The organism is Actinokineospora guangxiensis (assembly GCF_042657845.1).
Lineage (GTDB): Bacteria > Actinomycetota > Actinomycetes > Mycobacteriales > Pseudonocardiaceae > Actinokineospora > Actinokineospora guangxiensis.
This window is the reverse complement of sequence record NZ_JBHSKF010000010.1, coordinates 166,494-222,675: the sequence shown is the minus strand read 5'-3', so window position 1 is coordinate 222,675 and position 56,182 is coordinate 166,494. Positions and strand designations below refer to the sequence as shown.

57 protein-coding genes and 2 pseudogenes (2 of these 59 only partly in view) are annotated in these 56,182 nt (G+C 73.0%); 41 read left to right on the top strand and 18 right to left on the bottom strand.

From position 1 onward, the window contains the following. Positions 1-597 carry the beginning of a VanZ family protein gene (locus tag ACFPM7_RS20025; protein ID WP_378249187.1) on the bottom strand. The gene continues 615 nt to the left of window position 1, outside the view, so the window shows 597 of its 1,212 coding nt (coding positions 1-597); it begins with the start codon at positions 595-597; its stop codon lies off the left edge, out of view. Between the two features lie 107 nt (positions 598-704). On the opposite strand from ACFPM7_RS20025, the gene ACFPM7_RS20020 reads away from it, so the two are divergent. Further along, positions 705-1,763 carry a M48 family metallopeptidase gene (locus ACFPM7_RS20020; protein WP_378249186.1) on the top strand — a complete coding sequence of 353 codons (1,059 nt, stop codon included), beginning with the start codon at positions 705-707 and terminating at the stop codon, positions 1,761-1,763. A gap of 42 nt (positions 1,764-1,805) precedes the next feature. On the opposite strand, the gene ACFPM7_RS20015 is transcribed toward ACFPM7_RS20020, so the two are convergent. Then, positions 1,806-2,711, bottom strand: a complete 906-nt coding sequence (locus ACFPM7_RS20015; RefSeq protein WP_378249185.1) for a M15 family metallopeptidase — start codon at positions 2,709-2,711, stop codon at positions 1,806-1,808. 149 nt (positions 2,712-2,860) lie between these two features. Here ACFPM7_RS20015 and ACFPM7_RS20010 point away from each other — a divergent pair, with 149 nt between their 5' ends. Further along, complete coding sequence (locus ACFPM7_RS20010; protein WP_378249184.1) at positions 2,861-3,676, top strand: S1 family peptidase; 816 nt, start codon at positions 2,861-2,863, stop codon at positions 3,674-3,676. A 16-nt stretch (positions 3,677-3,692) separates the two neighbouring features. Continuing rightward, positions 3,693-4,124, top strand: a complete 432-nt coding sequence (locus ACFPM7_RS20005) for a GNAT family N-acetyltransferase (RefSeq protein WP_465251841.1) — start codon at positions 3,693-3,695, stop codon at positions 4,122-4,124. On the opposite strand, the gene ACFPM7_RS20000 is transcribed toward ACFPM7_RS20005, so the two are convergent. Continuing rightward, the gene (locus tag ACFPM7_RS20000) at positions 4,121-5,263 is read right to left on the bottom strand and encodes an 8-amino-7-oxononanoate synthase (protein ID WP_378249182.1); all 1,143 of its coding nucleotides are present in this window, start codon (positions 5,261-5,263) and stop codon (positions 4,121-4,123) included. The two genes, ACFPM7_RS20005 and ACFPM7_RS20000, sit on opposite strands and share 4 nt — an antisense overlap. A gap of 96 nt (positions 5,264-5,359) precedes the next feature. Between ACFPM7_RS20000 and ACFPM7_RS19995 the strand changes: the two genes are divergently transcribed. The 4 genes from ACFPM7_RS19995 to ACFPM7_RS19980 all read left to right on the top strand — a co-directional run bounded on the left by ACFPM7_RS19995 (position 5,360) and on the right by ACFPM7_RS19980 (position 9,336). Further along, a complete protein-coding gene (locus ACFPM7_RS19995) occupies positions 5,360-6,316 on the top strand; it encodes a cobalt-precorrin-4/precorrin-4 C(11)-methyltransferase (RefSeq protein WP_378249181.1) in 957 nt (318 codons plus the stop codon). Between the two features lie 64 nt (positions 6,317-6,380). Next, positions 6,381-7,367 carry a precorrin-6y C5,15-methyltransferase (decarboxylating) subunit CbiE gene (locus tag ACFPM7_RS19990; protein ID WP_378249180.1) on the top strand — a complete coding sequence of 329 codons (987 nt, stop codon included), beginning with the start codon at positions 6,381-6,383 and terminating at the stop codon, positions 7,365-7,367. Between the two features lie 224 nt (positions 7,368-7,591). Beyond that, complete coding sequence (locus ACFPM7_RS19985) at positions 7,592-8,440, top strand: alpha/beta hydrolase (RefSeq protein ID WP_378249179.1); 849 nt, start codon at positions 7,592-7,594, stop codon at positions 8,438-8,440. Between the two features lie 29 nt (positions 8,441-8,469). Then, a complete protein-coding gene (locus ACFPM7_RS19980) occupies positions 8,470-9,336 on the top strand; it encodes a hypothetical protein (protein ID WP_378249178.1) in 867 nt (288 codons plus the stop codon). Positions 9,337-9,392: 56 nt separating this feature from the next. Here ACFPM7_RS19980 and ACFPM7_RS19975 read toward each other — a convergent pair whose 3' ends face one another. Next, a complete protein-coding gene (locus ACFPM7_RS19975; RefSeq protein ID WP_378249177.1) occupies positions 9,393-12,947 on the bottom strand; it encodes a carboxypeptidase regulatory-like domain-containing protein in 3,555 nt (1,184 codons plus the stop codon). Positions 12,948-13,187: 240 nt separating this feature from the next. Here ACFPM7_RS19975 and ACFPM7_RS19970 point away from each other — a divergent pair, with 240 nt between their 5' ends. Together ACFPM7_RS19970 and cobA are read left to right on the top strand one after the other, a co-directional pair. Further along, positions 13,188-13,676 carry a winged helix-turn-helix domain-containing protein gene (locus ACFPM7_RS19970; RefSeq protein WP_378249176.1) on the top strand — a complete coding sequence of 163 codons (489 nt, stop codon included), beginning with the start codon at positions 13,188-13,190 and terminating at the stop codon, positions 13,674-13,676. A gap of 49 nt (positions 13,677-13,725) precedes the next feature. Then, entirely contained in the window at positions 13,726-14,937 is a 1,212-nt protein-coding gene (cobA, locus tag ACFPM7_RS19965; protein ID WP_378249175.1) for a uroporphyrinogen-III C-methyltransferase, read from the top strand. A gap of 97 nt (positions 14,938-15,034) precedes the next feature. Here the strand turns inward: cobA and ACFPM7_RS19960 are convergent, their stop codons facing one another. From ACFPM7_RS19960 to ACFPM7_RS19945, 4 genes are all read right to left on the bottom strand, one after another. Then, the gene (locus ACFPM7_RS19960) at positions 15,035-17,137 is read right to left on the bottom strand and encodes a DEAD/DEAH box helicase (RefSeq protein WP_378249174.1); all 2,103 of its coding nucleotides are present in this window, start codon (positions 17,135-17,137) and stop codon (positions 15,035-15,037) included. Positions 17,138-17,294: 157 nt separating this feature from the next. Continuing rightward, positions 17,295-18,266, bottom strand: coding sequence for a serine protein kinase RIO (locus tag ACFPM7_RS19955; protein ID WP_378249173.1), 972 nt, complete (start codon positions 18,264-18,266; stop codon positions 17,295-17,297). Between the two features lie 247 nt (positions 18,267-18,513). Beyond that, positions 18,514-19,236 (bottom strand): YaaA family protein, encoded by a 723-nt coding sequence (locus tag ACFPM7_RS19950; RefSeq protein ID WP_378249172.1) that lies wholly within the window; start codon positions 19,234-19,236, stop codon positions 18,514-18,516. 28 nt (positions 19,237-19,264) lie between these two features. Beyond that, on the bottom strand, positions 19,265-19,630 hold the full coding sequence (locus ACFPM7_RS19945) for a VOC family protein (RefSeq protein ID WP_378249171.1): 366 nt from the start codon (positions 19,628-19,630) through the stop codon (positions 19,265-19,267). A 32-nt stretch (positions 19,631-19,662) separates the two neighbouring features. Here ACFPM7_RS19945 and mtnA point away from each other — a divergent pair, with 32 nt between their 5' ends. Together mtnA and ACFPM7_RS19935 are read left to right on the top strand one after the other, a co-directional pair. Then, positions 19,663-20,634 carry an S-methyl-5-thioribose-1-phosphate isomerase gene (gene mtnA / locus ACFPM7_RS19940; RefSeq protein WP_378249170.1) on the top strand — a complete coding sequence of 324 codons (972 nt, stop codon included), beginning with the start codon at positions 19,663-19,665 and terminating at the stop codon, positions 20,632-20,634. A 68-nt stretch (positions 20,635-20,702) separates the two neighbouring features. Continuing rightward, complete coding sequence (locus ACFPM7_RS19935; RefSeq protein WP_378249169.1) at positions 20,703-22,451, top strand: proline--tRNA ligase; 1,749 nt, start codon at positions 20,703-20,705, stop codon at positions 22,449-22,451. Here the strand turns inward: ACFPM7_RS19935 and ACFPM7_RS19930 are convergent. Beyond that, positions 22,441-23,190, bottom strand: a complete 750-nt coding sequence (locus ACFPM7_RS19930) for an HAD family hydrolase (protein WP_378249168.1) — start codon at positions 23,188-23,190, stop codon at positions 22,441-22,443. The genes ACFPM7_RS19935 and ACFPM7_RS19930 overlap by 11 nt on opposite strands. Positions 23,191-23,285: 95 nt before the next feature. Here ACFPM7_RS19930 and ACFPM7_RS19925 point away from each other — a divergent pair, with 95 nt between their 5' ends. Further along, complete coding sequence (locus ACFPM7_RS19925; RefSeq protein ID WP_378249167.1) at positions 23,286-24,275, top strand: YhgE/Pip domain-containing protein; 990 nt, start codon at positions 23,286-23,288, stop codon at positions 24,273-24,275. On the opposite strand, the gene ACFPM7_RS19920 is transcribed toward ACFPM7_RS19925, so the two are convergent. Next, positions 24,189-24,593: a YjbQ family protein gene (locus ACFPM7_RS19920; protein WP_378249166.1), complete on the bottom strand. Its 405-nt coding sequence runs from the start codon at positions 24,591-24,593 to the stop codon at positions 24,189-24,191. The genes ACFPM7_RS19925 and ACFPM7_RS19920 overlap by 87 nt on opposite strands. Positions 24,594-24,617: 24 nt before the next feature. Here ACFPM7_RS19920 and ACFPM7_RS19915 point away from each other — a divergent pair. Together ACFPM7_RS19915 and ACFPM7_RS19910 are read left to right on the top strand one after the other, a co-directional pair. Further along, a pseudogene (locus tag ACFPM7_RS19915) lies at positions 24,618-25,656 on the top strand (aminotransferase class V-fold PLP-dependent enzyme). A gap of 43 nt (positions 25,657-25,699) precedes the next feature. Further along, complete coding sequence (locus tag ACFPM7_RS19910; RefSeq protein WP_378249165.1) at positions 25,700-26,479, top strand: hypothetical protein; 780 nt, start codon at positions 25,700-25,702, stop codon at positions 26,477-26,479. On the opposite strand, the gene ACFPM7_RS19905 is transcribed toward ACFPM7_RS19910, so the two are convergent. Beyond that, a complete protein-coding gene (locus ACFPM7_RS19905) occupies positions 26,470-26,913 on the bottom strand; it encodes a ferritin-like domain-containing protein (protein WP_378249164.1) in 444 nt (147 codons plus the stop codon). The genes ACFPM7_RS19910 and ACFPM7_RS19905 overlap by 10 nt on opposite strands. Beyond that, on the bottom strand, positions 26,910-27,374 hold the full coding sequence (locus tag ACFPM7_RS19900) for a hypothetical protein (RefSeq protein ID WP_378249163.1): 465 nt from the start codon (positions 27,372-27,374) through the stop codon (positions 26,910-26,912). Before ACFPM7_RS19900 ends, ACFPM7_RS19905 begins: the two co-directional genes overlap by 4 nt. Before the next feature lie 169 nt (positions 27,375-27,543). Between ACFPM7_RS19900 and rimP the strand changes: the two genes are divergently transcribed. The 11 genes from rimP to ACFPM7_RS19845 all read left to right on the top strand — a co-directional run bounded on the left by rimP (position 27,544) and on the right by ACFPM7_RS19845 (position 38,679). Then, positions 27,544-28,062: a ribosome maturation factor RimP gene (gene rimP / locus ACFPM7_RS19895; protein ID WP_378249162.1), complete on the top strand. Its 519-nt coding sequence runs from the start codon at positions 27,544-27,546 to the stop codon at positions 28,060-28,062. Next, positions 28,059-29,072 (top strand): transcription termination factor NusA, encoded by a 1,014-nt coding sequence (gene nusA / locus ACFPM7_RS19890; RefSeq protein ID WP_378249161.1) that lies wholly within the window; start codon positions 28,059-28,061, stop codon positions 29,070-29,072. Before rimP ends, nusA begins: the two co-directional genes overlap by 4 nt. A 111-nt stretch (positions 29,073-29,183) precedes the next feature. Further along, positions 29,184-29,447: a YlxR family protein gene (locus ACFPM7_RS19885; RefSeq protein ID WP_378249160.1), complete on the top strand. Its 264-nt coding sequence runs from the start codon at positions 29,184-29,186 to the stop codon at positions 29,445-29,447. 92 nt (positions 29,448-29,539) lie between these two features. After that, on the top strand, positions 29,540-32,602 hold the full coding sequence (infB, locus tag ACFPM7_RS19880) for a translation initiation factor IF-2 (protein ID WP_378249159.1): 3,063 nt from the start codon (positions 29,540-29,542) through the stop codon (positions 32,600-32,602). Positions 32,603-32,662: 60 nt separating this feature from the next. After that, positions 32,663-32,959, top strand: coding sequence for a DUF503 domain-containing protein (locus ACFPM7_RS19875; RefSeq protein ID WP_378249158.1), 297 nt, complete (start codon positions 32,663-32,665; stop codon positions 32,957-32,959). A gap of 31 nt (positions 32,960-32,990) precedes the next feature. Next, positions 32,991-33,509 (top strand): 30S ribosome-binding factor RbfA, encoded by a 519-nt coding sequence (rbfA, locus tag ACFPM7_RS19870; RefSeq protein WP_378249157.1) that lies wholly within the window; start codon positions 32,991-32,993, stop codon positions 33,507-33,509. Between the two features lie 48 nt (positions 33,510-33,557). After that, positions 33,558-33,995: a hypothetical protein gene (locus tag ACFPM7_RS19865; protein ID WP_378249156.1), complete on the top strand. Its 438-nt coding sequence runs from the start codon at positions 33,558-33,560 to the stop codon at positions 33,993-33,995. 266 nt (positions 33,996-34,261) lie between these two features. Next, positions 34,262-35,647 (top strand): ABC transporter substrate-binding protein, encoded by a 1,386-nt coding sequence (locus ACFPM7_RS19860; RefSeq protein WP_378249155.1) that lies wholly within the window; start codon positions 34,262-34,264, stop codon positions 35,645-35,647. Then, positions 35,647-36,594 carry a carbohydrate ABC transporter permease gene (locus ACFPM7_RS19855; RefSeq protein ID WP_378249154.1) on the top strand — a complete coding sequence of 316 codons (948 nt, stop codon included), beginning with the start codon at positions 35,647-35,649 and terminating at the stop codon, positions 36,592-36,594. Before ACFPM7_RS19860 ends, ACFPM7_RS19855 begins: the two co-directional genes overlap by 1 nt. An 8-nt stretch (positions 36,595-36,602) precedes the next feature. After that, positions 36,603-37,541, top strand: coding sequence for a carbohydrate ABC transporter permease (locus tag ACFPM7_RS19850; protein ID WP_378249153.1), 939 nt, complete (start codon positions 36,603-36,605; stop codon positions 37,539-37,541). 22 nt (positions 37,542-37,563) lie between these two features. After that, entirely contained in the window at positions 37,564-38,679 is a 1,116-nt protein-coding gene (locus ACFPM7_RS19845) for an ABC transporter ATP-binding protein (RefSeq protein ID WP_378249152.1), read from the top strand. A 185-nt stretch (positions 38,680-38,864) separates the two neighbouring features. Here ACFPM7_RS19845 and ACFPM7_RS19840 read toward each other — a convergent pair whose 3' ends face one another. After that, positions 38,865-39,386, bottom strand: a complete 522-nt coding sequence (locus ACFPM7_RS19840) for a CGNR zinc finger domain-containing protein (RefSeq protein WP_378249151.1) — start codon at positions 39,384-39,386, stop codon at positions 38,865-38,867. Between the two features lie 63 nt (positions 39,387-39,449). Between ACFPM7_RS19840 and ACFPM7_RS19835 the strand changes: the two genes are divergently transcribed. From ACFPM7_RS19835 to ACFPM7_RS19785, 11 genes are all read left to right on the top strand, one after another. Continuing rightward, positions 39,450-40,742, top strand: a complete 1,293-nt coding sequence (locus ACFPM7_RS19835; protein WP_378249150.1) for an MATE family efflux transporter — start codon at positions 39,450-39,452, stop codon at positions 40,740-40,742. Between the two features lie 83 nt (positions 40,743-40,825). Then, positions 40,826-42,136: an MFS transporter gene (locus ACFPM7_RS19830; RefSeq protein WP_378249149.1), complete on the top strand. Its 1,311-nt coding sequence runs from the start codon at positions 40,826-40,828 to the stop codon at positions 42,134-42,136. A gap of 11 nt (positions 42,137-42,147) precedes the next feature. Then, entirely contained in the window at positions 42,148-43,044 is an 897-nt protein-coding gene (truB, locus tag ACFPM7_RS19825; protein WP_378249148.1) for a tRNA pseudouridine(55) synthase TruB, read from the top strand. 78 nt (positions 43,045-43,122) lie between these two features. After that, entirely contained in the window at positions 43,123-44,046 is a 924-nt protein-coding gene (locus ACFPM7_RS19820) for a bifunctional riboflavin kinase/FAD synthetase (protein ID WP_378249147.1), read from the top strand. A 78-nt stretch (positions 44,047-44,124) separates the two neighbouring features. Then, on the top strand, positions 44,125-44,598 hold the full coding sequence (locus tag ACFPM7_RS19815) for an XRE family transcriptional regulator (RefSeq protein WP_378249146.1): 474 nt from the start codon (positions 44,125-44,127) through the stop codon (positions 44,596-44,598). Next, positions 44,595-45,086, top strand: coding sequence for a 2'-5' RNA ligase family protein (locus ACFPM7_RS19810; RefSeq protein WP_378249145.1), 492 nt, complete (start codon positions 44,595-44,597; stop codon positions 45,084-45,086). Before ACFPM7_RS19815 ends, ACFPM7_RS19810 begins: the two co-directional genes overlap by 4 nt. Positions 45,087-45,170: 84 nt before the next feature. After that, positions 45,171-45,440: a 30S ribosomal protein S15 gene (gene rpsO / locus ACFPM7_RS19805; RefSeq protein WP_378249144.1), complete on the top strand. Its 270-nt coding sequence runs from the start codon at positions 45,171-45,173 to the stop codon at positions 45,438-45,440. Positions 45,441-45,639: 199 nt separating this feature from the next. Beyond that, positions 45,640-47,871, top strand: a complete 2,232-nt coding sequence (locus ACFPM7_RS19800) for a polyribonucleotide nucleotidyltransferase (protein WP_378249143.1) — start codon at positions 45,640-45,642, stop codon at positions 47,869-47,871. Beyond that, positions 47,868-49,247 carry a M16 family metallopeptidase gene (locus tag ACFPM7_RS19795; RefSeq protein WP_378249142.1) on the top strand — a complete coding sequence of 460 codons (1,380 nt, stop codon included), beginning with the start codon at positions 47,868-47,870 and terminating at the stop codon, positions 49,245-49,247. The genes ACFPM7_RS19800 and ACFPM7_RS19795 overlap by 4 nt, the downstream gene beginning before the upstream one ends. Further along, positions 49,244-49,993, top strand: coding sequence for a 4-hydroxy-tetrahydrodipicolinate reductase (gene dapB, locus ACFPM7_RS19790; RefSeq protein WP_378249141.1), 750 nt, complete (start codon positions 49,244-49,246; stop codon positions 49,991-49,993). Before ACFPM7_RS19795 ends, dapB begins: the two co-directional genes overlap by 4 nt. Next, complete coding sequence (locus ACFPM7_RS19785; RefSeq protein ID WP_378249140.1) at positions 49,993-50,430, top strand: hypothetical protein; 438 nt, start codon at positions 49,993-49,995, stop codon at positions 50,428-50,430. Before dapB ends, ACFPM7_RS19785 begins: the two co-directional genes overlap by 1 nt. Here the strand turns inward: ACFPM7_RS19785 and ACFPM7_RS19780 are convergent. The 3 genes and pseudogenes from ACFPM7_RS19780 to ACFPM7_RS19770 form a co-directional block, all read right to left on the bottom strand. Continuing rightward, positions 50,427-50,738, bottom strand: coding sequence for an alpha/beta fold hydrolase (locus ACFPM7_RS19780; RefSeq protein WP_378249229.1), 312 nt, complete (start codon positions 50,736-50,738; stop codon positions 50,427-50,429). The genes ACFPM7_RS19785 and ACFPM7_RS19780 overlap by 4 nt on opposite strands. 208 nt (positions 50,739-50,946) lie before the next feature. Next, positions 50,947-51,108 (bottom strand): annotated as a pseudogene (locus ACFPM7_RS19775) (alpha/beta fold hydrolase); the annotation flags it as partial. Positions 51,109-51,158: 50 nt separating this feature from the next. Then, entirely contained in the window at positions 51,159-51,677 is a 519-nt protein-coding gene (locus ACFPM7_RS19770) for a PadR family transcriptional regulator (RefSeq protein ID WP_378249139.1), read from the bottom strand. A gap of 77 nt (positions 51,678-51,754) precedes the next feature. Here ACFPM7_RS19770 and ACFPM7_RS19765 point away from each other — a divergent pair, with 77 nt between their 5' ends. The 3 genes from ACFPM7_RS19765 to ACFPM7_RS19755 are packed head-to-tail and all read left to right on the top strand — an operon-like array spanning position 51,755 to position 53,398. Continuing rightward, positions 51,755-52,648: an RNA polymerase subunit sigma-70 gene (locus ACFPM7_RS19765; RefSeq protein ID WP_378249138.1), complete on the top strand. Its 894-nt coding sequence runs from the start codon at positions 51,755-51,757 to the stop codon at positions 52,646-52,648. Positions 52,649-52,661: 13 nt separating this feature from the next. After that, complete coding sequence (locus ACFPM7_RS19760) at positions 52,662-53,138, top strand: GyrI-like domain-containing protein (protein ID WP_378249137.1); 477 nt, start codon at positions 52,662-52,664, stop codon at positions 53,136-53,138. 17 nt (positions 53,139-53,155) lie between these two features. Then, positions 53,156-53,398 (top strand): DUF2277 domain-containing protein, encoded by a 243-nt coding sequence (locus ACFPM7_RS19755; protein ID WP_378249136.1) that lies wholly within the window; start codon positions 53,156-53,158, stop codon positions 53,396-53,398. Here the strand turns inward: ACFPM7_RS19755 and ACFPM7_RS19750 are convergent. Continuing rightward, positions 53,395-53,913, bottom strand: coding sequence for a hypothetical protein (locus ACFPM7_RS19750; protein ID WP_378249135.1), 519 nt, complete (start codon positions 53,911-53,913; stop codon positions 53,395-53,397). The two genes, ACFPM7_RS19755 and ACFPM7_RS19750, sit on opposite strands and share 4 nt — an antisense overlap. Positions 53,914-54,073: 160 nt before the next feature. Next, on the bottom strand, positions 54,074-54,631 hold the full coding sequence (locus tag ACFPM7_RS19745; protein WP_378249134.1) for a GNAT family N-acetyltransferase: 558 nt from the start codon (positions 54,629-54,631) through the stop codon (positions 54,074-54,076). A gap of 382 nt (positions 54,632-55,013) precedes the next feature. On the opposite strand from ACFPM7_RS19745, the gene ACFPM7_RS19740 reads away from it, so the two are divergent. Together ACFPM7_RS19740 and ACFPM7_RS19735 are read left to right on the top strand one after the other, a co-directional pair. Next, complete coding sequence (locus ACFPM7_RS19740; protein ID WP_378249133.1) at positions 55,014-55,187, top strand: hypothetical protein; 174 nt, start codon at positions 55,014-55,016, stop codon at positions 55,185-55,187. A gap of 99 nt (positions 55,188-55,286) precedes the next feature. Further along, positions 55,287-56,182 carry the 5' portion of an EamA family transporter gene (locus ACFPM7_RS19735; RefSeq protein ID WP_378249132.1) on the top strand. Its footprint extends 43 nt past the window's final position, so the window shows 896 of its 939 coding nt (coding positions 1-896); its start codon is at positions 55,287-55,289; its stop codon lies off the right edge, out of view.

Here is a 56,182-nt window from a genome sequence, read left to right as displayed (position 1 = left end):
CGCGGCGGAGACCCGCTGGCCGGGCAGCAGGCGCAGCAGCGGGGCCAAGCCGAAGCCCAGCGCCGCGCCCGCGGTGTTGGCCAGCAGGTCGTCCACGTCGAAGAGGCGGTACGGGCAGGCGAAGAGACCCCAGACGGCCGTGAGCTGGGTGAACTCGATGAACAGCGAGGTCAGCGCGCCCGCGACGATGACGGTGGGCAGGCCTCTGCCGAACATGTGCCTGCCGAACATGCCCATGGGCACGAACAGGGCGACGTTGAACACGACCTGGAGCAGCGCCGGGTTGCGCAGCACCGCGCCGAGGCCGGTGCCGATCTGCTCCTCGCGGAAGTCGGCGATGAACCGCAGCGGGCTCAGCTGCGGTTCCCGGACCGCGTTCCGGGTGCACCAGTCCGCCGTCGTGTCCGGGACGGGCAGCAGCGTGTAGGTCCACAGGGCCAGCGCGTAGACCAGCAGGCCGAAGGCCAGGGCCGCGTGGCCGAGGCCGAGCTGGCCGCGTTTGCGGTAGCTCCAAGCGATGTACGGCACGAACAGCAGCGCCGCCAGCACCGTGCCGCCGAGGAAGGCCATCAGCGCCGACATCCCTGGGTCGCCCATACAAGCCGAATCTAGGAGCACTCACCCGGCTCGGCTTCTTGTGGACGAACAACCACTCCTTCCGGGGAATGCGCATAGTGTGGGGTCAGGACGAGGGAGGAACCGGAATGACCGAGGAGAACACGGGCGCGGACACCGGCGCGGATGAGGTCTCGCGCTCGACGAGGGTCCGCTTCCCGGGGATCAGCCCGCGGGCCTACGAGCACCCCGCGGACAAGGGCGCGATGGCCACGCTGCGCGCGGTGCCCGGAGTCGGCGACGTGCTCAAGACCGTCGCGGGCGTGTTCCCGGAGCGCGGCGAGCGGTTGATGGCCCTGGCTTCGAGCATCAGGGTCGGCGAGAAGCAGTACCCGAAGATCAACCAGCTGCGGCTGGAGTGCGCCGAGACGCTCGACCTGCCCAAGTTGCCCAACGTCTTCGTCGCGCGCAACCCGCAGGCCAACGCCTTCACCATCGGCATCGACGAGCCGTTCATCGTGCTGACGACCGGCCTGGTCGAGGCGATGGACACCGAGAGCCTGCGCTTCGTCGTGGGCCACGAGATGGGCCACGTCCTCTCCGGGCACGCCGTGCTGCGCACGCTGCTGTACCGCCTGCTCACCCTGCAGCAGACGATGGCGTTCGTACCGCTGGGCGCGCTCGGACTGCGCGCGGTGATCGCCGCGCTGCGCGAGTGGTTCCGCAAGGCCGAGCTGACGTGCGACCGCGCGGGCCTGCTCTGCGGCCAGGACCCGGCCGCCGCGCTGCGCACCCACGTCTACCTCGCGGGCGGCACCGACCTGACGCAGATCGACATCCCGTCGTTCCTGCAGCAGGCCGCCGAGTACGAGAACGTCGAGGACATCCGCGACAGCATCCACAAGCTGCGCAACGTCGAGACGCAGGGCCACCCGTTCGCCGTGGTCAGGGCCGCGCAGCTGCAGCGGTGGGCGGCCAGCGAGGAGTACCGGGAGATCCTCACCGGCACCTACCTGCGCCGCGAGGCGGACCGGGGCCACAACAACTTCACCGACGACATCAAGGACGCGGCGAAGTCCTACAAGGACTCGGTGTCGAACTCGACCGACCCGCTGGTGAAGATCCTCAGCGATGTCGGCAGCGCGGTCTCCGGCGCGGCCGGGAAGGCGTTCAGCAAGTTCGGCGGCGGCAACCGCGACAACAACTAGCGACGGCGACCAGGACGCGCGGGGGGCCGCGGGAGCGGCCCCTCAGCGGCCGGTGGCGGTGAAGTGCTGGATGTCCAGCGGTGAGGTCCAGTCCCCGCCCCAGGACCAGCCGATCCCGGCGAAGGCGCGCACGACGGCGTCGCCGCGGTGGATCATGCCCGCCCGCTTCCAGCCGCGGTCCACATAGGCCGAGGCGAGTTCGGGGAGCACCAGGTTGCCCCGGACGTAGGGGTTGTTGAACGGGTTGACGTCGATGGCCAGCCCGGAGGCGTGCGCCGACCAGGTCTTCTGGTTCACCGCGGGGCGGCAGACGAACGAGCCGGTGTTGTTGCCGTCGCCGGTCGGGTGCAGGTCCAGCTCCGGCGCGTCGGTCACGCGCATCTCCTCGATGGGGAACCGGATGGCGTGCAGCGTGCCGAAGACACCGACCACGCCCTGTGCGGCGCTGCGGTGCACGATCATCTCGCCGGTGTGGTGCAGGCCGTCGAAGCCCCAGAACGACATGGTCAGGTAGCGCAGGTCGGCGACGGCCACCGGGCACCCGCTGCGCCACGTGCTGCGGGCCAGCACATCGGCGGGGACGGGCGAGATCGTGGACTTGTACCCGCTGCCCGCCGGCGGGGGCAGGCGGTCCTGGGTCGGCAGCCTGCGGTCGCGCAGTTCGGCGGGCGTCGGCAGGATCTGGCCGAAGCCGCCGGGGCCCAGCGGCAGCGGTTTCGCGCCGACGACCCACCGCGCGGGCGGTGGCGGGGCGGTGGTCGTCGGCTCGGGCTCGGCGGTCGTGGTCGTGGTGACCCGCGCCGGGGTGGTGGTCGGCGCGGGGGTGGTCGTGGAGGCCGCCGCGGCGGCGGACTCCGAGGCGCGGGCGGCGCGCTGCTCGGCGGGGGTGGTGCACGCGGCGAGCGCGGTCACGAGCGCGATGAGCGGGATCAGCCGGCGGGGACGCACCCGTCCAGCATGCCGGACGCCCGAAGGACCACCCGTTCGAGCGACACGGCGTCGCTACCGAGGCGCACCCGCGTTGACATAGCGTGCCCTGAGGGGCACGCAGCGTTGATGGCTGCGCAGATGTAGTCAATCCGGACAGGAGACGCCGAATGGGCGGAAAGACCCGCCGAATCCTGGGCGCCGCCGCGGCCCTCGCCGTGCTGGCCGCGATGTTCGCCCAGTTCGTCGCCGACGCCCGCGAGCAGGTCGTGGGCGGCACGCGGGCCTCGATCGCCGACCACCCGTACGTGGTCTACCTCGCCACGCGCGACGGCTACCAGTACTGCGGCGGCACGCTCGTCGCCGAGGACAAGGTGGTCACCGCCGCGCACTGCGCGCGCGCCTTCCCCGCCCGCGACGTCCGCGTCGTCGGCGGACGCGAGGACAAGCAGGGCACCGACGGCGAGGTCCGCGAGATCGCCGGGGTGTGGATCCACCCGGCCTACCGCGACGTCACCGAAGGCAGCGACGTCGCCGTGCTGACGCTGTCGGCGCCCATGCCCTACCGGCTCCTGCCGCTCGCGGGCGCCGACGACGCCGAGCTGTACACCGCGGGCAGCCCGGCGACGATCCTCGGCTGGGGCCGCACGTCCTCCGGCGGCGCCACCTCCCGCTACCTGCTGACCGCCCAGGTCCCCCTGTACAGCGACACCGACTGCGACAAGGCCTACCGCGCCTTCGACCCCGCATCGATGGTCTGCGCCGGTCTGCCCCAGGGCGGCGTCGACACCTGCCAGGGCGACTCCGGCGGCCCGCTGATCGTCGGCGGCAGGCTCGTCGGCATCTCCTCGTGGGGCGAGGGCTGCGCCGCCCCGGGCAAGCCGGGCGTCTACGCCAGGGTCTCGGTCTACGCCGCCGACATCGCCGCCGCCGTCGACCCGGCCCCGGTCGACCCGGTGCCGTCGTCGCCCGCCCCCGCGCCGTGATAGACCCTGCGGTGTGCTGCACGTCGCCACCGGCCCCGAACTGACCGCCGCCGACCTCTACGACCTGCTCCGCCTGCGGGTGGACGTGTTCGTCGTGGAGCAGGAGTGCCCGTACCCGGAGCTGGACGGGCGCGACATGCTGGCGAGCACCGTGCACCTGTGGCTGCGCGAAGGCGGCGCTGTGCTCGGCTGCCTGCGCCTGCTCGACGAAGGCCCCGCCACCCGCGTCGGCCGGGTGTGCACGGCGGCCTCGGCCCGCGGGACGGGTCTGGGCGGCACGCTGATGGCCGCCGCGGTCGAGCGGATCGGGGCGCGCGAGAGCGTCCTCGGCGCGCAGGTCCAGGCCCAGGGCCTCTACGCCCGCTTCGGGTACGCGCCGGAGGGCGAGGTCTACCTGGAGGACGGCATCCCGCACATCTCCATGCGCAGGCCAGGTTCCACGCCCTAGCGGGGAGCCGTCTCGGTGATCACCTTCACCGCCCGCGAGATGTCCTCTTCGGACAGGTCGGCGCGCGCGGTGAGGCGCAGGCGGGAGATGTTGTCCGGCACCGACGGCGGGCGGAAGCAGCCCACCCAGACACCCGCGGCCCGGCAGTCCTCGGCCCACTGGACGGCCGCCTCGGGCGAGGGCGCGCGCACCGAGATGACCGCGGCGTCGGGCTCGCAGGCGTGCAGGCGGGCGGCCCGCAACCGGGTGGACAGCTCGCCCGCGACGTCGCGGACGCGCTGGGCGCGCTCGGGCTCGTCCTTGAGGATGTTCAGCGCGGAGAGGGCGGCGGCGGCGCTGGCGGGGGCCAGGCCGGTGTCGAAGATGAAGCTGCGCGCGTTCTCCACCAGGTGCCGGATGACCCGGCGTGGGCCGAGGACCGCGCCGCCCTGGGCGCCGAGGGACTTCGACAGCGTCACGGTGACGACCACGTCCGGGGACCCGGCCAGGCCCGCGGCGTGGACCGCGCCGCGGCCGCCGTCGCCGAGGACGCCGAGGCCGTGGGCGTCGTCGGCGATGAGGGCGGCGTTGTGGGAGCGGCAGGCGGCCATCAGCTGCGGCAGAGGGGCCAGGTCGCCGTCGACGGAGAAGACCGTGTCGGTGACCACGACCGCGCGCTCGGTGCGCCGGGTGGCCAGGGCGCGCTCGGCGGCGGCGGGATCGTTGTGCCCCACCACGGCCACCTCGGCGCGGGAGAGGCGGCAGCCGTCGATCAGCGAGGCGTGGATGCCCGAGTCGGTGACGATCGAGCACGCCTTGCCCGACAGCGCCGTCACCGCGGCCAGGTTCGCCGCGAAGCCGGAGGAGAACACCAGCGCGGCGGGGAAGCCGCAGAAGCGGGCCAGCTCGTACTCCAGTTCGGCGTGCAGCTCGGTGCTGCCGGTGACCAGCCGCGAGCCGGTCGCGCCCGCGCCCCAGCGCAGCGCGGCGGCGGCCGCCGCGCCGCTCACCCGCTTGTCGCGGGTGAGGCCGAGGTAGTCGTTGCCCGCCAGGTCCAGCAGGCCGTCGTCGGGCCTGCGCGGGTTCAGCCTGCGGGTCAGGCCTGCCTTGCGCCGGTCCTCGGCGTGGGCGTCGAGCCAGTCGAACACCGAATCGTTCACGCCCGCGAGTGTCGCACCGCCGCTGACGCGGACCCGCGTCCGGGGCACGGGAGCGCCAGGCGATACGGTCGCCCCATGCGTGGCACGGTGAGTTTCGTGGGAGCCGGACCGGGCGCGGTCGACCTGCTGACCCTGCGCGGGGCCCAGCGGATCGCCGACGCGGACCTCGTGCTGTACGCCCCCGGCGCCACCGACGCGGCCTGGCTGCGCGAGCACACCGCCGCCGAGCTGGTCGACTGCTCCCGGCTGAGCCCGGAGGAGATCGCCGAGCACTACCGGCGGCTGGCCAGCAGGCGCGGCAAGGCCGTCCGCCTGGTCTCCGGCGACCCGGCGCTCTCGCCGCGGCTGCGCGAGCAGCTGGACCTGTGCACCCGGCTCGGCCTGGACGTCGAGGTGGTGCCCGGGGTCTCGCCGGTCTCGGCCGCCGCGCCGGTGCCGCTGCTGGAGGCGGGCGCCGTCGAGTCGCTGGCCGTCACCACCGTCGAGACCGACTTCACCGCCGTCCGCGACCTGGCCGCCGCGGGCCGCGCGCTCGCCGTGCGCGCCCCGGCCGCCCGCACCGCCGACCTGGTCGAGGCGCTGCGCGGCGCGGGCATCGCCGACGACACCCCCGCTGTCGTGGCCGACAAGCCCAGCCGCCCGGACGAGACCCTGGTGCGCACGACCGTCGGCGAGCTGGTCGCCGAGGTGAAGAAGCACAACCTCTGGCGCTCGGCGCTGTTCCTGGTCGGCGAGTCGCTGCGCACCACCGGCAAGGCCAAGCCCACGGGCGAGGAGTCCGCGCCGCGCTGGACGGCGCGGTCCTGGCGCAGGCCGACCGACGAACCCCGCAAGACCTGGGCCGAGCGCCGGGCCGAGGCCGGAACCACCGCCGCGGCGGCCCAGGCCCCGGCCGCTGCGGCCGCGCGGGAGCCCGAGGACGAGCCGCGCGTGCCGGTCGCGGTCGGCGCCCCGGACTCCGCCGAGCAGGCCCCGGCCACGCCCAAGCCGGTCCGCTCGCCGGGCAAGCGCTCGCCGCGCTCGGCGGCCAAGCGCGCCGCGAAGAAGGCCTGAGCGCGCGTTTGCGCAGGTAATCAGGCGTTCCCTGGCGGGGTGTCGGCGTGGTCGAATGACGCCCATGACGCCATGGTTGCCCGATGTGACCCGGTTGGCCGAGATGGCCAAGCGGCCGTGGGACGAGATCACGGTGGTCAGCGCCGAGGGGCGCGACTTCCGCCGGGCGGTGAACCTCTGCCGGGCGCGGCCCGCAGTGGCGGTGCGCACGGCGCCCGGGGCTGGGCCCGCCGAGCTGGCCAGGGAGCTGGTCGGCTGGCACCGCTACCTCGCTGTGCTGGAGAACGTCGGCGGCGCCACCGAGCAGCTGTCCATAGTGGACTCGACCGAGGCTGAGCGGAAGGCCTGGCGCACGCCGAACCTGGTGCTGTGCCTGAGTTCCCTCGAAGGCGAGCGGGCGCACCGGTGGCTGTCGTCGGAACCGGTGCCGGACGGCAAGGGCTGGGCGTTGCCCGCCACGGCCTTCGCCACCCGCGAGGGCCACTGGATTCCCGAGCACATCCGGGCGCTGGCCCTGGCCCGGCTCGCGCCCCGGCCGGGGGCGCTGCTGTGGGACGTGTGCGCCGGGGCGGGCGCGGGCGCCATCGGCATCGAGGCCGCGCTGCTGGGCGCCGCCGTCGTCGCCGTCGAGCGCGACGCCGCGCTGTGCGTGCGGGTCGTGGCCAACGCCAACGCCCACGGCGTCGATGTGCGGCTGGAGGACGGCGAGCTGCCGAGGGCGCTGCGCGGACTGCCGCGGCCCGACGCGGTGTTCCTCGGCCGCTCGACACCCGAGCTGGTGCGCGCGTGCGCCGGGGCGGGCGCGGGGCGGATCGTGGTGCTGGTGACCGAGCTGGACCACCTCGGCGCGACCCGGTCGACGCTCACCGGCGCGGGCTACACCGTCGGCGGCTGCCAGCTCAGCGCCGCCCCGCTGGTCGACGGGCCCGACGGCGGCACCGCGGTGCGGCCCGCGGAGACGTCCTTCCTCGTCTGGGGATCCCGCACCGACAGCGACGACACCGACGCGACGACACCGACGCGACGACACCGACGCGATGACACCGACTGACGACACCGACTGGCACCCGATGACACAGGTAGGGCCCCGAACGGAGCAGCGCTGTGGGATGAACGGGCTCTGGCGTCCGTTTCCCGGTCGGCAGTGTCCGATCCGGCTCGTCGTCGATCGACAAAGGAGCGCTCCCCAAAGGTGAGGTTGGCCCTTGATACTGGATTTCGGCGGCCTCCTTCCCCATAAGATCGGCCCTGGGGTCCGTGACGAGCGGAGAACTTGTGAACACTGCGCGAACTGTTCGGCTGTCCCGCCGGGCCGCCCTCCTCGGCGGGCTGGGCGCGGGCGCCTGCCTGCTGACCGGCTGCCAGGGGCAGACCCCGGAGATCGACCCCAAGAGCGAGCTGGCCCTGACCAAGCCCCCCGCCACGGCGGCCGAGCCCGTCACCACCGACCGCAAGCTCTCCACGCACGGCCGCGCGCAAGAGGTCGACATCGTCTTCGTCCGCCCGTCCGGCATCCCGCCGGGGCCGATCCCGGTGTGCCTGGCGCTGCACCCGAAGCTCGGCGGGGCGCGCACCTTCCTCAAGTACGGCATCGCCGAGATGCTCACCGAGCTGGCCCGCTACACCAGCGCGCCGTTCGCCATCGCCGCCGTCGACGGCGGCAACTGGGTCGGCACCAAGTACGACGACCCGCAGCGCATGCTCACCGAGGACATGCCCGGCTGGCTGTCCTACCACGACCTGGCCAGCACGCCGTTCGCCGTGATCGGCCTCGGCGAGGGCGCGATGGGCGCGCTCAACCACGCCCGCGCCACGACCGGCATCCGCGCGGTCGCCGCCGTCAGCCCGACGCTGTACGAGGGCTGGCAGTACGCCGAGGCGTCCGGGGACTACCAGGACCGCGCCCAGTGGGAGGCCGCCGAGCCGCTGCGCCACACGTCGGAGTTCTCCGGCAGGGCGGTCGGCGTCTGGTGCGGCGCCGGGGACGCGGCGTTCCTGGGCACCTCAAAGGATTTCGCCGGGCGGGTGAAGGCCAAGGGCACGTGGGCGCCGGGCGGCCACGACGAGGCGTACTGGCGCAAGGCACTTCCCGAAGCGCTGAAATTCGTCGGAGGTCACCTGTAGGTTTCCCTCGGCGAGGGGAGCTTGTGGGGATGAGCGAGGACATCGGGCTGCGACTCGGCATAGTGCCGCTGCGCCCGTTGAGCGTGCCGGATCTGCTGCGCGGCGCGCTGGACGCCGTGCGCAGGCACCCGGGCGCGCTGCTGGGGATCGGTTTCGCCGTGGCGGTGGTGGGGGAGCTGGCCGCCCGGCTCGCGGTGCTGCTGGCCTTCGGCGGCGACCCGGCCGGACTCGACCTGACCGGCCATCCCGGCTCGGCGTTCCCGCCGTTCGCCGCGTCGCTGCTGCGCACCGCGGCGTTCGGGCTGGTGGGGATCGTGCTGGCTGCGGTGGTCAACACCGTCGTGCCGCGCGCGGTCTTCGGCCACACGACCCGGGCGTCCGCGGCGCTGCGCGCGGGCTCGCCGTCGATGCCCGCGCTGCTCGGCGTGGCGGTGCTGACCGGCCTGCTCGTCGGTCTCGCCGCCGGGATGGCCGCCCTCGGCGCCCTGGCCGTGGCGATCAGCCCGCTCGGCCTGGTCCTGGCGCTGCCGCCGCTGGGCCTGATGCTCTACCTCAGCGTCGTGCTGCTGCTGGCCCCACCGGTCGCGGTGGTGGAACGCCTCGGCCCGGTCGCGGCCCTGCGCCGCTCGCGGGAGCTGGTGCACGACGGCGCGGGCGGCTGGTGGCGCGTCTTCGGCGTCGCCCTGATCGCCAGCCTGGTCGGCCTGGCCCTCAAGGTCGCGGTGTACTCGGTCTTCGACGCGATCAGCGGCGGCACCGCCTTCGCCGACGCCCTCGGCGCGATCCTGGTCGGCACCCTCGTGACGCCGTGGACGCTGGCGCTGCACGCGCTGCTCTACGTCGACGCGCGGTACCGGGTCGAAGGCTCGGAAGGGCTGTGGCGCGCGGCGGGGTGAGGACGTGAAGACGGCCCCCGACCTGGTGGTCGGGGGCCGCCGTCAGTCGGACCGGACTAGCTGGTGCGGTCCGGGCGGTGCGTCACCCGCAGCGTGTTGATCACGGGGACGGACTTGCCGCGCAGGGCGGCCAGGCTGACCGAGATCGAGCCGCCTTCCGGCACGGTGACCCAGAAGGTGTGCGAGTCGGCGGCCAGCGTGCCGACGCGGGCGACGATGTCGTAGTTCGCCAGCACCTTGGTGCCGTTGACCGAGACGTCGAAGACCCGCTTGCCCGCGGCCAGGCTCGCGCGCAGCTCCGCGAAGCCCAGCTCGACCTGGTAGGTGCCCGCGGGCAGGTCGTCGAAGCGGTAGCCGCCCGCGCTCTCGCGCTGGGTCTGGAACAGCGCGTCCTCGTCGGTGCCCGCGATGGCCTTCTTGCTGGTCACCACCGGACCCGCGCTGAGGTAGCCGAAGCCGCCCGGCGTCCACTGCTGGTCGCCGACCCAGGCGTCGCTGTTGCGGTCGGTCAGGCCGGGGCCGCCGACGTCGACACCGGTGCGGTAGGCCGGGACGACCAGCTCGACCGGGATGGTCAGCGTGGGGGTCCGACCCGCGTTGGTGGTCAGCGTCACCGAGCCCTCGTGCACGCCCGGCTCCAGGCCGGTCGGGTCGACGCGCACGGTGATCACCCGGGAGGCCCCGGGCGCCACGCTCGCCGAGCCCGGCACCGCCCACAGCCACGGCGCGCTGTCGGCCAGGGTGAAGGACACCGGCAGGTCGGCCGTGCTGGCCAGGGTGACATTCGCGGCGCGCAGCTGGCCTTCCTGGCCGAGGAAGGACAGCGGCCCGCCGGTCAGCTCGGCCCGCGGGGTGTTCAGCGCGACGTTGAGGTCCTCGGCGCCATCGACGACCAGTTCCTCGGTCACGGTGACGTAGTGCTGCTTGGCCACCTCGACGGTGTACGTGCCCGCCAGCAGGCGAAGCGCGTAGTCACCCTCGGCGTCGGTGGTCGTGGTCGCGACGGTGGCGGCGCCGTTGAGCACCTTCACCGAGGCGCCTTCGATGCCGCCGCGGTCGTTGGCGTCGGTGACCTCGCCGGAGACCGTGCCGGAGGCCGGCGGCCGGAACCGGATCGTGGTCTCGTTGGCCAGGGTCGGGGCGTTCAGCGAGTACTGCAGCGCCACGGTGCCGGTCGCGTTCTCGATGCCGACGGTGGCCGAGTTGCCGGTCTCGCGCGGGTTCGCCGCGTCGAGGTTGCGGTAGCTGAACGCGATCTCGCCGCTCTCGGACAGGGTCACCGAGAAGTCGACCCGCGTGGTCGCCTGCTGGTAGACCGTCGCGTTGCGCCACTCGATGGTGAACGCGCGGTTCGGCGCGGTGCCCGCGGCCTTGGTCAGGATCTGGCTCTGGGCGTCGATGACCAGGTCGTCCCAGAACGGGTAGATCGCCGCGTTCGGGGCGGCCGAGGCCGGGATGGCGACGTTGCTGAACACGGTGCTGCGGGCCTGGAAGTTGATGTGGCCGTTGGTGGAGACGTGCGCCTCGCGGTAGCTGCCGCCGTAGTAGAAGAAGTCGAACGGCAGGGCCACCGACGCCGCGGCGTCGTCGCCGGTCAGCGCGACCGCCGTGTCACCCTCTACATAGGACGAGGGCTCCAGGACGCAGTGGTGGCCGAAGGAGTCCCCGCGCGCGGGGAGCACGATGTTGAGCGTCTCCGCGCCGTCGACGACCAGCTCGACCTGGCTCGGGTCGTTGCAGCCGCCCGCGGTCGCGCGGACCTGGTAGGTGCCGTGCGGGACGCCCGCGAAGGAGTAGGCGCCCTCGGCGTCGGAGGTGGTCGCCGCGATCGGGGTGCCCAGGATCTGCACCGACGCGCCCGCGACGGCCGCGCCCTGGGCGTTGCGCACGGAACCGGTGACGGCGGCGCGCGGCGCGGAGGTGAGCGCCAGGTTCACCGTGGCGCTCTGGCCCTCGGTGACGGTCAGCGTGGCGGTGGCCTGCGCGTAGCCGAACGCGGTCGCCGCGACCGAGTAGTCGCCCACCGGCAGCGTGGAGCTGTAGGTGCCGTTGGCCGCGGTGGACAGGCTGCGGTTGGTCGGGCCGGTGATGGTGACGCTCGCGCCCGCGATCGGCTCGCCGGAGGCGGAGTCGGTCACGGTGCCGGTCGCGGTGCCGACGGGGCCGCGCGGGGAGGCCTCGACCGCCGCGTACGCGTCCAGCTTGCCCTCGCCGAAGACGTTGTTGTCGTCCACGGTGCCGCCGCAGGTGAGCGCGTTGACGTCGATGGCGGTGTCGTCCAGCAGCGCGCTGGTCTGCTCGATGTCGCCGATCAGCGACGGGGCCGCCGACCACATCAGGGCGACCGCGGCCGAGGTGTGCGGCGCGGCCATCGAGGTGCCGTTGGCGGTGCCGTAGGTGTTGTCCGGCAGCGACGAGCGCACGTTGACGCCCGGAGCGGACAGGCTCGGGCGGATCTCGCCGTTCTCGCCGGGGCCGCGGCTGGAGAACGAGGCGATCGCGCCGTTCACGTCGTGCGCGCCGGAGGCGTAGGACTCCAGGTTGTCCCCGGGCGAGCCCGCGGTGTTGCAGCCGGGGCCGGAGTTGCCGTTGGAGAACGACGGGAAGATGCCCGCCGCGCGCCAGGCCTGCACGGTCGCCTTGTACCAGGGGTCGACCGTCGCGCCGTTGGCCGCGCCCCAGGAGTTGTTGACGATGTGCGGGCGCAGGTCCGGGCGCGGGTTCGCGCCGGAGGTGTCGGTCGGGGCGAGGATCCACTGGCCGGAGGACAGCAGCGCCGACTCCGAGCAGCCGCTGGACTCGCAGCCCTTGGCCGCGATCCAGCGGGCGTTCGGCGCGACGCCGACCTGGTTGGCGCCCTCGGAGCCGACCATGGTGCCCATGGTGTGCGTGCCGTGGCCGTTGTTGTCGCAGGGGGCGTCGCCCGGGCAGATGTCGCTCGGGTCGAACCAGTTGTACTGGTGGTCGAACGCGCCGCCGTTGTTGCCGCGGTACTTGCCGACCAGTGCGGGGTGGTCGAACTGCACGCCGGAGTCGATGTTGGCGACGACGATGCCCTCGCCGCGGGTGCCGAAGGCGTCCCACGCGTCGTCGGCGCGGATGTCGGCCACGCCCCACTCGACCGCGTCGACGGTCGCCTGGACCTGTCCGGGGGTCAGCTCGGGGAGCTTGTAGGTGCGCGGGGCGAGGATGTCGGCGACCTCACCGCGCTTGGCCAGCGACTCCGCCAGCGCCTGCGTGCCGTTCTTGACGTGCACGGCGTTGGCGATGAAGTAGGTGTCGTAGTCCACCTTGGCCGCGTCCAGGTCGGCGCGCACCGCCGCCTGGCTCTTGTCGGCCGTGCTCTTGAGGGCGTCCAGGACGGCCTTGCCCTTCGCCGTCCAGTCCGTGATCTTCGAGGCGGGGGAGAGGTCGGCCTGGGTGCCGAAGAGCACCCAGAAGTCCGCGCTGTCCTTGGCGTCCAGCGCGCTGAGCAGCTGGGGTTCGATCTTCGCGTCGGTCCCCGCCGGTGCGGCGAGGGCGGGTGGGGCGAGCAGGGCGGACGCGGCGACCGCGGTGGTGACCGCGGCGAGCCAGGTCCGTGCCCTCCCCTGGTGGGGTCGTGGAGACAAAGCGGGTAGCTCCCATTCCCGCGCGCGGCAGGGGGGTGCGCGCGTTCACCTCCGGTAGCCGTGCGATGACTGCCGGTTCCCTTCCGAACTTGCCGGACGGTGCGGTATTCGGTGAAGGAGTTCCACCGGGCGGTATCTGGTCGATTTGCGGTCGCGCGACCCTGATCTTTGTAACGAAACGACCCGGAAAACGACGGTTGTTGTGAGGGACTGACGTGTGCTCAGCAGTGGGGGTGGCCGGTGACTGTTCTCCGCACGATCGATGGCTCGGAGTTACCCCTGGTCGTGTGCGTCGGCACCAGCTCCGACCAGCTCGCGGCCATCGCCGCGGCTGGTGGCGGCGGTGTCGCGCTGCTCTACGTGCCGGACGCGCACGCCCTGCGCACGGCGTTCGCGGGCGAGCTGCCCAGCGGCCACCGCGTCGTGGAGTGCGGCAAGCTGCGCTTGGACGCCGACCTGCGCGAGGCCACTTGGCACGGTGTGCCGCTGCCGCTGTCGGCGCGCGACTTCGACCTGCTCATGACCCTCGCGGGCGATCCCGGCCGCGTCTGGTCGTTCAGCGAGCTGACCCAGCACGTCTGGGGGCGCACGTACGTCGGCGACAGCCAGGCTGTCGTCTCCGCGGTGAAGCGCCTGCGCAGGTCGCTGCGCGAGAGCGCGCGCGGCGTCGAGGTCGAGTCGGTGCGCGGCGTCGGCTACCGCCTCGCCGTGCCGCATCCGTCACACTGACCGGTGTCGCGCTGCGGTGACCGGGCGTCCACCCGGCATGCTTACCGCCATGGCTGAACAGCACTACCTGGTCGGGCTCGACCTCGCCGGTCGGCGGGTGGTCGTGGTCGGCGGGGGCACCGTGGCCCAGCGCAGGCTTCCCAAGCTCATCGCCGCGGGCGCGGTGGTGGAGCTCGTCTCCCCCGAGGTGACCCCGTCCGTGCAGGCCATGGCCGACTCCGGCGAGATCGCCTGGGCCGAGCGGGTGTACGCCGACGGCGACCTCGACGGCGCCTGGTACGTGCTGGCCTGCACGTCCTCGACGGAGGTCAACGAGGCCATCGCCGCCGACGCCGAGCGGCGCCGGGTGTTCTGCGTGCGGGCCGACGCGGGCTCGGAGGGCACGGCCGTGACGCCGGCGACCGGGTCCTACGAGGGCCTGCTCGTGGGCGTGCTGGCGGGCGGGGAGCACGCCCGATCGGCCGCCGTCCGCGACAACCTCCTCGCCGCGCTGCGCTCCGGCGCCACCGACGACCGCGCCGACACCCCGCCGACGGGTGTCGCCCTGGTCGGCGGCGGCCCCGGCGACCCCGAGCTGATCACCGTGCGCGGCCGCAGGCTCCTGGCCAGGGCCGACGTCGTCGTCGCCGACCGGCTCGGCCCCCGCGACCTGCTGGACGAACTGCCCCCGCACGTCGAGGTCATCGACGCCGCCAAGATCCCCTACGGCCGCGCCGCCGCCCAGGAGGCGATCAACGACGCGCTGATCACCCACGCGCGCGCGGGCAAGTTCGTGGTGCGGCTCAAGGGCGGCGACAACTACGTCTTCGGCCGCGGCTTCGAGGAGGTCATCGCCCTCGCCGAGGCGGGCATCCCGGTCACCGTGGTCCCCGGCGTCACCTCGGCCTTCGCCGTCCCCGCCCTGGCGGAGGTCCCGGTGACCCACCGGGGCGTGGCGCACGAGGTGGTCGTCGTCTCCGGCCACATCGCCCCCGACGACCCGGCTTCCCTGACCGACTGGGACGCCTTGGCCCGGCTGCGCGGGACCATCGTGCTGATGATGGGCGTGGACAAGCTGGCCCGCTTCGCCGAGGTCCTGGTGGCGGGTGGACGAGCCCAGGGGACACCGGTCGCGGTGATCCAGGAGGGGACGATGCGGACGCAGCGGGTGCTGTGGTCTACTTTGGACAAAGTTGCGCATGACGTTGCGGCACAGGGGATTCGACCGCCCGCGGTGACGGTGATCGGCGAGGTCGCCGGACTGGCGGCCGACCTGCCCTGACCAGCGCCGCTTGACCTGGGGGTCGCCGCCGGGCTGGTGGTCCGGGAACGAGGAAGGGCCTATCCGCCGCGGCGGACAGGCCCTTCGTCAACTCGGATCAGTGCTTGCTCTTGGACCTGCGGTCGCCTTCGCGCCAGCCGCGGGGCTTGTGGGCCGCGTGGGTGTCGGTGGGGCGGTCGTGGCGGGTCTGGCTGTGGCGCGGCTTGCGGGGGCGGTCGTCGGTGCGCTCGACGCGGTGGTCGGCGCGGAAGGGGCGCTCGCCCTGGGTGCCCGCGCGGTCGTCGCGGCGGACCGGGCCGCGGCGGTCGTCGCTGTGGCGGGGGCGCTCGTCCCGGGTGCCGAAGCGCGGGCGGTCGCCGCCGTCGAAGCGGCGCTCGGCGCGGTCGCCGAAGCCCTTGCGGTCGGACCTGTCGCCGAAGCGGGGCCGGTCGTCGCGGTCGAAGCGCGGGCGCTCGCCCGCCGGGCGGTCGCCGAAGCGCGGGCGCTCGGCGCGGTCGTCGAAGCGGCGCGGGCGGTCCTCGCGGTCGAACCTGCGGGGCCGCTCGTCGCGGTCGAAGCGGGGGCGCTCGGCGCGGTCGTCGAAGCGGCGCGGGCGGTCCTCGCGGTTCGGGCGGTCGGACGCGCCGCCGAAGCGGGGGCGGTCACCGGAGGCGGGGCGGTCGCCGAAGCGCGGGCGGTCGTCGCGGTCGAAGCGACGGGGACGGTCCTCCCGCTCGCCCGCCGGGCGGTCGCGGAAGGACGGGCGGTCGCTCGACGGGCGGTCCCGGAAGGAGGGACGGTCGTCCGCGGAGCGGTCGCGGTACGACGGGCGGTCGCCCGCCGGGCGGTCGCCGCGGTCGCGGAAGGACGGGCGGTCGCCGCGGTCGCGGAAAGAGGGGCGGTCGCGGAAGGAGGGGCGCTCGTCCCGGCTGCCGCGGCGGGGACGGACCGGGGCGACGTCCTCGGGGACCGGGATGCCCGACGGGGTGCGGGCGCCGGTGATGCGGGCCAGCTCCTCGTCACCGGGGCGGACCTTGGCCGAGGCCGGGGAGACGCCCGCGCGGTCGGTCAGGCGCAGGACGGTGCGGCGCTGGTCGTGGGTGACGACCGTGACGACCGTGCCCGACTCGCCCGCGCGCGCCGTGCGGCCCGCGCGGTGCAGGTAGTCCTTGGAGTCGGCGGGCGGGTCGACGTGGACGACCAGGTCGACGCCGTCGACGTGGATGCCGCGCGCGGCGACGTCGGTGGCCACCAGGACGGGCAGGTCGCCGTCGCGGAAGCGGCTCAGGACGCGGTTGCGGGCGCCCTGGGTCTTGCCGCCGTGCAGCGCGCCCGCGGACACGCCGACCGAGCGCAGCTTGTCGGCGAGGCGGTCGACGTGGTGCTTGGTGCGCACGAACATGATCGTGCGGCCCTGGCGGGCGGCCATCTCGGCGACCACGTCGGGCTTGTCCTGCTTGGACACGAACAGCAGGTGGTGCTCCATCAGCGCGACGTCGGTGTCCGGCGGGACGACCGAGTGCGTGACCGGGTCGGTCAGGTAGGCCTTGACCAGGGTGTCGACGTCGCCGTCGAGGGTGGCGGAGAACAGCAGCACCTGGGACTCGCGGCTGATGAGGTCCAGGATCTCGCGCACCTGGGGCAGGAAGCCCATGTCGGCCATCTGGTCGGCCTCGTCGATCGCGACGTGGGCGATGTCGCCCAGCTCGCAGGTGCCCTGGCGGACGTGGTCGGAGAGCCTGCCGGGGGTGGCGACCAGCAGGTCCACACCGCGGCGCAGCGCCTCGACCTGCTTGACGAAGGACATGCCGCCGACGGCGGCGCGGACCCACAGGCCCAGCGACTTCGCCATCGGGTGCAGGGCGTCGACCACCTGCAGGGCCAGCTCGCGGGTCGGGACCAGCACCAGCGCCCGCGGGCGGCGGGAGCGGACGGGCTCGGCCTCGGCGAGGCGGGCCAGCAGCGGCAGGCCGAAGGCCAGCGTCTTGCCGGAGCCGGTGCGGGCGCGGCCCAGCACGTCGCGCCCGGCGAGGGCGTCGGGGATGGTGACCGCCTGGACCTCGAACGGGGTCTCGATGCCCGCGGCGGCGAGGGCGTCGACCAGCTCGGTGGGCAGGCCAAGGTCAGCAAAGCTCTGGTTAAGCACGGGGTCCTCTCGGGACGTGGTGGCACGTCGCGTCAGGACTCCCCTGGGGAGAACACGGACGGGCCCGGCGCTCATTCGGCGCCTGTCGTCTGGTGTGTCGGGCCGCGATCAGTGCGGCTTATGGTGGCTGCCGGCGGGTCGGGCCGGGCAGGGAGCGGCGCCCGCCGCTCGTGGTGCTCTGTCGAGCGTACCCGACCAGGTCGGACGCACTCGCGGCGGGCGCTGCCCAGGGCTACTCCAGGCCGGCGGCCGACATCAGTCGCTCGGCCACGATCAGCGGGTCCACCAGGGGTTCCGGCAGTCCACGCCCCCGGAACCAGGTGGCGACCGAAGTCACATCCCTGACCAGGAACTGCCTGCCCGCCGGGTTGGCCACGAGGTCGACGACCTGGGGCAGGTCGATCAGCACGATGTGGCCGTCGTGGACGAGCAGGTTGTAGGCGGACAGGTCCCCGTGGGTGAGTCCCTGGGCCGCCATCAGCTCCAGCGCGGTCAGCAGCTGCTCCCACAGCTCAAGCGCCTCGTCGGGCTCCGGGCGCAGCTGGGCCAGCCGCGGCGCGGCCTGCCCGTCGGCGTCGCCGAGGAACTCCAGCAGCAGCTCGGTGCCGTCGCGCTGCACCGGGTAGGGCACCGGGGCGCCCACCGACCACAGCCGCGACAGCGCGGCGAACTCGGCGACCGCCCACTGCTCGGCGATCAGGTTGCGGCCGAAGGAGCTGCGGTTGGCGATCGCGCGCATCTCGCGGGAGCGGCGCATGCGCCGCCCTTCGAGGTAGCCGGAGTCGCGGTGGAACATGCGGTGCTCGCTGCCGCGGTAGCGCTTGGCCGCCATCAGGCACGACGCGCCGCCGGGCGCGGCGCGTTCGAGCAGGAAGACGTCGGCCTCCTTGCCGGTCTTGACGATGCCGAGGTCGGAGTCGGCCGCGCCGCCGTCGGTGATCACCCAGTCGGGCCGGGGGTGCGGGCCCTGCTCGGCGTCGATCCAGGTGGTCCAGCGGTCGGCGCCGTCGGGCAGCTCCGGTCCGGCGTCCTCGCGGGCGCGCTCCAGGCGGACCTTCTCGGCCTCGGTCAGCCTGCCGGAGCGGGTGGGTTCGGTCTGGCCCTCGGCGCGGCGGCGGCGCATGCGCTGGGGCTGGGCGGATTCAAAGGCTTCCTCGACGTCGAGGTAGTCCTCGTACGCAGAGAGGATCTCGTGCTTGCGCACTGGTGGGTTCTCCAAAGCTGGTGTCTGGGAACCCCACCGCGCGGGTGGTGATCAGCGCACGGCTGCGACGCCCTCAGGGGGCGCGGGTGCGGGTGTGATCAGCGCGGCGGGGCTGGTGGAAGGGTCGGTGCCTCGACCACCCGGGCGGCAATACCCATGACGGCACCTCCTCGTGATCCACCGGTGAATCCCCACCGGCCTGTTCGGGCGGAAGTCTCCCCCGGCCCGGCGCGGCCGGGCAACCGAATTAATCGATGACCAGTTCCAGGGCGTTCTTCCCGACCGCCTCCAGCCGCAGACCCGCGGCCGCGGCGATCGAGACGAGACCGCGCACCGTGCCGGGCTCGCGCGGCGCGCGGGCCAGCGCGGCGGCCAGCCTGCCCTTGTGCGCCTTGTTGAAGTGGCTGACCGCCAGCCCGGTCGCGGTCACGACCTTGACCGTGACCGCGTGCGGCACCGCCGCGAGCGCGGCGTAGGGGCCCGAGCGCAGGTCCACGACGAGGTCGTCGGCGGTCGAGAGCGCCTTCTCCAGGTCGACCCGCCACACCCCGCGCAGCCCGCCGACCCCGGGCAGGACGGTGCCGCCGGAGAGCCGGTAGGCCGGGATCGGGTCGTCGGCGCGCACGACCCCGAACAGTGCGGACGCGATCGCCAGCCGCCTGCCCGCGCGCGCCCGCTGGCCCCGGGTGAAGGAGCCGTAGTCGAGCGCGTCGTAGAGCACGCCGGTGTAGCGGCGGATGGCGGGCGTGGTGGGCGCTTCCCGCAGCCGGGCGTTGCGCTCGACCTCGTCGGCCTGGCGCTCGGAGAGGCCCAGCGCCTTCGACGCGGCGGCGGGGTCGAGCCCGGACAGCGCGCCGACCAGCCGCTCGCGCACGGCGGTCAGTTCGGGAAAGGACAGCGCGGCGAGGTCCAGCGGCGCGCCGGAGCCGCCGTCGGCCTTGGTCTCCGACGGGGGGAGCAGAACGAGCACGGTGCGGAGCCTATGTCAGCCGGGCCGGTCAGCCGTTGCGGGAGCCGACGCAGAACTCGTTGCCCTCGGGGTCGGCCAGCACGGTCCACGACAGGCCGGGGACGACCTGCTCGCCGAGCACCGTCGCGCCGAGGTCCACCAGGCGCTCGACCTCGGCCCCGCGGTCCTCGGTGTGGAAGTCCAGGTGCACTCGGTTCTTGCTCGATTTCGGCTCGTCCACCTTCTGCAGGGCGACGTACGCCGCCTCGCCCGGCGCGGCTCCCGGGGGGACCAGGAACAGGAAGACGCCCTGGATGTCGGTGCCGACCTCGTAGCCGAGGGCGGCTGTCCAGAAGTCGGCCAGCTTCGCGGGGTCGGCGCAGTCGATCGTCACGCCGCCAATCTCCATGCCCATGGGAGTCGACGGTAGACCTCCGAGCCCTGATCATGTCCTCTGTGCGCACCGTGGACTGGGCCGATCACCGGATCGTGGCAATCGATCAGACTCGCTTGCCCCACGAGGTGGTCCTGCTCGACATCGAGACCGTCGACGACCTGATCGCCGCGATCCGCTCGCTGGCCATCCGCGGCGCCCCGGCGCTGGGGGTGGCGGGCGCGCTCGGGGTCGCGCTCGCGGCGGTGTCCCCCGGCTCCGCCGACGACGTCCCGGCGGCGGCGGCCAGGCTGCGCGCCGCCCGGCCGACCGCGGTGAACCTGGCCTGGGGCGTGGACCAGGCCCTGGCCCACCTGGCGGGCGGACCCGACGCCGTGCTGTCCGCCGCGATCCGGGTCCGCGACGAGGACATCGCCTCCTGCCGCGCCATCGGCGAGCGCGGCGCGGACTGGCTGCTGGAGCGCGTCGGCGGCCCGCTGGCCATCCAGACCCACTGCAACGCGGGCGCGCTGGCCTGCGTGGAGTGGGGCACCGCGCTCGGTGTCGTCCGCTCGCTGCACGAGCGCGGCGCGCTCGCCCACGTCTACGCCGACGAGACCCGCCCGCTGCTGCAGGGCGCGCGGCTGACCGCCTGGGAGCTGGCGCGGATGGGTGCGGCGCACACCGTCGTCGCCGACGCGGCGGGGCCGTCGGTGATCGCCAACGGCCTCGTGCAGGCGGTCGTCGTCGGGGCGGACCGGATCGCGGCGAACGGGGACGTGGTCAACAAGGTGGGCACCTACCCGCTGGCCCTGGCCGCGCACCGGGCGGGCGTGCCGTTCGTCGTCGCCGCACCTGAGTCCACAGTGGATATGGCCACGCCGACCGGGGCGGACGTGCCGATCGAGGTGCGCGCCGCTGAGGAGGTCACCGCGTTCGCCGGGGTCGCCGTCGCGCCGCCGGGCACCGCCGCGCTCAACTACGCCTTCGACGTCACCCCGCGCGACCTGGTCACCGCGATCGTCACCGAGGCCCGCGTGTTCTGAACCCGAATGCGCAGGCCGGGGGTGCGTCACTACCCTTCTTGGCACCACTTGGACCAAGGAGCCATGCCGTGATCACCAGGATGTCGTCGCTGTTCCTGCGCACCCTGCGCGAGGACCCGGCGGACGCCGAGGTGCCCAGCCACAAGCTGCTGGTGCGCGCCGGGTACGTCCGCAGGGTCTCCCCGGGCGGCTACTCCTGGCTGCCGCTGGGCCTGCGCGTGCTGCGCAAGGTCGAGGGCATCGTCCGCGCCGAGATGGACGCGATGGGCGCCCAGGAGATCCAGTTCCCGGCGCTGCTGCCCAAGGAGCCCTACGAGGCGACGAACCGGTGGACCGAGTACGGCCCCAACCTGTTCCGCCTGAAGGACCGCAAGGGCGGGGACTACCTGCTCGGACCCACTCACGAGGAGCTGTTCACGCTCACCGTGAAGGGCGAGTACACCTCGTACAAGGACTACCCGGTCACGCTGTACCAGATCCAGACGAAGTACCGCGACGAGGCGCGTCCGCGCGCGGGCATCCTGCGCGGGCGCGAGTTCCTGATGAAGGACTCCTACTCCTTCGACCTGGACGACGCCGGCCTGGAGGCCAGCTACCAGGCGCACCGCGAGACCTACATCCGGATCTTCGACCAGCTCGGCATCGACTACGTGGTCGTCAAGGCGACCTCGGGGGCGATGGGCGGCTCCGCGTCGGAGGAGTTCCTGGCCGAGGCCGCCACCGGCGAGGACACGTTCGTGCGCAGCACCGGCTCGGGCTACGCCGCCAACGTCGAGGCGGTCGTCACCACGGCCCCCGCCGAGATCCCCCTCGACGGGCTGCCCGAGGCCCAGGTCCACCACACGCCGGACACGCCGACCATCGGCACGCTGGTCGACTTCCTCAACGGCGCGGGCATGGGCCGCACCTTCACCGCCGCCGACACGCTCAAGAACGTCCTGCTCAAGACCCGCCTGCCCGGCGCGGCGGAGTGGGAGCTGCTGGCCGTGGGCGTCCCCGGCGACCGCGAGGTCGACGCCAAGCGCCTGGAGGCCGCCCTGGCCCCCGCCGAGACCGCGATGCTGGAGGAGGCCGACTTCGCCGCGAACCCGTTCCTGGTGAAGGGCTACATCGGCCCGAAGGCGCTGCTGGAGAACAAGGTCCGCTACCTGGTCGACCCCCGTGTGGTCACCGGCACGGCCTGGGTCACCGGCGCCGACCTGCTCGACCACCACGTGGTCGACCTGGTCGCGGGCCGCGACTTCACCCCCGACGGCACCATCGAGGCCGCCGAGGTCCGCGAGGGCGACCCGGCCCCTGACGGCACCGGCACCCTGGTGGCGGCGCGCGGCATCGAGATCGGCCACATCTTCCAGCTCGGCCGCAAGTACGCCGACGCCTTCTCCCTGGACGCCCTCGGCAAGGACGGCAAGCCCGTCCGGGTCACCATGGGCTCCTACGGCATCGGCGTCTCGCGCCTGGTCGCCGTGCTGGCCGAGCAGAGCCACGACGACCGCGGCCTGATCTGGCCTCGCAACGTCGCCCCGTACGACGTGCACCTGGCCGTCGCGGGCAAGGACGAGACCCAGCGGGCGGCGGCGGAGAAGCTGGCCGCCGAGCTGTCGGAAGCGGGCCTCGACGTCCTCTTCGACGACCGCCTCGCCTCGCCCGGGGTCAAGTTCGCCGACGCCGAGCTGGTGGGCGTGCCGACGATCGTGGTCGTCGGGCGCGGCCTGGCCACCGGCGTGGTCGAGGTCAAGGACCGCGCCACCGGCGAGCGCCAGGACGTGCCGGTGGACGAGGTCGTCGCGACCCTGGTGGGCCTGGTCAGGGGCTAGTTCCCGGAGTCGATCCGGTGCTGGCCGCGTCCATCAGCGCGGCCAGCGCCGTCGGGGTGTCGGAGAGGTCTTCCAAGACCAGCTGCGCCCCGCTCTCCCGCAGCTCCGCCACCGTCGATCGGCCCGTGGCCACCCCGACGCCGATCGCGCCGTGGTGCAGGGCGGCGGCGACGTCGTGCGGGGTGTCGCCGATGACGACCACGCGGGCCGGGTCGAAGGCGGTGCCGTACTTGGCGCCCGCGGCGGCGATGGCGGCCGAGACCAGGTCGTGGCGGTCGGCGGAGAGGCCGCCGTAGCCGCCCACCTCGAAGTCGAGGTGGTGGTGCAGGTCGAAGGCCTCCAGCTTGCACGCGGCCAGTTCCGGCAGGTTGCCGGTGACCAGGGACTGCACGACGTTCGGCCGCTCGGCCAGTGCGGCGAGCAGGGCCGCGGCGCCGGGGAGGGCGCGGCCCAGTTCCGGGAGGTCGGCCCTGGCGGCCTCGGCGATGGCGATCAGCTCGGTGAAGAGTGCCTGGACGGCGGTCTCGGTGACCTCCACGCCGTGGGCGGTGAGCAGTTCGGCGGTGATCGATCGTTCCGTGCGGCCGGGGAAGGCCGGGACGTGCACGATCGGGAGTCCGTGGGCGGCCGTCATGGCCTCGCCGTACCACTTGCGGCCGATGCCGCTGTAGTCGACGAGCGTCAGGTCGATGTCCCAGAGGACGAGCAGGTCGGGGCCGGGCAGTCGCGGATCGGTCACGCCGCACATGGTGGCACGAGCCTCATTCAACGCGTGTTGATTTCGGGATGCCGCGCGGCTACCGTAATTCAACACACGATGAAAGAAGGTTCGCCATGCCCAGACCCCCCGCGCTGGTCGCGGCCCTCGCCCTGCTCGGCGGACTCGTCGCCGCCGTGCTGGGCCTGCTCACCTTCGGCGCGCAGGCCAGTTCCGCGCCCGAGGCGCTGCCGCTGGCCGTCACCGGAGCCGGCGCCGAGCGCGTCGCGGGGCACGGACCCGTCGACTGGCGGGTCGTCGCCCCGGAGCAGGCCAGGCGACTGCTGCTCGACAAGGAGGTCTACGGCGTCCTGGAGCTGGGCAGGCCCGCCACGGTCGTCGTCTCCGGCGCGGTCAACCCGGCGGGCACGCAGGCCGCGCAGCAGGTGCTCAGCGGCGCGGCCCAGGCGGCGGGGGTGCCGTTCACCGTCGAGACGCTGCACCCGGCGAGCACGGCGGGCCGCACGGCCCCGCTGGCCGCCTCGGCGCTGCTGTGGATCGGCGGTCTCGTCGCCGCCGCCGCCCTGGGCGCGCTGACGCTGCGCCGCCGGATCGCCCCGACCACCGCTTCGCGCTACGGGCTCGTCGCCGGGGTCGGCCTCGCCGCGACCGGCGCGGTGGCGGGTCTGCTGGCGCTGTGGGACTCCAGCCTGCCGCTGACCGCCGACGTCCTCGGCTACCTGCTGCTGACCGCCGTCGCGTTCGCCTCGGTCCAGGGCGCGCTGGTGAAGTTCCTGGGCATCCGGGCGCTGGCCGTGCTCGGCCCGCTCTACCTGATCGCGCCGAGCGTCGCGGGCACGGTCCCGGAGCTGCTGGACCCCGTCTACCGCGCCCTGCTGTGGTCGTGGACGCCGTTCCGCTTCTCCGCCGAGGGCCTGCGCAGCCTCCTGCAGGGGACCCCGGACGCGCCCGACGTGCTCACCGGCGTGGTCGTCCTCGGCGGGCTCGCCGTGCTCGGGCTGGCCGCGCTGGCGCTGCCCTCAGCCCGCCAGGAAGCTCAGCCGGACCGTCCGCACGGGGTTGTCGACGTTGGTGTCCACCAGGCAGACCGACTGCCAAGTGCCTAGCGCCATCCGCCCGTCCAGCACCGGCACGCTCGCGTACGGCGGCAGGAAGGCGGGCATGACGTGGTCGCGCCCGTGGCCGGGGGAGCCGTGCCGGTGCCGCCACCGGCCGTCCTTGGGCAGCACGTCGCGCAGGGCGGCCAGCAGGTCGTCGTCGCTGCCCGCGCCGGTCTCGATGACGGCCAGGCCCGCGGTCGCGTGCGGCACCCACACGTGCAGCAGCCCGTCTCCCGCGCCGCGCACGAAGCGCTCGCACTCGGCCGTCAGGTCGTGCACGACCTCTTCGGCGCCGGTCCTGATCTCGATCTCCTCGCTGCGCACGCGGACCAGCCTAGGGTGGGACCTGTGCGTAGCGCCTTCGGAGAGAAGTTCGACGTCCCGCCCGGCTACCTGAACACCGCCTCGGTCGGCATCCCGACCGCGGCGACCGCGGCAGCCGTCGCCGCCGCCGTGACCAGGTGGGCGGGCGGGCAGGACGAGCCGCCGGTGTACGACGAGCCGGTCCGCCTCGCCCGGCAGGGCTTCGCCGACCTCATCGGCGTCCCGCTCGAACGGGTCGCCTCGGGGGCGACGGTCTCCCAGCTCGTGTCCACCGTCGCCCGCCGGGGTGCCGGACGGCACCCGGGTCCTGGTCGCCGAGGGCGAGTTCACCAGCGTCACCTTCCCGTTCGCCGCCCAGGCCGGGCGCGGCGTCACGGTGACCGCCGTGCCGCTGGCCGACCTCGCCCACCGCGCACCCGAGTTCGACCTGGTCGCCGTCGCCGTGGCCCAGTCCGCCGACGGCGCGCTGGTCGACCTCGACGGCCTGCGCGCCAGCGGCACCCGCGTGCTGCTCGACGTCTCCCAGTCCCTCGGCTGGCTGCCCACCCGCCTGGACTGGGCGGACTGGGTCGTCGGCGCGGGCTACAAGTGGCTGATGTCGGTGCGCGGCGGCTCGTGGCTGGCCGTGCGCCCGGAGGCCGCCGACTGGACCCTGCCGGTCGCCGCGAACTGGTACGCGGGCGACAACCCGTGGACGACGGTCTACGACCTGCCGATCCGCCTGGCCCCCGACGCCCGCGCCTACGACCTCGCGCCGGTCTGGCTCGCCCAGGTCAGCGCCGCGGTCGCCCTGCCATGGCTGGTCGGGCTGGACATGGATGCCGTCCGCGCGCACGGCGTCGGCCTCGCCGACCGGCTGCTGGCCGAACTGGGCCTGCCCCCGCGCGGCTCGGCCATCCTCGCCCTCTCCGGCGACGGGGTGGCCGAACGCCTCGCCGAGGCGGGCGTGCGGTGCGCGATGCGGGCCGGGAAGGTCCGCCTGTCCTTCCATCTGTACTCGGACGAGACCGACCTCGATCGGGCGGTTACGGCTCTGAGCAGGGTAAACGGACAAATCTCCTAGTCGATCTGACACGGATGGGCGACACCGATTACCGTGGTTTCCCGTGTCCGCCCCCCAGCGGCCCGGCCCACCGCCGTGGTCGAACCAGCCGCAGCCCTACGGGCAGCCCGGTCAGACGGAGTACATCCCCCGGGTCACCGAACCGCGCCGCGACGAGCCCTTCCAGTTCGAGGAGCCCCAGCCCGAGCCGCCGTCCAACCCGGCGGCGACCTGGGCGCTGCGCGTCGCCGGCCTGGTCGCGATCGCGGTGCTCTCCGGCTTCGTGTGGGCCTACCTGCAGGACGACTCCCCGGAGAACCCGCCGGCGGCGGGCGGTGACCAGCAGACCGAGAACGAGGTCCCGGCGGGCCGCTTCGAGTTCACCCCGCACAAGGACATGCCCGAACCCAAGCGCGACACCGACTGCGCCGCCAACTCACGCGACGCGGTGAAGCAGTTCTTCCAGCGCTCGCCGTGCACGGGGTTGATCAGGGCGCTCTACACGAGCACGCCCCCCGGTCAGGACAAGTTGATCTACACCTGGGTCGCCGTCGTCCAGATGCCCACCCCGGAAGCCGCGGCCGAACTGCACGAGATCGCCCAGACCCCGAACACCGGCAACATCACCGATCCGTTCCTGGCAGGCATCGCCTCCGCTGAGGGCGTCGGCAAGTTCGGCCTGGGCCAGGGCGGCTACGAGTCCCAGCTCAGCGGCGCGAACCTGATCATCGTGGAGTCCGACTGGATGCCGTCGGACAAGCGCACCGAGGAGCAGGACGCCTTCCTGACCAGCGTCAGCGCGGACGCCCTGCGCTACGGGCAGCAGTTCGCCGCTCAGGGCTGACCGGGGAACGAGGGCACCGCGGGGGTGACCCCGGCGGCCCCGCGCCAGCGGGTGGCGCGGATCGAGGACTCGGTCAGCGCCTCCAGCGCCGAGGCGCGCAGTTCCGCGTCGTCGCAGCGGTCCAGGACCGCGCGCCAGGCGATGGTGGTGTCGGTCTCGGCGGTGGCGACCAGGGCGATGGCCGACTTCTCGCCGTCGACCGGCTCCGGGGGCAGGTAGGCGGCTTCGGCGGGCTTGGGCTCGACCCCGGCCGCCGACAGCTGCCGAGCCGTGACGTCACGGCGGGCGCGGTGCACGGAGACGCCCTCCCGCAGTCCCTTGTCATAAGCGGCGGGCAGGAAAGCGCTCACCAACCCGTACACCCACAGCGCCGCGTGTTCGGCGCCCAACGCCGCCTGGACGGCGTCCACGGTGTCTTGGGGCAGGGACTTCACAGGACCTCCCGCAGGCTCGCGCACGCCGCGACGACGGAGCCGACCATGCCCGCGCGGTGCCGCGGCAGGGAAGCCACCAGCGCGGTCGCTTCCTCCTGGGCCTTCGTCAGCGCCTGCACCAGCGCCTTCTTCGCCGCCGCCGCGTCGGCCGGGGCCTTCGGCGGCGCGGGCGGGGGCGCGGTCGTGCTGCTCGGCGCGGGCGGCCGCTCGCGTTCGACCTCGGCGCGCAGGGCCGCCGCGTGGTCGCCGCGGACGCGGGCCACCTCGCCCGCCGAGGCCTTCAGCGCGGGCACCGCCGCCGCGACCGCCGCCGCCAGCGCCTTGTCGGCCTCGGCGCGGACGAGCAGGGCGGACAGCGGGTCCGGCGGGGGCGGCGGCTCGGGGTCGGTGCAGGCTGCGACCGCTCCCACGGCGATGCCCACCAGCACCGCTCGCCGGGTCACGCCGGGGTAGGTCCTCACGGATAGTCATCCTGCCAGGTCGCCGAGTCGGACCACGGCGGGCGCGGATGATCGCCTGCGGGCGCTCGCCCGGACGGGGCGAGATACGCTAGGTGACCACGGTCGGCGAGCGGTACCGCCGACCGGCCGACAACTGCGACACCGACCAGAACCAGGGGGCGCCGTCCACGTGGCCGACCAGCGAGAACACGAGTTGGAGCCGATTGTCGCCGAGGCCGTCGCCGCCGCCGGATTCGAGCTGGAGCAGCTCGACGTCCAGCAGGCGGGACGCAGGCGCTTGGTCAAGGTCGTGGTGGACGGGGACGACGGCGTCGCCCTGGACGAGGTCGCCGACGTCAGCCGCGCCGTCTCGGCCGTGCTCGACGAGAACGACGCCGTCCTCGGCGGGCCGTACACCCTCGAGGTCACCTCGCCCGGCACCGACCGCCCGCTCACCAGGCCCCGGCACTGGAAGCGCGCGCGACTGCGCCTGGTCGCGGTGACCCCGCACGAGGGCGCCGCCTACACCGGGCGCGTGGGGACCGCGGGCGAGGACGCCGTCGAGCTTCTGGTCGACGGCTCGCTGCGGGAAGTGCGTTACGCGGACGTGGCCAAGGCCGTTGTCGAAGTGGAGTTCAAACAGCCGCCGGAGGCGGAGATGGCGATGCTCGAACCCCGGGCGTCCGGCACAGAGGAGGACGCGCGATGAACGTCGACATCGCGGCGCTTCGCGCGATCGAGCGCGACAAGGACATCCCGTTCGAGACGGTGATCGAGGCGATCGAGACCGCCCTGCTCACCGCGTACAAGCACACCGACGGCCACCAGTCGCACGCCCGCGTCGACATCGACCGCAAGACCGGCGTCGTGCGCGTGCTCGCCTTCACCACCGGTCCCGACGGCGAGATCGCCGAGGAGTGGGACGACACCCCCGAGGGCTTCGGCCGCATCGCCGCCACGACCGCCCGCCAGGTCATCCTCCAGCGCCTGCGCGACGCCGAGCACGAGCGCACCTACGGCGAGTTCGCCGCCAAGGAGGGCGAGATCGTCGCGGGCGTCGTGCAGCGCGACACCCGGGCCAACTCCCGCGGCATGGTCGTGGTGCAGGTCGGCGACACCGAGGGCGTGCTGCCCGCCGTCGAGCAGGTGCCCGGCGAGGCCTACACCCACGGCACCCGCGTCAAGTGCTACGTGGTGGGCGTCTCCCGGACCGCGCGCGGCCCGCAGATCACCCTGTCGCGCACGCACCCCAACCTGGTCCGCAGGCTCTTCGCCCTGGAGGTCCCGGAGATCGCCGACGGCACCGTGGAGATCCCCGCGGTGGCGCGTGAGGCAGGTCACCGCTCGAAGATCGCGGTCCGCTCGACGGTCTCCGGCGTCAACGCCAAGGGCGCCTGCATCGGCCCGATGGGCGCGCGCGTGCGCAACGTCATGAGCGAGCTGGCCGGCGAGAAGATCGACATCATCGACTGGTCCGACGACCCGGCCACCTTCGTGGGGAATGCGCTGTCACCTGCGAAGGTTGTGTCTGTCACGGTCGTCGACGAGCGGGCCAAGACCGCGCGCGTCGTCGTCCCGGACTACCAGCTGTCGCTGGCGATCGGCAAGGAGGGCCAGAACGCCAGGCTGGCCGCCAGGCTGACCGGGTGGCGCATCGACATCCGCAGCGACGCCGCGGCGCCCGCGCCCTCCACCCCGGTATCCGGTTCGGCCGACTGAAAGAAACGAGATAGACTTTCCGTGGTTCATCGTCCGGAACCGGTTCCCCCGCGTCCCGGTCCCGCCCAGAGGGTGCGGACCTGCGTCGGCTGCCGTGTCCGGGCAGTGGATGTGGAACTGCTGCGAGTGGTGCTCGCGGACGGGGATCTGATCCCCGACCCGCGGCGGCGGATGCCCGGTCGGGGGGCGTGGATACACCCCCAGCCCGAGTGTCTGGCCAAGGCCGAGAAGCGGCGCGCGTTCCCCAGGGCCCTGCGGGCCGAGGGGGAGGTCGCCGCCGACGGCCTCCGGTCGGTCATCGACCGGATCGCGAGCGAGACCGGCCCGGGATCTTCCCGGGCCGTGGAAGACAGGAAGCAGGTCGACCCGTCATGAGTCAGCCGTGAAGCTGAAGACATGAACGCGCGACGTCGTTAGGACGAGGTCGACGGGACCTATGCCCGCCGACCTCCCCAGTGAGGAGAGCAGTGGCAGGCAAGGCCCGAGTGCACGAACTCGCAAAGGAGTTCGGCGTCACAAGCAAAGATCTTCTCGCCCGTCTGAAGGACATGGGCGAATTCGTCAAGTCGGCGTCCTCCACCGTGGAGGCGCCCGTGGCGCGCAGGCTGCGCGACACCTACGAGGGCAAGAGCGGCAAGGGCGGTGCGCCGTCCGGCGATGCCAAGCCCGCCGCCAAGCCCGGCCCCCGGCCCGGCGTCAAGCCCGGCCCCCGGCCTCCGCAGTCCCAGCAGGCGCCCGCGCCCGCTGCCGCCCAGCAGGCCCCCGCGCCCGCCGCGGGCGCCCCGGCCCCGGGCCCGCGGCCGAGCGCCGCACCGGGACCGCGTCCCGGCGCGGGCCCCAAGCCCGGTGCTCGGCCCGGCCCCCGGCCCGAGCAGCCGCAGACCCAGCAGCCCGCCCCGCAGGCGGAGCGGCCCGCGGCGGCCTCGGCCGCGCCCGCCAAGTCCGCTCCGGCGCCCGGCCCTCGGCCCGGCCCGAAGCAGCAGCCCCCGGCGCAGCCCGGCGGTCAGGGTGGCCAGGGTGGACAGGGCGGACAGGGCGGCGCTGTCGTGCCCCCGAAGCCGCAGTCGCCCAAGCCCGGTCCGCGCGCGCCGCGTCCCGGCAACAACCCCTTCGGCGTCGGCGCCGGTGCGCCCGCGCCGCGTCCGTCGGGCCAGCGCCCCGGCCCCGGCGGTCCCGGTGGCGAGCGCGGCGACCGTCCCGAGCGCGGTCCGCGCCCGGGTGGCGACGCCCGTCCGGCCGCCGCGCGCGGTGACCGCCCCGGCGGTCCGCGTCCCGGCGGCCCGAACCCCGGCATGATGCCGCCCCGGCCCAACCCCGGCATGATGCCGCCCCGGCCCCCGCGCCCGGCGGGCGCCGGTCGTGGCCGACCGGGCGGCGGTCCCGGCGGAGCGCGTGGCGGCCCCGGTGGCCGCGGCGGTCCCGGCGGTGGCGGCGGCGGGTTCCGCGGTGGCGGCGGTGGCGGCGGCGGTGGCGGCTTCCGTCCCGGCGGTGGCGGCGGCGGTGGCTTCCGCCCCGGCGGCGGTGGCGGCGGCACGGGTGCCCCGGCCGGTGGCGGCGGCGGGTTCCGCGGTCGTCCCGGCGGCGGTGGCCCCGGTGGTCGCGGCGGCGCCGCGGGCGCCTTCGGCCGTCCCGGCGGTCCCTCCAAGCGCGGTCGCAAGTCGAAGCGGCAGAAGCGCCAGGAGTACATGGAGAACATGCAGGCGCCGAGCGTCGGCGGCGTCCGCCTGCCCAAGGGCAATGGCGAGACGATCCGCATGGCCCGCGGCTCCTCGCTGACCGACTTCGCCGACAAGATCAACGCCAACCCGGCCTCGCTGGTGCAGGTGCTGTTCCACCTCGGCGAGATGGTCACCGCGACGCAGTCGGTCTCCGACGAGATCCTGGAACTGCTCGGCACCGAGATGAACTACACGGTGCAGGTCGTCTCCCCCGAGGAGGAGGACCGCGAGCTGCTCGACTCCTTCGACATCACCTACGGCGAGGACGCCGGTGTCGAGGACGACCTGCAGGCGCGGCCCCCGGTCGTGACCGTCATGGGTCACGTCGACCACGGTAAGACCCGACTGCTGGACACCATCCGCTCCTCGAACGTGCACGAGGGCGAAGCGGGCGGCATCACCCAGCACATCGGCGCCTACCAGGTGCTGACGCAGCTCGACGGCAACGACCGCCCGATCACCTTCATCGACACCCCGGGCCACGAGGCGTTCACCGCCATGCGTGCCCGCGGTGCGAAGGCGACCGACATCGCGGTCATCGTCGTCGCGGCCGACGACGGCGTCATGCCGCAGACGGTCGAGGCGATCAACCACGCCCAGGCGGCGAACGTGCCGATCGTGGTCGCGGTCAACAAGATCGACAAGGAGGGCGCCAACCCTCAGAAGATCCGCCAGCAGCTGACCGACTACAACCTGATCGCCGAGGAGTACGGCGGCGACACGATGTTCGTCGACATCTCCGCCAAGCAGGGCCTCAACATCGACGGCCTGCTTGAGGCGATCCTGCTGACCGCCGACGCCACCCTCGACCTCCGGGCCAACCCGGAGATGGAGGCCCAGGGCGTGGCGATCGAGGCCCACCTCGACCGCGGTCGCGGTCCGGTGGCCACGGTCCTGGTCCAGCGCGGCACGCTGCGCGTCGGCGACTCGATCGTGGCGGGCAACGCCTACGGCCGGGTCCGGCGCATGGTGGACGAGCACAACGAGGACGTCACCGAGGCCTACCCCTCGCGTCCGGTGCAGGTCATCGGCTTCACGTCGGTGCCCGGCGCGGGCGACACGTTCCTCGTCGTGGAGGAGGACCGCATCGCCCGGCAGATCGCCGAGCGGCGCGCGGCCCGCACCCGTGCGGCGCAGAACGCCCAGAAGCGCAAGCGCATCAGCCTGGAGGACCTGGACTCCGCGCTGAAGGAGACCAGCCAGCTCAACCTGATCATCAAGGGCGACAACTCCGGTACCGTCGAGGCACTGGAGGACGCGCTCACGAAGATCGACGTGGGCGACGAGGTCGAGCTGCGCGTCATCCACCGCGGCGTCGGCGGCATCACCGAGGGCGACATCAACCTCGCGATCGCCGACAACGTCATCGTGATCGGGTTCAACGTCCGCGCCGAGGGCAAGGCCACCGAGCTGGCCAACCGCGAGGGCATCGACGTGCGGTACTACTCGGTCATCTACCAGGCGATCGACGAGATCGAGGCGGCCCTCAAGGGCATGCTCAAGCCGATCTACGAAGAGGTGGCCCTCGGCCGTGCCGAGATCCGCGACGTCTTCAAGTCCTCGAAGGTCGGCACGATCGCGGGTTGCCTGGTGATGTCGGGCGAGATCAAGCGGAACTCCAAGGCCCGCTTGCTGCGCGACAACGTGGTCATCCACGACAGTCTGTCGATCGGCACGCTGCGGCGGTTCAAGGACGATGTCACCGAGGTCCGCGAGGGCTTCGAGTGCGGTCTCACCCTCGGCTCGTACAGCGACCTGCGGGTCGATGACGTGATCGAGACCTACGAGATGCGCGAGAAGCCGCGCGCGTAGTCACCTGACCGAGGGGTGCCGCTCCGGCGGCGCCCCTCGGCCCGACTCTTCCCCCATCACATGTATGTAGGTGCTCTAGAGCTGGACGTGCTGCTCGGCGACGTGCACTCCCTGAAGCAGAAGCGGTCCGCGGTGCGGCCCGTGATGGCCGAGCTGCGCCGCCGCTTCGAGGTCTCGGCAGCCGAGGCGGGACACCTCGAACTGCACCGCCGCGCGCTGATCGGCGTCGCGGTGGCCGCCGCGGACGCCGGGCACGTGCGCTCGGTGCTGGAGGCGTGCGAGCGCTTGGTCGCCGGTCGCCCCGAACTGGAACTCCTGTCCGCCCGGCAGCGCCTGCTCGGGCCGGACGACGACTGATGTAGCAGGACCCCGAGAGAAGGACGCCGTCGTGGCCGACGCACCCCGCGCGCGCAAGCTGGCGAAGCGCATCACCCAGATCGTGGCCTCGGCCCTGGAGCACGAGGTCAAGGACCCGCGGCTGGCCAGGGTCACCATCACCGACACCAAGATCACCGCCGACCTGCGCGAGGCCACGGTCTACTACACCGTCCTCGGCGACCGCATCGACACCGATCCGGACATGGTGGGCGTGGCGGCGGCGCTGAACAGCGCCCGCGGCGTGCTGCGCAGCAAGGTCGGCCAGCAGACCGGGGTCCGCTTCACCCCCATCCTGGAGTTCGTGGCCGACACGATCCCCGAGGAGTCCCGGCGCATCGACGACCTGCTCGCGCGGGCCCGCGCCGCCGACGCCGAGGTGGCCGCCCTGGCCTCCGGCGCCTCTCCGGCTGGTGACCCGGACCCGTACAAGCCGCCGCGCGACGCCGACGGTGATGACGCCGACGGTGATGACGCCGACAGTGACGCCGACGGTGACGCCGACAAGGCGGGCCCCGGGGCGCAGCGTTAACCGGCAACGGATCGATCAAGGCGCGGCCGACCGCTAGCGTTTCCCACCGTGATGTCCCGTCTGGCCTGTGCCGTTCTCGCCACCGCCCTGCTCGCCGCCTGCTCGGCCGAGCCGGAGCGCCCTCCGATGAAGGTCAACGACGGCCCCGCGCCGCAGGAGTCGCCGGAACGCCTCTACGGGGAGTTCGTCTCCCGGCTCAGCAAGGCCGACGGCCCCGGCACGTGCGCGCTGTTCACCCCGGCGGGCCAGGTCGCGTTCCAGGAGGAGTGGGGCACCACGGCCTGCGACCTCGGCGTCACCAAGGCCGCGGGCGAACTGGCCGATCCGGCGGCGTTCGCGGCGAAGACGCCGGAGTCCACCATCCGCGACAGCGAGACCGTGGTGGAGATGAGCGGGTGCGGGGTGGGTGCGGTGAAGGCGCTCTCGGCCGAGGGCGGCTGGCTCATCGACGCCTTCCTGCACCCGGACGCGGTCGAGGACTGCTGAGGGAGCTTCCCGGGCGATACGCCCGTTTCCGCCGACAGGGCCGCGGTCGCCGCGGCCCTTTTTCACATCTGGACCTGTTCGGGGGTTAAAGTCCGCCCGCTGCGAGTGGTATAAACCAATCGCGTCAGCGGCCGATGGTGATTCCTGCGCGATAGGCTGTTGACAGATGTTTGGAACAGGGCCAAACTGCGCACAAACATGCAGCCGCGAGGCGAGAGCGGCGTTTCGATCGGGTGGTGATCATGCGTTCGACCAGGTTGACGGTCATGGCGGCGGCAGTCGCGCTCGCGGTGGCCGGGTGTGGTGGGGGCGGGGAGTCCGGCGGTGGCGGCGGCGGGGAAGCGCCGCTCACCCTGCCCGGGGTTGACGAGTTCCTGAACGCGCCGTGCCCGGAGGCGGGGACCAAGCCGACCACCGACAAGGAGTTCACCTACTGGTCGATGTGGACCGCGGAGGAGCCGCAGGGCAAGGTCCTCAGCAAGGCCATCAAGTGCTTCCAGGAGAAGACCGGCGTCACGGTCAACGTGCAGTGGCTCGGCCGCAAGCTGCTGACCCAGAACGTCGCGCCCTCGCTCAACACCGACACCGTGCCCGACCTGTTCGACCAGGACATCAGCCAGGTCAAGGCCGCCGTGGTCGCCGCCGACGGCACACAGTCGGTGCAGGACGTGCTGGGCTACAAGGTCGGTGAGGGCGACAAGACCGTCAAGGACGTCGTCCCCGCGGGCTTCTACGACATGCCGCAGAACAAGCTCGACGACGGCACGATCTTCTCGGTGCCGTACGAGATCCTCGGCAACGCCTGGTGGTACAACAAGGACCTCATCCCGGACCTCAAGGCCCCGGCGACGATGGACGACCTGTTCGCCCTGTTCGACAAGGCGAAGGCCGACGGGATGGCCGCGGTCTCCCAGGACGGCGACATCAACTTCTACAACGCGTACTTCTACACCCAGATCGCCGCCCGCTACGTCGGTCCCGGCGGGCTGGCCAAGGCCGCCGAGGACAAGACCGGCCAGGCGTGGAAGTCCGACCCCGGCCTGCTCAAGGCGGCCGAGCTGGTCGGGCGCATCGGCACCGGCGGCTACCTCATCGACGGCTGGGACGCGGCCAAGTTCCCGCAGGTGCAGCAGCGCTGGGCCGACGGCGACGCGGCGTTCCTGTTCGTCGGCTCGTGGGGTCCGAGCGAGACCCGCGAGTACCTGAACAAGCAGGGCGGGGACCAGGGCATCACCTACGGCTCCTTCCAGTTCCCGATGCCCGAGGGCGCCACCCACAAGATCGTGGAGCAGTTGCCGATCGGGTTCTCGGTGACCAAGAAGGCCGCGCACCCCGAGGCCGCCAAGGCGTTCATCGCCTACGTGCTCAACAAGGACATCCTCGCGGGCATCCCGGCCGTGGCCGACAACCTGACCCCGCGTCCGGACCTGGCCGTGCCGGACTCCCTGAAGGACATCAAGGCGGCGCTGGAGGACCCGGCCGCCGAGCGGTCGATCTTCATGGACGGCCTCGACGGCCTGGCCGCGGGCAAGTGGGTCGACAACGTGTTCTACCCGCTCAACAACGACCTGCTGAAGGGCAAGATCACCGCCCAGCAGTTCATCGACGGCCTGGCGGCCAAGCAGGCCGAGTTCTGGAAGACGACGGCCTGATGCCCGCACCGGCGAAGGAGGCGGACGCGACCGTCGCGTCCGCCTCCGGCGCGCACCTGGTCCGCAAGAAGCGGCTGTTCTGGCCGTTCCTGCTGCCCGCGATCGCGCTCTACGTGCTGTTCATGGTGGTGCCCACGGTGGCGACGGTCGTCCTGGGCTTCACCTCGTGGCAGGGCGCGGGGGACACCCCGGAGTTCACCGGCTTCGCGAACTTCGCCGAGCTGTTCTCCTCCGACGCGTTCATCCACTCGTTCCTGAACACGCTCATGTACATCTTCGTCGCGGGCGCGGGCACCTTCCTGCTGGCGTTCCTGTTCACGATGGTGCTGCGGGAGATGCGCGGCGGCAAGATCGTGCGGGCGATCCTGTTCTTCCCCAACATCGTCGCCCCCGTCGCGCTCGGCATGTTCTTCAGCATCATCCTGATCTTCCGACCGCGCAGGCAGGGCCTGGTCAACTACCTGCTGGAGTCCGTCGGCATCGACGCGGTCAAGTTCCTCGCGCCGGAGAACGTGACCTGGGTGGTCGTCGGCTGCCTGATCTGGGCCAGCGCGGGCTTCTACATCACGATCCTGATGGCCGCGGTGGACCGCATCCCGCCCTACCTCTACGAGGACGCCGACATCGCGGGCGCCTCGCCGTGGCAGAAGTTCCGCAACGTCACGCTGCCGCTGACGTGGGACGTCATCGGCGTGGCGGGCGTGCTGTGGACGATCAGCGCCATCAAGATCTTCGAGCTGGTGTTCGTGCTCGCCGGGCCCGGCACCTACTCCCCGCCGATCGAGGCGTGGACGCTGGGCCTGTACGTGTTCGACCGGTCCTTCGGCACCCAGGGCACGCCCGAGTACGGCATGGCGTGCGCGGCGGCCGTGGTGATGATCGCCCTCGTGTCCGTCCTCGTCGTCTCGCTGCGCAGGCTCATGCGCCGCGAGACCATCCAGTTCTAGGAGGCGGCGTGACCGTGACCTCGCCCAGTTCCGCGCCCGCGTCCACGCGTCCCCGGCCGGGGACGCGCACCCCGCCGCGCAAGCCCAAGCCCGCCCCGACCGCGCGCGGGTTCAGCCCGATGCGCCTGCTGGGCATGCTGTTCGTGTGGCTGTTCACCGCGCTGAACGTGCTGATCCTGTACTGGCTCGCGACGGCGATGTTCAAGACGCCGCTGGAGATCTTCAACAAGCCGTTCCACCTGCCGTTCACCTGGTTCGAGCGCGGCGACCCGTTCTACAACCTGCGCTACGCCTGGGAAAGCGCCGGCTTCGGCAACGCCTTCGTCGTGACGGTCGTCCTCGTCGCGGTGTCCAGCGTGGTCATCGTGCTGATCTCCGCACCCGCGGCGTACGCGCTGACGCGCCTGGGGGTGCGCGGGTCCAACCCGCTGACGAGCTTCATCGCCATCGGCATGGGAATCCCGTTCCAGACGCTGGTGATCCCGCTGTTCATCGGCATGTCCGACCTCGGGCTGACCAACAGCCTGTTCGGCATGTTCCTGGTGTATGTGGCGCTCTCGCTGCCGTTCACCGTGTTCCTGCTGACCGGCTTCTTCAAGTCGCTGCCCGACGAGCTGGAGGAGGCCGCCGCGATCGACGGCGCCTCGCCGTTCCGCACGTTCTTCACCGTCATGCTGCCGCTGGCCCGCGGCGGTCTGATCACCGCGCTGATCCTCAACGCGATCGGCCTGTGGAACGAGACCCTGCTGGCGATCGTGTTCCTCACCGACAACGCGAACTTCACCCTGGCGCGGGCGCTGTTCACCCTCTACGGCGCCGCCAGCTACCAGTCCGAGTACGGCGGCCTGATCGCCGGTGTCGCCATCGTCGTGCTGCCGATGCTGGTTCTCTACCTCCTGCTGGCCCGCCGGATCATCACCGGCCTGACCCTCGGCGCGGGCAAGTGATCCGCCCGGAAGGGGAGAACTGATGGCTACGGTCACCTTCGACGGGACCACGCGCTTCTACGCGGGCAACCCGGTGCCCGCCGTCGACGGGCTGGACCTGGAGGTCGCCGACGGCGAGTTCCTGGTGCTGGTGGGCCCGTCCGGCTGCGGCAAGTCGACCACGCTGCGCATGCTCGCGGGCCTGGAGGGCATCGACGACGGCGCGATCCGCATCGGCGAGCGGGACGTGACGAACCTGCCGCCGAAGGAGCGCGACATCGCCATGGTGTTCCAGAACTACGCGCTCTACCCGCACATGACCGTCGCCGACAACATCGGCTTCCACCTGAAGATCGCCAAGATGCCGAAGGAGGAGCGGCTGCGCCGGGTCAAGGAGGCTGCGGCGCTGCTGGACCTGGAGCCCTACCTGGACCGCAAGCCCGCCAAGCTCTCCGGCGGCCAGCGCCAGCGGGTGGCGATGGGCCGGGCGATCGTGCGCCGCCCGCAGGTCTTCTGCATGGACGAGCCGCTGTCCAACTTGGACGCCAAGCTGCGGGTGCAGACCCGCACGCAGATCGCCTCGCTGCAACGGCGCCTCGGTGTGACCACGATCTACGTCACCCACGACCAGACCGAGGCCATGACCATGGGCGACCGGGTCGCGGTGCTCAAGGACGGCCTGCTCCAGCAGTGCGACACCCCGATCGGGCTGTTCTCCCGTCCCGCCAACGTGTTCGTCGCCGGTTTCATCGGCTCGCCGGGCATGAACCTGATCCCGGCGGCGGTCTCCGGCGAGACGGTGTCGGTGGGCGGCGCGGCGATCCCGCTGACGCCCGCCCAGCGCGCGGCCCTGACCTCCGAGCGCGTCGTCGTCGGCATCCGGCCGGAGGGCTGGGCGATCGGGCCTGCCGCCACCGGGGTCGCCGCGGTCGTGGAGGTGGTCGAGGAGCTGGGCAGCGACCAGTACCTGTACTGCTCGGCCGACATGCCGCACGTCGAGGTGGACGAGACCGCCGAGGAGCGCGAGGCCCCGCACTCCTTCACCGTCCGCGCGCCGGGCATGTCCGGCTACCAGGGCGGCGACAAGCTCGGCCTGACCCCGCAGGCGGGTGCGCTGCACCTCTTCGACGCCGACTCCGGGGAGCGCCTCCCCGACTGAGCACACCCCCGCGCGGGCTGATCCAGTCGGATGTAGACGGTCGGCTCGTGCGGGCAGCCGGGTGCCGCGAAGGCGACCCACCCGCGCGCGATCCACTGTCGGGTAGTCGGGGCAGCCGGACAGTCCTCGGCGTCGGAGGCGGTCGTCGCACGGCTGGACTCCCGCGCGCGGCGCTTCGCCGGGATTCAGGGCTGCCCGGTCCTTCGGGCCCGGAAGGCGGCGACGTTGGCGCGGTTGGCGCAGCGGGTGGAGCAGAAGCGTTTGGCGCGGTTGGTGGAGGAGTCGAGGTAGAGGTTGCCGCAGGGGCACTTGCCCCAGCGGTCGAGGCCGTGGCGGACGATGGCCTGGGCCAGACCCCACGCGGCGGCGGCGGCGACCTCGGTGGCGGGCGGGTCGTCGGGGGAGGCCACGTGGACGTGCCAGTTGGGGCCGCCGTCGCCGCCGTGCCCGGAGAGGCGGGGGCGTGGGGGGTGGGCCGTGAGCAGGGCGTTGACCTCCGACAGCACGGCGTCGGGGTCCGCCGCGGTCGCGGCGGTGAAGGCCGAGCGCAGGGCGGCGGCGACCGGGCGCAGGGCGGTCAGGTCGTGCTCGGTGGCCCGGTCGGCCCACCAGGGTTCGTCGTGCAGGGCGGCGCGAAGGGCGGGGACGTCGGCGAGGGTGGCGTTGGCCAGGCGGAGGGCGACGTCGAGGTAATCGGCGTTGTCCATTGGCGGTCCTTACGCGTACGGTAATGGGCGACGAGCCGAGTCGTATATTACCGAGGGGGTGCCGTGAAGGACAGCACGCTGCGCCAGGTGCTCAGGCTCGCGGTGCCCGCGCTGCCGGTGCTCGCCGCCGAGCCGCTGTACCTGCTGGTCGACACCGCCGTCGTCGGCGGCCTCGGCGGGCTCGAACTCGGCGCGCTGGGGGTCGGGGCGGTCATCCTGGCCACCCTGGCCACGCAGTTCACCTTCCTCTCCTACGGCACCACCGCCCGCGCCGCCCGGCTCTACGGCGCGGGCAGGCGCGAGGACGCCGTCGCCGAGGGCGTGCAGGCGACCTGGATCGCCGCCGGGCTCGGCCTGCTGATCGTCCTCATCGGACAGATGGCCGCGCAGCCGGTCGTCGAGCTGCTGGCAGGCCCGGGAGAACTGGCCGACGCCGCCGCCGGGTGGGTGCGCATCGCGATCTGGGGCGCGCCGCTGATCATGATCACCCTGGCGGGCAACGGCTGGATGCGCGGCGTGCAGGACACGCGCTCGCCGCTGCGCTACGTGCTGGCGGGCAACGCCGTCTCGGCCGTCCTGTGCCCCGTCCTCGTCCACACCGCCGGGTGGGGGCTCAACGGCTCGGCCTATGCCAACGTCGCCGGGCAGACCGTCGCGGCGGCGCTGTTCCTCGCCGCGCTGCGCCGCGCGCCGCTGCGGCCCCGCCCCGACCTGATCCGCGCCCAGCTGGCCGTCGGGCGCGATCTGATCCTGCGCAGCCTCGCCTTCCAGGCATGCTTCGTCTCCGCGATGGCCGTCGCCGCCCGGTACTCCGTCGCCGCCGCGGGCGCGCACCAGGTCGTGCTGCAGCTGTGGAACTTCCTGGCGCTGGTTCTGGACTCCCTCGCCATCGCCGCGCAGGCGCTCGTCGGCGCCGCGCTCGGCGCCCGCGACGAGCGCCGCGCCCAGTCCCTCGCCCGCGGTCTCACCGGCTACGGCCTGGTCTGCGGCGTGCTCACCGGCGTCGGCTTCGCCGCCGTCGCCGGGCTCCTGCCGAAGGTGTTCACCACCGACCCCGGCGTCCTGGCCGAGATCCCGAACGCCTGGTGGTTCTTCGTCGCGCTGCAACCGGTCGCGGGCGTGGTCTTCGCCCTCGACGGCGTGTTCCTCGGCGCGGGCGACACCCGCTACCTGCGCACCACCACGCTGCTCGCCGCACTCGTCGGATTCCTCCCGCTCATCTGGGTGGCGCACCTGCTCGGCTGGGGCCTGCCCGGGATCTGGACGGGCCTCTCGGCGTTCATGCTCATCCGGCTGGGGGCGCTGCTGCTGCGCGCCCGCAGCGCCACATGGGCGGTCGTCGGCGAAACCCTGTGACCAAAGGCACTGGTCAGCGGGCTAACCAATCCCGCGGGCGCTCGATGTAATGGACGAGTCCCTCCGGTGATTGGAGCCGCCCGGTGAGTCCCGCCAAGCGCCGCGCGCTGGCGATCTGGGCTACCGCCGTCGGCGTTTACCTGCTGGCCGTCTTCCACCGCACCACCCTCGGCGTCGCGGGCCTGGAAGCCGCCGACCGCTTCGACATCGGCGCCGCCGCGCTCGGCGGGTTCACCGTCCTGCAGATCGGCGTCTACGCCGCCATGCAGATCCCGACCGGCCTGCTGGTCGACCGCTTCGGCCCGCGCGTGACGCTCAGCTGCGCCGCTCTCTTCATGGGCTCCGGCCAGCTGCTGTTCGCCGTCGCCGAGAGCTACCCGCCCGCCCTGCTCGCCCGCGGCGTGCTCGGCGTCGGCGACGCGCTCGCCTTCGTCAGCGTGCTGCGCCTGATCGCCGCGCACTACTCCCCGCGCCGCTACCCGACGCTGACCGCGGCCACCGCCGCGCTCGGCTCGGTCGGCAACCTCGCCGCCACCGTCCCGCTGACCCTGCTGCTGGTGCACGCGGGCTGGACGGCGACCTTCGCCGTCGTCGGCCTGGCCACCGCCGCCTACGCCGCCGTCGTCGCCTGGCGGGTCCGCGACGTGCCCGATGGCGAGGAGCCGCAGCGCAGCGACGCCGTCGGCCTGCGCCAGACCGCCGACCAGGTCCGCCAGACCTGGCGGGTGCCCGGCACCCGGCTGGGGTTCTGGGTGCACATGGTGACCTGCTTCGCGCCCAACGTCCTCGGCCTGCTCTGGGGACTGCCGTACCTGGTCCAGGTGCAGGGGCTGACCGCCCCGCAGGCGGGCGCCGTGCTGAGTCTGATGGTGGTGGTGAGCACCGTGGCCGGACCGGTCATCGGCGAGACCATCGGCCGCAGGCCGCACTGGCGGATGCCGATCGTGCTGGCCTACGTCGTCACCGCGATCGCCATCTGGACCACCATCGTCGGCTTCTCCGGCTCGCTGCCCACCCCGCTCACCGTCACCGCCATGGTCGTGCTCGCCGTCGGCGGACCGCTCTCGGGCACCGCCTTCGCCCTCGTGCGCGACTACAACCCGCTGCGCCGCGTCGGCACCGCCAGCGGCATCGCCAACGTCGGCGGCTTCGGCGCGACGACGGTCGCCGTCCTCGCCGTCGGCCTGCTCATCGGCGGCGACACCGCCGCGGCCACCGCGCCGGACTTCCGGCTCGCCTTCACCGCCGTGCTGGCGATGCTGCTGGCCGGGGCCTGGCGGACGGTCGTCTGGTACCGCAGGGCGCGCGCCGCGGTGCTCGCCAGGCTGGAGGCGGGGGAGACCGTCCCGGTGCAGATCCGCCGCCGTGCGTGGGACATCGCGCGCGCCGCGTAGGATCTCCTGCCGTGTCCGCTCGCCCCGCTGTCCCGCCGGGACTCGTCGTCGTCGACAAGTCGCCCGGCATGACCTCCCACGACGTCGTCGCCCGCGCCCGCCGCATCCTCGGCACCCGCAAAGTCGGGCACGCCGGGACCCTCGACCCGATGGCCACCGGCGTCCTCGTGCTCGGCGTCGAACGGGCCACCAAGCTGCTCGGCCACCTGGCCCTGGACACGAAGGTGTACCTGGCGACCATCCGCCTCGGCACCGCGACGACGACCGACGACGCCGAGGGCGAGCACCTCGGAGAACCGGACCCCGCCCGGCTGGCCGCGGTCACCGACGCCGACATCGCCGCGGGTATCGCCCGGCTGACGGGGGCGATCGAGCAGGTGCCCAGCTCGGTGAGCGCGGTGAAGATCGACGGCAAGCGCGCCTACGCGCGGGTCCGCGCGGGTGAGGACGTGGTGATCCCGGCTCGCCCGGTGACGGTGTCCCGCTTCGACGTGCTGCACTCCTCGCGGTCGGAGTTGGCAGTTGACCTGGATGTGATGGTGGAGTGCTCGTCGGGGACCTACGTCCGGGCTTTGGCCAGGGACCTCGGAGCGGGTCTCGGCACCGGGGGACACCTGGCCCAGCTCCGGCGGACCCGGGTGGGGCCGTTCGACCTGCGGGTGGCCCGGACGCTGGAGCGGTTGGAGGAGTCGCCGGGGCTGTCGCTCGATCTGGCCGCGGCGGTGGACACGGCGTTCCCGCGGCGGGATCTCGATCGGGTGGAGTCCGCGGCGCTGGCGCATGGGAAGCGGTTGCCTGCTGCGGGGATCGCGGGGACTTATGGGATGTTCGATCCGGCGGGGAAGGTGCTGGCGCTGGGGGTGGATGAGGGCCGGACGGCCAAGGCGCTCGTCGCGTTGGCGGTCTGAGTCGAGGTTCCCTTGGGCGCGTGCGGGTGGTCCCTGCTTCGTGCGGGTGGTCCACCGCCTGCGAGTAGGCTCGGCCCCGTGCAGCGATGGCGTGGGCTTGATGACCTGCCGGGCGGGTGGGGGCGGTGTGTCGCCACCATCGGCGTCTTCGACGGGGTGCACCGGGGGCACCAAGCGTTGATCTCGCGGGCGGTCAAGTTGGCCGCTGAGAAGTCGGTCCCGAGTGTCGTGGTGACCTTCGACCCGCATCCGGCAGAGGTGGTGCGGCCGGGGAGTCATCCCGCTCAGTTGACCACCCTCGCCCGCAAGGCCGAGTTGGTCGAGCAGCTCGGCGCCGATGTGTTCTGTGTGCTGCCGTTCACCCACGAGATGTCCAAAGTGCCCGCGGACGAGTTCGTGCACGAGTTTCTTGTGGAGCGGCTGCACGTGGCCGCCGTGGTGGTGGGGGAGAACTTCACCTTCGGCAACCGGGCGCTGGGCACTGTGGGGTTGCTGGCCGAGTTCGGTCGGCGCTTCGGGTTTGCCACTGAGGGGGCGAGTCTGGTGGGTGGGGAGGTGACGTTCTCCTCCACCTACATCCGCGCGTGCATCGATGCGGGGGATGTGGCCGCCGCTGCCGCGGCGTTGGGGCGGTCGCACCGGATCGAGGGGATCGTGGTGCGGGGGGACCGCCGGGGGCGGTTGCTGGGGTTTCCGACGGCGAACCTGTCCACGCCGCGCTACACCGCGATCCCGGCGGACGGGGTCTACGCCTGCACGTTCCACCTGCCCAACCGGGCGCCGATGGTGGCGGCGGTCAGCGTGGGGACCAATCCGACGTTCTCCGGCCGCGAGCGGCGGGTGGAGGCGTTCGTGCTCGATGTGGACGAGGACTTCTACGGGCTGCGCGTCGCGCTGGACTTCCACGAGCGGCTGCGGGCGATGGAGAAGTACGACTCCACCGAGGCGTTGGTGGAGCAGATGCACGCCGACGTCGCCAGGACCCGCGAACTTCTGACCTGACCCGTTTGGGGCGATTCCGCACGCTCGGTGACCAAGACCTGGCAAGATACGGCCGGGTCGACGGGAGAGAGGCCGACGGTGGAGGACCACAAGATCGTCCAGCGCAACATCGCCCTGCAGCGGGAGTGGTACGGCGAGCCGCTGGGCGACCGGGTGCGCAGGCTCGTCGTGGCCTTCGACACGTCGCAGGCGAACCTGGCCGACGTGCTCGGCATCAGCGCTCCCATGCTCAGCCAGGTGATGAGCGGGCGCCGGGCCAAGATCGGCAACCCCGCCGTGCTCGCCCGGCTGATCATGCTGGAGCGCAAGATCCTCACCCCCGAGGTCGCCTCGGGAGCCAAGGAGCACCTGCAGAAGGCCCTGGAGGACGTCCGCGTCTCCAAGCCCGCCGTCACCCGCGACAGCCTCCCCGTCGACGTCGGCCGCTCGGCCATCATGGCGCTGCGCAGGCTCATCCCGCCCGACGACCTCACCTCGGCCGCCGAGCTGATCGACGGCCGCTACCCCGACCTGGCCGACCTGCTTCGCAGGGCCGGCCGGCACCGGGTGTGACCAGGTACTTCGCCGCCTTCGCCCTGCCCGAGGAGGTCGCCGCGCACCTGGCGGCGGCGCTGCCTGCCTTTCCGCCGCGGGTCCGCCCGGAGCCGCGCCACCAGTGGCACATCACGGTCGCCTACTACGGCGAGGACGACCCCGAGGCGCGCATGTCCTGGCTGGCCTGGCGGGTCGGCGCCCACCCCGCGCCGCGCGTGCGCCTGACCGGAGTCGGCGGCTTCCCCGGTGTCACCTGGATGGGTGTCGCCGGTGATCTCGCCGCGCTCGCCGCCCTGAACGACGCCGCCGTGGTGGAAAAGGAGTCGCGCCCGTACCTGCCGCATGTCACGATCGGCAGGCAGCCGCGCCCCGGCGAGTGGTACCCGGACCTGGGGGACTACGCCGGGCCGGAATGGATCGCCCGCGATCTGGTGTTGTACTCCAGCGAGCAGGGCCGCTACACCCGTGTGGGTGGCGTCCGGCTTCGGCACGAGCCCACCTGGTAACCTCGCGTTTTGGGTCCGGCTGCGGTCCGTGGCGGCCGGTACCGACGAACCACTCGCACGGCACAAGCACAAGGAGCATCACCAGTGGCGCTGTCCACCACCGAGAAGAAGTCGATCCTGGCCGAGTACGGCGTGCACGACTCGGACACCGGATCGCCCGAGGCCCAGATCGCGCTGCTCACCAAGCGCATCCGCGACCTCACCGAGCACCTGCGCACGCACAAGCACGACCACCACTCGCGGCGGGGCCTCCTGCTGCTGGTGGGCCGCCGCCGGCGGCTGCTCAACTACCTGACCAAGGTGGACATCGAGCGCTACCGGTCGCTGATCCAGCGCCTCGGCCTGCGCCGCTGAGCATCCGGGGGGAGTGGCCGAGCGCCGCTCCCCCCGTTCACAACAACCAATAACGGGCTCGCGCCACTGAAGGACAGGTTCGCCGGTCCTCGGTAGTGGCTTCCGGGGTGGGGAAACCCCGGTGGCTTCGATCGATGACCGGCCTCGTCCGAACCGCGCACCTGCACGTGCCCCCGCGCGCCCGCGGATGAGGAGAATCATGACCGAACCCACCGTGCACGAGACCACGGCGACCATCGACAACGGCGCCTTCGGCACCCGCACCGTCCGCTTCGAGACCGGCCGCCTGGCCCGCCAGGCCGCGGGCAGCGTCGTCGCCTACCTCGACGAGGAGACGATGCTCCTCTCGGCGACCACGGCGTCGAAGCACCCGAAGGAGCACTTCGACTTCTTCCCGCTGACCGTCGACGTCGAGGAGCGGATGTACGCCGCCGGGCGCATCCCCGGCGCGTTCTTCCGCCGCGAGGGCCGCCCCTCCACCGACGCGATCCTGGCCTGCCGGCTGATCGACCGCCCGCTGCGCCCGTCGTTCGTCGACGGCCTGCGCAACGAGATCCAGGTCGTCGTCACCGTGATGAGCCTGAACCCGCAGGACCTCTACGACGTGGTGGCCATCAACGCCGCCTCCGCGTCCACCCAGCTCGCGGGTCTGCCGTTCTCCGGTCCCATCGGCGCCGTGCGCGTCGCCCTGATCAGTGGCCAGTGGGTCGCCTTCCCGACCTACGAGCAGCTCAAGACCGCCGTCTTCGACATGGTCGTCGCCGGCCGCGTGGTCGACGGCGACGTCGCGATCATGATGGTCGAGGCCGAGGCCACCGACAACGTGATCGACCTGATCGGCGAGGGCGCGCAGGCGCCCACCGAGGAGATCGTCGCCTCCGGCCTGGAGGCCGCCAAGCCGTTCATCAAGGTGCTGTGCGACGCGCAGGCCGAGCTGGCCGGTGTCGCCGCCAAGCCGACCGGGTCCTTCCCGGTGTTCCCGGCCTACCAGCCGGAGGTCCTGGAGGCCGTCTCCGCCGCCGTCTCCGACGAGCTGGCCCAGGCGCTGACCATCGCGGGCAAGCAGGAGCGCGAGTCCCGCCTGGACGAGGTCAAGGCGCTGTGCCTGGAGAAGGTCGGCGCGGACGAGGCGTTCGCCGGCCGCGAGAAGGAGATCGGCGCCGCGTTCCGGTCGCTGAACAAGAAGCTGGTCCGCCAGCGCATCCTCCGCGAGAAGGTGCGCATCGACGGCCGCGGCCTGACCGACATCCGCCAGCTCGGCGCCGAGGTGGCCGTGGTGCCGCGGGCGCACGGCTCGGCGCTGTTCGAGCGCGGCGAGACCCAGATCCTGGGTGTCACCACGCTGAACATGCTGCGCATGGAGCAGATGATCGACTCCCTCTCCCCGGAGACGACCAAGCGCTACCTGCACCACTACAACTTCCCGCCGTACTCCACCGGTGAGACCGGCCGCGTGGGCTCGCCCAAGCGCCGCGAGATCGGCCACGGCGCGCTGGCCGAGCGGGCGATCATGCCCGTGCTGCCCAAGCGCGACGAGTTCCCCTACGCGATCCGCCAGGTCTCCGAGGCGCTGTCGTCCAACGGCTCGACCTCGATGGGCTCGGTCTGCGCGTCCACGCTGTCGCTGCTCAACGCGGGCGTCCCGCTGAAGGCCCCGGTCTCCGGCATCGCCATGGGCCTGGTCTCCGACCAGGTCGACGGCAAGACCGAGTATGTCGCGCTGACCGACATCCTCGGCGCCGAGGACGCCTTCGGCGACATGGACTTCAAGGTCGCGGGCACCAAGGAGTTCGTGACCGCCCTGCAGCTGGACACCAAGCTCGACGGCATCCCGTCGTCGGTGCTGGTCGGGGCGCTCGGCCAGGCGCGCGACGCCCGGCTGACGCTGCTGGAGATCATGACCGAGGCGATCGACCGCCCGGACGAGATGAGCAGCTTCGCCCCGCGGGTGACCTCGGTGAAGATCCCGGTCGACAAGATCGGCGAGGTGATCGGGCCCAAGGGCAAGATGATCAACTCGATCACCGAGCAGACCGGCGCGGACATCTCGATCGAGGACGACGGCACCATCTACGTCGGCGCGGCGGACGGCCCGTCGGCCGAGGCGGCGATCGGCCTGATCAACGCCATCGCGAACCCGCAACTGCCCAAGGTCGGCGAGCGTTTCCTCGGCACCGTGGTGAAGACGGCCGCCTTCGGCGCGTTCGTCTCGCTGCTGCCCGGCAAGGACGGCTTGGTGCACATCTCCAAGCTGGGCGCGGGCAAGCGGATCAACAAGGTCGAGGACGTCGTCAAGGTCGGCGACAAGCTCCGCGTGGAGATCGCCGACATCGACCAGCGCGGCAAGATCAGCCTGGTCCTGGTGAAGGACGAGGACGCCGCCGCCGAGGGCGCGTCCGAGGCGAAGGAAGAGGCGACCGCGCAGTCGTGACCCAGCGCACGTCGACGGCCGCGGGCACCACCGGTGCCCGCGGCCGGTCTCAGAAGACCGGCAGCACGGTCGTGCTCGACCGCACCGCCGAGGGCACCGAGGTCAAGCGCACGCTGCTGCCCGGCGGCCTGCGGGTGGTCACCGAGCGGATGCCCGGCGTCCGCTCGGCCGCGATCGGCATCTGGGTGGCCGTCGGCTCCCGCGACGAGCCGCTGTCGGTCGCGGGCGCGGCGCACTACCTCGAACACCTGCTGTTCAAGGGCACCGCGAAGCGCTCGGCGGCGCGGATCGCCGAGGAGATCGACGCCGTCGGCGGCGAGCTGAACGCGTTCACCGCCAAGGAGCACACCTGCTACTACGCGCACGTCCTCGACGAGGACCTGCCGCTGGCGCTGGACCTGGTCTCCGACGTGGTGTTCGACGCGCTGTGCACCGAGGCCGACGTGGAGACCGAGCGCGGCGTCGTCCTGGAAGAGATCGCCATGCGCGACGACGACCCGGAAGACCTGCTGCACGACGCGTTCTGCAGCGCGCTGCTGGCCGACCACCCGCTCGGCCGCCCGGTGCTGGGCACCGAGCAGTCGATCGCCGCGATGACCCGCGGCGCGCTCAACGGCTTCTACCGCCGCCGCTACACCATGCCGCGCATGGTGCTGGCCGTGGCGGGCAACATCGAGCACAAGCAGGTGCTCTCCTTGGTGCGCAAGGGGTTGCGCGACCGGCTGACCGGCGACAAGACCCCGATCGCGGCCCGCGCAGGCCGCGCCCGCGTCGGCAAGCAGCCCCGGCTGGTGCTGCACACCGACGACACCGAGCAGGCGCACCTGATGCTCGGCGTGCGCGCGCTGGACCGCCACGACGAGCGCCGCTTCACCCTCGGGGTGCTCAACGCGGCCCTGGGCGGCGGCATGAGCTCGCGGCTGTTCCAGGAGGTCCGCGAGCGCCGCGGCCTGGCCTACCAGGTGTACTCGTCGGTGGCCGCCTACGCCGACACCGGCCACCTGTCCATCTACACCGGATGCCAGCCCGAGCGCCTCGGCGAGGTGGCGGGTGTGGTCCGCGACGTGCTCGGCCAGGTCGCCCGCGAGGGCCTGACCGACGCCGAGGTGGCCCGCGGCAAGGGTCAGCTGCGCGGCGGGCTCGTGCTCGGCCTGGAGGACACCGGGTCGCGGATGTCGCGCATCGGCAAGGGCGAACTGGCCTACGGCGACTACCTGTCGGTCGAGGAGACGCTGGACCAGATCGCCGCGGTGACCGCCGAGGACGTCGCGCGGCTGGCGAAGGAGATCCTGGCCCGCCCGCTCGCCGCGGCCGTGGTCGGCCCCTACGACCACACCGACGACGTCCCGCTCGAACTCCACGAGGTGACCAAGTGAGCCTGATCCGGGTTGGTGTGCTGGGCGCGCGGGGGCGGATGGGCGCCGAGGTGGTCAGGGCCGTGGAGGCCGCGGACGACATGGAGATCGTCGCCCAGGTCGACACCGGCGACTGGCTCTTCGACGTCGCCGACGCAGGCGCCCAGGTCATCGTGGACTTCACCCACCCCGACGTGGTGATGGACAACCTGCGCTTCTGCGTCGACCAGGGCATCCACGCCGTGGTCGGCACCTCCGGCTTCGACGACGCGAAGCTGGCCTCGCTGCGCGAGTGGCTGGCGGCCAAGCCGGACCTCGGCGTGCTCATCGCCCCGAACTTCGCCCTCGGCGCGGTGCTGTCGATGAAGTTCGCGCAGGCGGCGGCCAAGTACTTCGACACCGTCGAGATCATCGAACTGCACCACAACCGCAAGGCCGACGCCCCCTCCGGCACCGCGGCGCACACCGCCCGCCTCATCGCGCAGGCCCGAGCGGCGGCGGGCCTCGGCGAGGTCCCGGACGCGACGACGTCCGAAGTGGACGGAGCGCGCGGGGCGCTGGTGGACGACATCCGGGTGCACTCGGTGCGCATGAGCGGACTCGTCGCCCACCAGGAGGTCATCCTCGGCGGCACGGGGGAGACGCTGACCCTGCGCCACGACTCGCTGGACCGCACCTCGTTCATGCCGGGCGTGCTGCACGGCGTGCGCGCGGTGCTGGATCGGCCGGGCCTGGTCGTGGGCCTGGAGAACGTGCTGGAGCTGTAGTGTCCGCCCGCTCGGTCTCCTGGGTCCTGGCCGCCGTCGTCGTCGTGTACTTCGTGCTGCTCGGCGGCCGGGCCGTCGCCCTGTTCCGCGACGGCAGCCCGATCGCGGTCGCCTTCGGCGCAGGCATCCTGCTGCTGCCGATCGTCGGCGCGTGGGTGCTGTGGTCGACGATGCGCTTCGGCTTCCGCACCCAGGAACTGGGCCGCAGGCTGGCGGCCGAGGACGGCCTCCCCGACACCTCCGGCCTGCCCCGCACCCCGTCGGGGCGGGTGGACCGCGCGGCGGCCGACGCCTGGTTCGAGGAGCGCCGCGCCGAGGTCGAGGCCGCGCCGGAGGACTGGCGGGTCTGGTACCGCCTGGCCGTCGCCTACGACGTCGCGGGCGACCGCTCCCGAGGCCGCGACGCCATGCGCAAGGCGCTGGAGCTGGCGGACTAGGTCGCAGCGGCCAGGCGCGGGTCCACCTCACCGCCCAGCCAGGCGCGCAGGGTGTCGTTGAACAGGTCCACGTCCTCGATGTTCCAGATGTGGTGCATTCCGGGCGCGATCCGCGCCGTGGTCCGCGGCGCGGCTGCCGTGAGCACCGGCAGCGACCGCACGGACGCGGCGTCGCGTTCGCCGGCGACCGCCAGCAGCGGCCCGGTGTAGCGGGCCAGTCCGGCGGGGGCGCCGCCCGCGCACACCTCGGCGTTCACCGCCTTGGCCGTTTCCGGTCGCACCGACGCGCCGTGGGCGACGTAGCGCACGCGCGAGTCGGCGGGCAGCCGGAACGCGGCGGCCTGGGCGCGCCAGTACCAGTGGAAGCGGCTCAGCGCCTCGTGCGCCGCGCAGTACGCGCGCAGTCCGGGGCCGGCCGGGGTGAGCGGGGCACTGGTGATGAACGCCGAGCGGACCCGGTCGGTGGCGTGCCAGCACCCGCAGCGCGGTGAGCGCCCCGAGGGACAGTCCGGCGAGGTCGACGGGCCCGTCGACGCCGTGCTCGGCCAGTCCGGCCACGACGGTGTCGGCGACCGCGTCGAGCCCCGGCCAGACCTCGTGCGCGCGCTCCCCGAAGCCGGGCAGGTCCGGGGTGATCACCAGCCGGTCGCCGAAGGCGGGCACCTGCGGCTCCCACATCCAGTTCGCGACGTTGCCGCCGTGCAGCAGCACCAGGGGCGGGTAGGCGCTCACGCGAACTCCTCGGTGACGGCGTCGAGCCAGGTCAGCTCGGCGCGCAGGTGGGCGATGCCGTTGTCCAGGGTGGCCAGGCGCAGGCGCGCGGCCCGGGTGCCGGTGTCGGACTCGGCGCGCAGGCGCTCGTAGTCGGCCAGGCGGGTCTGGGCCTCGGCGCGCCTGCGGGCGAGCAGGGCGAGCAGGGCGTCCGGGGCGAGGTCGGCGCCGAAGAAGACGCGGGCCAGGAACGGGTCGCGGTCGACGTGGCGCTCCGGCTCGGCGGCCAGCCAGGCGGCGAGCGCGGCGCGGCCCGCGTCGGTGACGCGGTGTTCCTGGCGGTCGGGCGCGCCGGACCCGGCGACGGTCTCGACCTCGGCGTGCCCGTCGGCGACGAGTGTGGCCAGGGCGCGGTAGATCTGCGCCCGGTCGGCGGACCAGAAGTGGCCGACGGTGGAGTCGAAGTGCCGTTTGAGGTCGTATCCGGTCATGGGGGCGAGGGCGAGGAAGCCCAGGATGATGTGTGCGAGGACCACGCCTGTAGTAGATAAGTCTCCTATGAGACTTGTCAACTAGCCCGACAGGCGTCGGGCGGTGGCGGTAGCGTCGGCGCGTGGATCTCGACGAGCACCGGCCGGCGCTGGGGGCGTACTGCTACCGGATGCTCGGCTCGCCCTTCGACGCCGAAGACGCGGTGCAGGAGACGTTCCTGCGCGCCTGGCGCTCGCGCGAGGGCTACGACCCGGCGCGGTCGCTGCGCACCTGGCTCTACGCCATCGCCACCAACGTCTGCCTCGACGCCCTGCGCGCGGCGAAGCGGCGGGCCGGTCCGCTGCGCGGCGACCCGTCGACGCCCGGCCCGGACATCGGCGCGCCGCTGCCGGAGACCGCCTGGGTGCTGCCCGCCCCGGTCGACCCGGCGGTCGCGGCCGAGGAGCGGGCCTCGGTGCGGCTGGCCTTCGTCGTCGCGCTGCAGGCTCTGCCGCCGAGGCAGCGGGCCGCGCTGGTCCTGCGCGACGTGCTCGCCTTCTCCGCCGCCGAGGTCGCCGAGCTGCTGTCGACCACCGTCGCGTCGGTCACCAGCGCCCTGCAGCGCGCCCGCGCCGCGCTGCCCGCCGTGCCCGACGCCGAGGAGCCCGACCAGGCCGTCCTCGACGCCTACTGCGCCGCCTTCCACGCCCACGACGTCGAGGCCATCGTCGCGTTGCTGCACGAGGACGCCACCACCTCCATGCCGCCGTTCACCTGGTGGCTGCGCGGCCGAGCCGACATCGCCGCCGTCCTCGCCCACGGGGACCACTGCGTCGGTCACCGGCTGGTCCCCGTGCGGGTCAACGGCGCGCCCGCGTTCGCCCAGTACGACGCCGACGGGTCCGCGTTCGCGCTGGTCCAGGTCGAGACGGCGGGGGGTGGGGTGGTCGCGGAGACGACGTGGCTGATGCCGTCCCTCTTCCCCGCCTTCGACCTGCCGATGAGTTCGCCCGCTGCCGCGCGTAGTAGTGGGTGAAGGGAGAACGCACATGGAACCGACGATCGAAGACCGCGCCGAGCAGGCGTACGTGGGCATCACCGAGGTGGCGACCCTCGCCGAGTGGGGACGGGTGAACGCGCTGGTCCCGGAGGTGCTGGAGTGGCTGACCGGCCACGGCGCGACCCCGGTCGGACCGCCGATCTACCGCTACTACGCCGGTGAGCCCGGCGGGGAGATCGAGGTGGAGGTCGGCTGGCCGGTCTCCGGCGACGTGCCCGCCTCCGAGCGCGTCACGGCGGGGACGCTGCCCGCGGGCCGGTACGCGGTGCTGGTGCACCACGGCCACCCGGACTCCATCGGCCAGTCTTTCGCCGCGCTGGAGGCCTGGTCGCAGCGCACGGGGGAGAACTGGGCGTTCGCCGACGGCCGGTGGTCCTGCCGCTACGAGTCGTACCGGACCGACCCGGCGGTCGAGCCCGATCCCGCACGGTGGGAGACGGAGATCTGCTACAAGCTGGCGGAGTAGCGGGCAGTATGGGGGCCATGTGCAGGAGTATCAAGACGCTGCGGCCCCCGTACACCGAAGACCCCGGGGTGGAGGACGTGGAGGCCGCGGCGCGGCAGTACGTCCGCAAGATCTCCGGCTTCCACCGCCCCGCGCCGCACAACGAGGAGGTCTTCGAGAAGGCCATCCAGGTGATCGCGGCGGCCACCGAGGAGCTGCTGGCCACCCTCGTCGTCCGCGGCGGCAAGAAGGCGGCGGACCAGGAGGACAAGTCGGCCTAGTGGAACCACCCGTGGAACACCGCGGGTGAGGCCGCCAGCAGGCTGAACCGGATGAACCGGCCGATGATGCCCGCGCCGAGGAACGTGGCCACCTTCATCCGGACGAGCCCGGCCAGCATCGTCATCGCCATGAACGGGGGCAGCCCGGCGACCGCGCTGAGGCTGTAGGTGCCGAACATCCAGTGCGGGTGCGCCTCGCACTTCTCCCGCGTCCAGGCGACCCAGGCGCGCACGCGCTTGGTCCGCAGCTGCCAGCGCAGCCGCCGGTCGGTCATGACCCGCGGCTCGCGCTGGCGGCGCCGCAGGACCGCGGGCAGGTGGATCGCGCCGCGCGCGGCGTAGAAGTAGACGAGCTTGCCGGTCACGTGCCCCACGGCGACGACGGCGGCGATCAGCGCCCAGGAGATGTCCGGCCGCTGCAGGGCGAACCCGATGACAAACAGCTCAACACTGACAAAAGGGACAAGGGCGGCCCCAACGGCGACCGCGAGCGCCAAGCACAGCCACGGCCACACGAGTCGGAAACCCCCTGACGAAGTGCCCCGGTCCACGACGGTACCGGACCTTACCCACCCAGACGGGCGAAACCGCCCGCGGTTGTCCGCAGCCGGCACTTCCCCTGGATTCCATCCCCCCCCGGGCGGCATGACCTGGCGGCGGGGGTCGGATGCCCGGCTACTCCAACGGCAGCGAGACCGGCCCGGTGAAGCGGATCTCGCGCAGCGGGACGCCGCCCGCGTCGAGGGTGCGCAGGACGCCGTCGGGGGCCCAGCCCGCGCGCCGGTAGAAGCCCTTGCCCGCCTTGTTCTGCTCGGGCGTCCACGCGATCGCCCTGGTCATCCCGCCGTCGCGGAGCAGGTCGAGCGCGGCGGCCAGCAGGCGGGTCCCGTGGCCCCTGCGGCCCCAGCGCGGCTCGACCAGCAGCGTGGCGAGCAGGCCGACGGTGTCGGTGTCCGGCGCGGGCAGGCCGTTGGCGGCGGCCGACTCGGATTCGGGGGACGGTCCGGCGCAGCAGAACCCGACCAGCCAGTCCCCCTCGACGGCGACCAGCACGCCGGCCGGTCCCTGCTCGATCGTCTGGAGCCACTGCTCGGCCGCGGCGGCCGGGTCCAGGGCGGCGAGGACGTCGGGGGGCAGCAGGTCGGAGTAGCCGGTCTGCCAGGTCGCCACCTGGATGCGGGCGATCTCGGCGACGTCGGCGGGCTCTGCTGTGCGCACAGCGGCTGCGGCCATGCGGGCGAACCTACCGGGTGAGACCCGGATGAGACTCCGCGCACCCGTCCCGCCCCTGGCGTTCGCGCCACCTGGGCGACCCCGGGTTTCGACGGTGACGGAGGACTCCATGGTCAGGAAGGTGCGCAACGGCCGGGTCGTGCACGTCTGGTCGTGCACGTCTGGTCGTGCACGTCTACGTGTGCCAGGCGCAGGAGCGGTTCCGAGCCGGAGGTCTTCCACCAGCGGTTCTCCCGCGCCGGGGTCGCCGCCTGGCTGGACCGCCTCGGCCCGGCCGCGGTGTCCCGGCCGATGCGCGGTGGGCCACCGGCGAGGTCCGCCGCGCGCTGGCCGCCCTGCACGACCCGGCGCGGCTGGCCCGCTGGCGACCGCCGCGGGCTCGGTGACCGCCCAGGCCGGTCAGGTGCTGGACCTCTACCACGTGCGCCGCGGCGTGGACCACGTCGGCGCGGCGATGCGCCTGCGCCTGAGCCGGGCGACCTACTTCCGCAGGCTGGACCGCGGGCTCGCCGCGGTGGCCCAGGCCGTGCTGGACGACATCGGCGACGCGGTCTAGGCGTTATGCGGCGTTCGTCCCCGAGATCGGCGGGATCGTGTCGGTGGTTGGCGGGATAACCGGTCAACTTATGACGGTGGTTCGTGCGAGGCTGCGGTCATGGGATCGAGGACGTGGGTGGCGTGGGGCGCGCTGGGTGTGGTGTACGTGGTCTGGGGGTCGACGTACCTCGGCATCCGGCTGACCCTGGAGTCGATGCCGCCGCTGCTGTCGGCCGGGTTCCGGTTCGCCGCGGCCGGGTTGCTGCTCGGGGTGGTCGTGGCGGTGGTGGCCGGGGTCGGCGCGTTGCGGATGACGTGGCGGCAGTTCGGCACGGCGGCGCTGGTCGGGCTGCTGCTGCCCGCGTGGGGCAACGGGCTGGTCGTGGTCGCCGAGCAGCACGTCGCCTCGGGGCTGGCGGCGCTGCTGGTGGCCTCGATCCCGCTGTACGTCGTCCTGCTGCGCCGCGGCCTGGGGGAGCGGCCGCCCGCGGTGACGCTGCTGGGAGTGGTGGTCGGCCTGGCCGGGCTGGCGCTGTTGCTGCTGGTCGGCGGGCCGTCGGAGGGCACGCACGGCTCGGCCTGGTACGGGCCGTGGCTGGTGCTGCTCGCCGCGCTCGGGTGGTCGATCGGCACGGTGCTCAGCACCCGCCTGCCCACCCCGTCGAACCCGTTCGCCCTGGCCGCGGCCGAGATGCTGGTCGGCGGGCTGGTGCTGCTGCTGGCCGGGGTGCTCTTCGGCGAGACCTTCGACTTCGGCGCGGTCACCGCCACCGCCTGGTGGGCGTGGGCGTACCTGGTGGTGTTCGGCGCGTTCGCGTTCAGCTCGTTCATCTACGCGCTGGGCAAGCTGCCCGTCTCGACGGTGGCGACGTACGCCTACGTCAACCCGGTCATCGCGGTCCTGCTCGGCTGGCTGGTCGCCGACGAGGTGTTCGGGCCGTGGCAGCTGGTCGGCGGGGCGGTGGTGCTCGTGGCCGTCGTGCTGGTCGTGCGGGCCGAGCGGCGGCCGGTGTC

Bases quoted from the DNA above. Each gene is read 5' to 3' on its own strand.
- ACFPM7_RS19875 (WP_378249158.1), top strand. From the start codon at position 32,663: ATGTATGTAGGTGCTCTAGAGCTGGACGTGCTGCTCGGCGACGTGCAC.
- ACFPM7_RS19760 (WP_378249137.1), top strand. From the start codon at position 52,662: ATGGAACCGACGATCGAAGACCGCGCCGAGCAGGCGTACGTGGGCATC.
- ACFPM7_RS19925 (WP_378249167.1), top strand. From the start codon at position 23,286: ATGCCCAGACCCCCCGCGCTGGTCGCGGCCCTCGCCCTGCTCGGCGGA.
- ACFPM7_RS19855 (WP_378249154.1), top strand. From the start codon at position 35,647: ATGCCCGCACCGGCGAAGGAGGCGGACGCGACCGTCGCGTCCGCCTCC.
- ACFPM7_RS19945 (WP_378249171.1), bottom strand. From the start codon at position 19,630: ATGGGCATGGAGATTGGCGGCGTGACGATCGACTGCGCCGACCCCGCG.
- ACFPM7_RS19800 (WP_378249143.1), top strand. From the start codon at position 45,640: ATGACCGAACCCACCGTGCACGAGACCACGGCGACCATCGACAACGGC.
- ACFPM7_RS19745 (WP_378249134.1), bottom strand. From the start codon at position 54,631: ATGGCCGCAGCCGCTGTGCGCACAGCAGAGCCCGCCGACGTCGCCGAG.
- ACFPM7_RS19990 (WP_378249180.1), top strand. From the start codon at position 6,381: ATGACGCCATGGTTGCCCGATGTGACCCGGTTGGCCGAGATGGCCAAG.
- ACFPM7_RS19860 (WP_378249155.1), top strand. From the start codon at position 34,262: ATGGCGGCGGCAGTCGCGCTCGCGGTGGCCGGGTGTGGTGGGGGCGGG.
- ACFPM7_RS19845 (WP_378249152.1), top strand. From the start codon at position 37,564: ATGGCTACGGTCACCTTCGACGGGACCACGCGCTTCTACGCGGGCAAC.
- ACFPM7_RS20020 (WP_378249186.1), top strand. From the start codon at position 705: ATGACCGAGGAGAACACGGGCGCGGACACCGGCGCGGATGAGGTCTCG.
- ACFPM7_RS19755 (WP_378249136.1), top strand. From the start codon at position 53,156: ATGTGCAGGAGTATCAAGACGCTGCGGCCCCCGTACACCGAAGACCCC.
- ACFPM7_RS20010 (WP_378249184.1), top strand. From the start codon at position 2,861: ATGGGCGGAAAGACCCGCCGAATCCTGGGCGCCGCCGCGGCCCTCGCC.
- ACFPM7_RS19960 (WP_378249174.1), bottom strand. From the start codon at position 17,137: ATGAGCGCCGGGCCCGTCCGTGTTCTCCCCAGGGGAGTCCTGACGCGA.
- mtnA (WP_378249170.1), top strand. From the start codon at position 19,663: ATGTCCTCTGTGCGCACCGTGGACTGGGCCGATCACCGGATCGTGGCA.
- ACFPM7_RS19980 (WP_378249178.1), top strand. From the start codon at position 8,470: ATGAGCGAGGACATCGGGCTGCGACTCGGCATAGTGCCGCTGCGCCCG.
- ACFPM7_RS19840 (WP_378249151.1), bottom strand. From the start codon at position 39,386: ATGGACAACGCCGATTACCTCGACGTCGCCCTCCGCCTGGCCAACGCC.
- cobA (WP_378249175.1), top strand. From the start codon at position 13,726: ATGGCTGAACAGCACTACCTGGTCGGGCTCGACCTCGCCGGTCGGCGG.
- nusA (WP_378249161.1), top strand. From the start codon at position 28,059: ATGAACGTCGACATCGCGGCGCTTCGCGCGATCGAGCGCGACAAGGAC.